Origin of the sequence: Nocardia pseudovaccinii (assembly GCF_050942345.1) — a bacterium.
Classification (GTDB): Bacteria; Actinomycetota; Actinomycetes; order Mycobacteriales; family Mycobacteriaceae; genus Nocardia; species Nocardia pseudovaccinii.
The window spans coordinates 3,269,372-3,325,858 of the sequence record NZ_CP192074.1 but is presented as its reverse complement, the minus strand read 5'-3'; the positions used below and the strand labels follow the sequence as shown (position 1 = coordinate 3,325,858).

Genomic DNA, 56,487 nt, shown 5'->3' with positions numbered 1-56,487 from the left:
CCTGATGATGCTCGACGACGAGTTCCAGGTCTGGGGACGGACCGACGGCAAGGGACTGGTGATCCGTTCCGACGAACCGGTGGACTTCCACCCGATCAACAAGACCGCCAACGTGGTTCGTGTGGACCGCCTCGACACGGCGATGAAGTACGTCAATGTGGCAACGCAGACGGTCGGCTTCTTTCCGTTCGACCGGATGGCCGACTACCGCGACCGGCTGGCCAGCGGCGGCGCACAGCGCATCGTCCGCCTCGGCGAAGCCGGACCGAGCACGATCGGCAACCCGCACGACGCGATGTACCCGCTGCACCGCTTCGTGCACTGGATGGCGCACGAGGACGGAGTCGCACCGGACTAGCCAGCCCGACCTTTACCTTCGGCGAGGTCGTGGTGCGCATCGGGCAGCCGCACCGCGACTCGCACCTGGAACATCAGCGATCGGGTCGGCAGCACCATGACCGCGCCGAGCGCCGCGGCCCGCCGCACCGCGACGGCGTGCGCGCCGACCGGCCCCCACCACCAATTCCAGCCACAACCGTGTCGCGAGAGAATACGGGCGGTGCTGGTGAAGTCCGCGTCCTCGAGCCCGACGGCGTCGACGAACAGTCCGCTCAGTGCGATGGATCCGAAGAGCATCGACGGCGAGATCCCGTCACAGACGACGTGCACGGTGCCCGTGGCGCCGACCCACCGTGCGGCCCGCTCCAATACGGCACGGCGACTCTTCGGGCTGCCCGAAACAAGCGCGACGGCCGCCGCGGTCAAGCGCCGGGTCCTTCCAGAATCGTCACCGCCGACACCGCGGTCGGCCCACCGAGGTTGTGCGCCAAGCCGATCCGCGCACCGTCGACCTGATTTACCGCCGTGCCGCGCAGCTGCTCGAACAACTCGACGCACTGCGCCACGCCGGTCGCCCCCGGCGGATGTCCCTTGGCCTTCAGGCCGCCACTCGGATTCACCGGCAGGGCGCCGCCGACCTCGGTGACCCCGCTCTCGATCAGTTTCGCGGCCCCGAATCGCTCGGCGAAGCCGAGGTCCTCGTAGCTGATCAGTTCGATTCCGGTGAAGAAGTCGTGCACCTCGGCGACATCGACATCCGCGGGAGTCAGACCCGCCATCTCGAAAGCCGCCTTTGCGGCTCGCACCGTGGCCGGGAAGGTCGTCATATCCCGCTTGTGCTGGTGCATTACCGAATCCAGGCCGAGACCGACGCCGCGGATCCACACCGGGCGATCGGTATACCGGTCGACCACATCCGCGGCGGCGAGCACCAACGCCGCCGCACCGTCGCTCTGCGGTGCGCAATCGTAGAGCCCGAACGGTCCAGCCACGATCGGCGCGGCCAGCGCCTGTTCCAGGCTGATCTCGAAACGCAAGCGGGCCTTGGGATTACGCACACCGTGCCGGTGGTTCTTCACCGCCACCATGGCCAAATGCTCTCTGGTCGCAGGCGATTCGTGCAGATATCGGGCCACGTGCAGCGCGAATCCGACGGGCGCGATCAGGCCGAGTGGGTAGTCCCAGGCCATATCGCGCGCCATCGCCTCCCATTCCCACAGCATGTCCTTCTGCGCGGTCTCGCGCAACTTGTCCGCGCCGACGACGAGGGCCACGTCGAATGCGCCGGAGGCGATGCCGAACAGGGCATTGCGCACCGCGTCATTGCCTGTGGCGCAGGAGTTTTCGACCCGGGTCACCGGCAGATCCGGTAGCCCGAGCGCATCGGCGACGATCCCGGCCGGGAATCCGTCGGTATTGCCCATCGCACCGAACCAGGCCGCCTGCAGATCGGAGGTGGCCAACCCCTTGTCGATGCTGGCGGCGCATTCGGCGAATGCCATCGGCACCAGATCCTTGACGCCGAGGGCGAAATGCTCGGCGAAGGGCGTCATACCCGCACCGACGATAGCCACTTCCCTCACCGCGCGACCTCCGGTTCGAATGCGTATCCATAGTCGGGCACCCCCGAGCGCACCGCGACCCGGCGCAGCACCATGCGGCCGCGGTCCCCGATCGCCACCGTGCCCGGATCGGTGCCGGTCACCTTCGCCAGCGCCCGCACCCCGACACCGTCGAGTTCGATGATCACCAGGGTGTACGGACTTCTCAGCCCCGGCACCGGTATCGCGACGGTGGCCTCGGTGTACACGGTGCCGGTGCGCGGCAGCGGCACCAGGGTGTAGTCGGTGCTCAGACCGCCGTCCGCGGCGACCCGATAGCGTGGCGGGAAGTCCAGTTCATCACTGCCGGAGTGCTTTCCGGCCTCCCAGCGCACCTTCGCCTCGAATGCGCGCTCGTAGGCGGCCAGCGAGATCGGAATCTCGGATCCGGGCCACAGGTCACCGTCGGGCAACGCTCTGGCCGTCGACTCCCGCCGGTGCAGCACGGCCGTACCGGTGGCCACCGTGATGCCGGACAGGCTGGCCTGCTCCACCCCCACCAGCAGACCCGTGCTACCCCATTCGGACATGGCCGCCAAGGCGAACAGCCCGGCGCTGGCGCCCATCGTCGGCAGCGATGGCGGGCCGCCGAGGCACAGCGCGGCCGCCTGTTTGTCGTCGACCCCGGCCACCGCCACCGGCGTATCCAGCCAGGCCGCAGCCAGCGAGGCCAGTAGGCCGCGCGTGTGCAGGAGGCGTGGATCGCCGTAATCGTGTACGGCCCCAACGGCATTGCGGGTGCGCACCGGCAGGCTGCGCGCCACCCGGGCGGCGGTGCGCACCTGCAGGCCGTGATCGGAGACCAATGCCGCGGCCGCGCCCGCGGGCTCGGTATCGACCCCGATGATCAGGGTGCGCGGCCGGGCGGAACTGAGCGAGTCGAGGGTGGCGGGCGCACCGCCGAGCCGCTCGATCACCTCCAGTTCCGGATCAAGCCCCAGTCCCGCCAGCAGGACCGCGGCATTACTGCTTCCCACCAGCGGCAGATCACGGCTGACCACAATTACCCGTTCCACCGAACCGGCGTCGTGCAGCGCGGCGCGACCGGCCTCCACGGCCAGGGTGATCGCGTCCTCGTCGTCACCGAGCGTCCGATGGCGCTGGGCGCCCCAGCACGGCAGGTAGGTCCCTATCGAAGCGATGTAGGTCATGGGTACTCCAGCGAATTACGTGATCGCACCCGCGGTTTTGAGCGCGATGATGCGATCCCAGTCCAGGCCGAGTTCGAGCAGGACCTCGTCGGTCTGCGCGGCGAATTCCGGGCCGGGACGCAGGTCGGGCGCGGTGAGATCGAACTGCACCGGACTCGAAACCAGTTGCAGCTCACCGGCTTTGCGGACATATTCGTTGGCCTGCACCTGCGGGTCGTCGATCGCCTGGAGCGCGTCCTGCACCGGCGCCCACGGCCCGGACAGGGTCGCGAAACGCTCGGTCCACTCGGCGAGCGTCCGGGTGGCGAACACCTCGCGCAGGATCTCCACGGCCACAGCGGTATTGGTCGCGATCGCGGCGGCATCGGCGAATCGCGGATCTTCCGCGAGGTCGGGCCGGTCGATATGTTTGCATACGTCGGCCCAGAATTTGCCGGGCTGCAACATGACCAGCGACAGGTACCGACCGTCCTTGGTTGCGTACAACCCCGACAGCGGATTCGACGGCGAACCGTGTGATCCGGTCGGGAACGCCCGCAGCGGCTCCCCCATATACGCCGAGAGCGCGATGGTGTGCCCCATCGACCACAGCCCGCTGCTCAGCAGGGACACATCCACGATCGACGGCTCACCCGTGCGTTCCCGCTTCAGCAGCGCGGCCGCGATGCCGCCCGCCAGGTTGGTTCCGGAGATGGTGTCGCCGAATGCCGGACCGGGCGGAGGGATCAGCCCATCGATATTGGGCGGGGTGATGGTGGCGGCGACGCTGCCGCGGCACCAGTAGGCGGTCATGTCGTAACCGCCCTTGTCGGCCTCCGCACCGCGCGGGCCGAGCCCGCTGCCGCGGGCATAGATGATCTTCGGGTTCACCGCCCGAATGTCGTCGACGTCGATGCCGAACTTGCTTCGGTGCTGCGGCAGGAAACTGGTCAGGAATACGTCCGCGGTCTTGGCCAGGTCGTGGATCACCGCCCGGCCCTCCGGCACCGACATATCGACCCCGATGCTGCGCTTGCCCCGATTGGCATGCTCCACATTGGGATTCGGTTCGCCCTCGACCTTGAAGGTGGCGATCTGACGCAGCCCGCGCTGCGGGTCACCAGTGACGGCGTGCTCGACCTTGACCACGTCCGCACCCCAGTCGGAGAGCACTGCGCCCGCCGACGGCACGAACCCGTACATCGCGACCTCGAGGACGCGGATCCCGTCGAGTGGTCCCCGGCTCATCGGACCGCCGCCGCGAAGGTCTTGATCTCCAGGAATTCCGTCAACCCGTCGACTCCCATCTCCCGGCCGATGCCGGACTGTTTATAACCGCCGAAGGGCGCGTCGGCGGCGAAGTAGTTGCCGCCGTTGATGCTCATGGTGCCGGTGCGGATGCGCCGCGCCACCGCGAGCGCCCGCTCCTCATCGGCGCTGAACACACCGCCGGAAAGACCGTAGATCGAGTTGTTCGCGATCCGTACGGCATGGTCGTCGTCCTCGTACGGGATCACCGCGAGCACCGGCCCGAAGACCTCCTCCTGGGCGATTTCGCTGTCCGGATCGACACCTGCCAGCAGCGTCGGCAGGTAGAAGAAGCCCGGGTCGACCTTCTTGCCACCGGTCACCAGCTGGGCGCCCGCCGCCACCGCGCGCTGCACCAAACCGTCGACCTTGTCGCGCTGGCGCTCGCTGATCAATGGGCCCATATAGGTTTTCGGATCGCCGGGGTCGCCGTAGCGGACATGCGCGAAGTTCTGCGCGACCATTTCGACGATCGCGTCGTGATCCTTGCGCGGCACCAGCAGCCGGGACGTCAGTGCACACCCCTGGCCCGCGTGATTGACGATGCTGAACGCCGCGAATTGCGCCGCCGTTCGGTAGTCCGCGTCGTCGAGCATGATCGCGGCCGATTTGCCGCCGAGCTCGAGGAATACCCGCTTCAGCGTCTCGCTCGCGGCCGCCATGATCTTGCGTCCCACCGGCGTCGAGCCGGTGAAGGTGACCACGTCTACGTCGGGATGCGTCGTCATCCGTTCTCCGACAGCCACATCCGAGGAGGTGAGCACATTGACCACACCGGCGGGAATGTCGGTGTGGCGCGCGATGATCTCGCCGAGCGCCAGGGTGGCCAGCGGCGTATCCGGTGCGCCCTTGAGCACCACCGTGCAACCGGCCGCGAGCGCGGGCGCGAGCTTGGCCAATGCGAGCTGATGCGGATAGTTGTATGCGGCGATGGCCGACACCACGCCCGCGGCTTCCTTCTCGACCCAGCGCCGATGGCGCTGACCGCGGATTTCGATATCGCCGAGGTCCTCGGTGAAGGAGAACTTCGACAGCAGTCCGGCATAGTAGCGAACGATCTCGAACGGGATCTCGAGCTGGTTACCGTGCGTCAGCTGCCTGGTCGCGCCGACCTCCGCGATCGTCAGCTCCCGCAGTTCTTCGACGTTATCGCGAAAGGCCTGGTAGAGCTGTTCGAGGCAGTGCGCACGGAATGCGGCGTCGGTGGCCCAGGTCGTGGTGTCGAAGGCCCGCCGGGCCGCGGCGATGGCCGCGTCGGTCTCGGTAAGGCCCGCCTCCGGTGCGTACCCGTACACCTCACCCGTCGCGGGATTGAGCGAGGCGAGCGTGCGCCCGGTCTCGATCAACTGTCCGTCGACGAGCAGCCGCCGGGTCGGAATCTGCTCCGTCCGGGCGGCCACTTCTTCTTGCACTGACATCCGGTCTCCTCGACTGCGCATGGAAACTTCATTCTCTCTATTGGAGAATCTTACATTCGTCGATTGCGAGACTGTAGCAACATTCCGAAATAGGCGACACCTGTCAGCGCATGGATGTCGTTGGCGTTCGCATGTCGACATACCCGCATCACCCGGGAAGTCTTGCGTTTAAGCTCCACGCGAGAGTACGGTTCTCAACATCCGGAAGGGAGATTCTTGCGTGAAAACCGCTGTGGTCACCGGAGGCGCCTCGGGCATCGGCCTCGGCATCGTCGAGCGCCTGCGCGCTGACGGCCTGCACGTCGCCACCCTCGACCTGAACCCGTCCGCCGAGGACGATTTCGCCTATCAGGTCGACGTGACGAAACCGGACGAGATCGCCGAGGCGTTGACCGACGTGCGCGCCAAACTGGGCCTGATCACCGTGCTGGTCAATGCCGCCGGAATCGAGAAGTACCGCCGCTTCCACAACCTCAGCTTCGAGGAGTGGCAGCGCATCATCGATGTCAACCTGCACGGCGTATTCCACACCGTCCAAGCCGTTCTGCCGGATATGACGGCCGCGAACTGGGGACGCATCGTCAACATCTCCTCCTCCAGTACCCACTCCGGCCAGCCGTTCATGGCGGCGTACGTCGCGGCCAAGTCCGGGCTCAACGGCCTCACCAAATCGCTTGCGCTGGAACTGGGGCCGTACGGGATCACCGTCAACGCGGTCCCGCCGGGCTTCATCGATACCCCCATGCTGCGCCGGTCCGAGGAGAAGCAGTTGCTCGGCGGAACCATCGAGGAGCACATCCAGCGCACCCCGGTGCGCCGGGTCGGCCGCCCCGCCGATATCGCCGCCGCCTGCTCGTTCCTGATCTCCGAGGACGCCGGTTACATCACCGGACAGATCCTCGGCGTCAACGGCGGCCGTAATACCTGAACCCGCCCGTGCCCCGGCACGGATGGTGCAGCCCAGAAGAAGTAGGACCGAAAGGAAGAGCCGTGGGACGTGTGGAGGGCAAGGTCGCCTTCGTCACCGGAGCCGCGCGAGGCCAGGGCCGCAGTCATGCGGTGAAGCTTGCGGAGGAGGGTGCCGACATCATCGCGGTGGATATCTGCCGCGATATCGAGAGCATCCAGTACTCGCTGTCGCGACCGGAAGATCTCGAGGAGACCACCCGTCTCGTCGAGAAGGCCGGACGGCGCATCATCGCCGAACAGGCCGACGTGCGCGACCGACCGCAATTGGCGGCTGTGATCGAGCGCGGTATCGCCGAATTCGGCCATCTCGACATCGTGGTGGCACAGGCAGGCATCGCCGGAATGAAGGGCGAGCCGCAGTGGCAGGCCTGGACCGATGTCATCGATACCAACCTGCTGGGCGTGATCAACGCCGTACAGGCTGCGCTGCCGCATCTCGGCGCAGGCGCATCGATCATCGCCACCGGCTCGACCGCGGCGCTGATGGACTTCTCGAAAGTCGACCAGCCGGGCAAGGATCCGGGCGGTGTCGCCTACATGGTCGCCAAACGTCTTCTGTCGCAATATATCCACGAGATCGCCACGCACCTGGCCCCGAGCAGTATTCGGGCCAATGTCGTGCACCCGACCAATTGCGACACCCCCATGCTGCACAGCGAGCCGATGTACCGGTCGTTCCGGCCGGATCTCGAACATCCCACCCGCGCAGACGCCGAACCAGCCTTCTTCGTGCAGCAGGCCATGCCGGTCCCCTTTGTCGATCCGGAGGAGATCAGCAACGCGGTGTTGTTCCTGGCCTCCGACGAGTCCCGTTTCATCACCGGTACCCAATTGCGGGTCGACGCCGGCGGCTATCTGAAGTGGTACGACTACCGCGTCTGAAGGGAAGAATTACCGTGAAGGTTCGAGTCGATGACGAACGCTGTCAAGGGCACACGCTGTGCGCGATGATCGCCCCGAAAGTGTTCGAACTCAGTGAAATCGACGGGCATTCGTCACCGGTCAGCGAAGACGTTCCAGCCGATCAGCAGGACAACGTGCGCGAGGCCGTCCGGTCCTGCCCCGAGCGGGCGATCTCCAGCACCGAATAGAGGAACCGCCGATGACCGATATCGCATCCGACGCCGAGCGCAGACAGCCGGAATTCCATTTCGATCGACACACCCCGCAATATCGCGGACAGTTCGTCGACATCACCCAGCAGATGCAGAGCGAATGCCCGGTCGCCTGGACCGAAACCTACGGCGGGCACTGGGTGGCCGCGGGTAACCGCGAAGTGTTCGAACTGGCCCGCTGCCCACACATCTCCAACGACAACGACCCCAACGGTGAACGTCGTGGCTACAAGGGGATTTCCATTCCGACACCGGAACGCGGCCAGGGCATTCGCGCGGGCATTCTGGAAATGGACCCGCCAGAACAGCGGGAACTGCGCTCGGCGCTGAATCCGTACCTGTCCCCCGCGGCGGTGCAGCGCTGGATTCCGTTCGTCGACGAAATCGTGCGCGCCAGCATCGACGAGCAGATCGAAAGCGGCAGCATCGATTTCGTCGACGAGTTGGCCAATATCGTGCCCGCGGTGCTCACCCTCGCGATGCTGGGCATCCCACTGGACAAGTGGACCATCTACAACGAACCGGCGCACGCCTCGGTGTACACCCCACCGGATTCGCCGGACACCCCGCGCATCGCCGAAATGCACCGCACCATGGGTCTGGACCTGCTGACGAATTATCTGGAGGTCAAACAGAATCCGCGGCCGGGCATGCTGCACGCCGTCGCGGAGTCCACCCTTAATGGCGAGCCGATCTCCGATATGGACGCGCTCGGCATGCTCAGTCTCATTATCGGCGGCGGCTTCGACACCACCACCGCGCTCACCGCGCACGCACTGGAATGGCTGTCGGAGAATCCGGATCAGCGCGAATTGCTCAGCCGCGAACGCGATCTCATCCTGGATTCCGCCACCGAGGAGTTCTTGCGCTACTTCACCCCCGCACCGGGTGACGGCCGCACCTTCGCCCAGGATTGCGAGGTCGGGGGCAAACAGTTCGCCGAGGGTGAGCGGCTGTGGCTGTCGTGGGCGATGGCCAACCGGGACCCCGAGGTATTCGACAACCCCAATGAGATCGATATGGAACGCCGGGGCAATCGGCACTACAGTTTCGGTCTCGGCGTGCACCGCTGCATCGGTTCCAATATGGCGCGCATGGTGTTCAAGCGAATGCTGCTCGCGGTGTTCGACCGGATGCCGGACTATCGCTGCAATCCTGAGGACGCCGTACATTACGACACCATCGGCGTCATCCAGGGCATGCGGCATCTGCCTGCCACCTTCACCCCCGGTAGCCGGCTGGGCGCCGGACTCGACGAAACCCTGGCGAAACTGCAGCGCGTCTGCGATGAGCAGCGACTGGCCGAACCGGTCACCGTGCGCAAGGGCGACGCCCAGATCTGACGAAAGAGCGAGGAGGCGATATGGGCGAAGCATCGGGACGTCCACTGCCATTGCTCACCCTCGAGAACGAGTTCTTCTGGACCTCGGGGAGCGATGGCACGCTGCGCATACAGGAATGTGAATCTTGTGCGGCACTGATCCATCCACCGCAGCCGGTGTGCCGGTACTGCCGTGGACACGAGATGGGAGTGTGTGCCGTCTCGGGCTTCGCCACACTCGCCGGCTTCACCGTCAACCATCGGTTCGGTGTGCCGGGACTGCCCGCGCCCTATGTCGTGGCGCAGGTCGCGCTCGAGGAGGATCCGCGAGTTCGGCTGACCACCAATGTGATCGACTGCGATCCAGATGCCCTGGTTCTCGGCATGCGGCTCGAGGTGGTCTTCCAACAGGACGACGACGTCTGGCTGCCGCTGTTCCGGCCCGTCGAAACACAGCCCGAACCGGCCCCGCTGCCCGTGGACGATATTGCGCCACAGGAGTTCTGGCGGCATGTGCGGCCCATGGTGCGGTCGGAGAAGTTCGAGGACCGGGTCGCGCTCACCGGTATCGGTATGTCACCGATCGGGCGGCGGCTGCAGGTTCCGCCGCTGCGGCTGACCATCCAGGCCTGCGAACGCGCGATCGCCGACGCCGGATTGACACTCGACGATATCGACGGCCTGTCGACCTATCCCGGCGGCGGCAATATGGGCGGATTCAGCGAGGGCGGTGTCACCGCCCTGGAGTCCGCCCTCGGTATCCGGCCGACCTGGTACAACGGCGGCATCGAGACCTTCGGCCCCGGTGGGGCGGTCATCGCGGCCATGCTCGCGGTGGCGGGTGGGCTGGCCCGACACGTGCTGTGCTTCCGCACCCTGTGGGAAGCCACCTTCAATGATCTGATGCGCACGGGCAAGATCAAGCCATCCGGTGGGCGCACACCCGGCTGGATGGCCCCCTTCGGCGCCACCTCGGCGGCACATACCTTGGCGCAGAACGCACAACGGCACTTCCATCGCTATGGCACCACTCGCGAAACCCTCGGCTGGATCGCACTGAATCAGCGCGCGAATGCCGAACTCGAGCCGACCGCGATCTACCGCGATCCGATGACCATGCAGGACTATCTCGAGGCGCGCACGATCACCACGCCATTCGGGCTCTACGACTGCGATGTGCCCTGTGACGGCGCGATCGCGGTCATCGTCTCCAGCGTGGACGCGGCGCGCGATCTGGCCAAGCCGCCGGTGCTGGTGGAGGCGGTCGGCACCCAGATCATCGAGCGCATCGAATGGGATCAGAGCACCCTCACCCACGAACCACAGGTGCTCGGCCCGGCCGCGCACCTGTGGACCCGAACCACGTTGCGCCCCACCGACGTCGATATCGCCGAGCTGTACGACGGCTTCACCTTCAACTGCCTGTCCTGGCTGGAGGCCCTCGGCTTCTGCGGTATCGGCGAGGCCAAGGACTTCCTCGACGGCGGCAAGAACATCGCCCGCGACGGCCTGCTGCCGCTCAATACCCACGGTGGCCAGCTCTCGCACGGCCGCACCCACGGCATGGGCCTGCTGCACGAGGCGATCTTGCAGCTGCGCGGCGAAGCCGGTGCACGCCAGGTACCCGATGCCCGCATCGGTGTGGTGTCCAGCGGCGGGCTCACGCCCGGTGGGGCGATGCTGCTGCGGAGTGATTCATGACGATTACCGAATCCGATTTCTCGCTGCTGACCGGAGACGAACCGATTCCGGTCGTCACCGAAGTCGACGGCATTCCGATGTCGGGGTTGTTGGCCGAGGCGCAGACACCGCGGGCGGTCGTGCTCGCCCTGCACGGCGGGGCCACCACCTCGGCGTATTTCGACTGCCCGGACCATCCGCGGCTGTCACTGCTGCGGCTGGCCGCAGCGGCCGGATACACCGTGCTGGCCCTGGACCGTCCGGGCTACGGCAGCTCGCGCACGCATGCCGACGAACTCGCCGACCCACAGCGCCGTGTCGATCTGATGTACGCGGCGGCCGAGCAGCATCTCGGATCTCGGCCCCGCGGCGCGGGCACCTTCTTGCTCGCCCATTCCGCGGGCAGTGAATTGGCGTTGCGGATGGCGGCCGACGAGCGCGGCCGCGAATTGCTCGGCCTCGAATTGGCCGGGACCGGGCTGGAACATCAGCAGGAGGCCTACGACATCCTGTGGGGACCGGATCCGCAGGGAAAACGGCGCATGCGTCGCGACGGCGTGCCGGGCGGCGTCACCGAACTGCTGTGGTATCCGGCCCGGCTGTACCCGCCCGAGTTGGTCGGCGGTGCGCGGATCGGCTCCTATGGCCCACGCTACGAAGGGAATTCGGTCGAGGACTGGCCGACGGTCACCTTCCCCACACTTGCCGCCGAAGTGCGGATTCCGGTGCGGTTCACCGTCGGCGACCACGAACGGGTGTGGCGCAACGATCCGGAGGCACTCGCTGAAGTCGCCGCCCGGTTCACCGCCGCGCCGAGGGTCGTGCTCAATATCCAGCCCAACAGCGGCCACAACCTCAGCATGGGACATACGGCGGCCGCCTACCACCTCGGTCTGCTGGCCTTCGCCGAAGAAGCCGCCGTCGCCCGGAGTCTCGGCGAATTCTCCGGCCCGGCAATACAATTCAACGGCGCAACCCAGGAGGTGAACTGATGGACGTCGTCGACGTCGCCATCGCACTCGTGCGGCTCGTCGTGGGGGCCACCATGATCGCCCACGGGGTCAATCACTGGGTGGGCGGTGGCAAGATCGCGGGCACCGCGCGCTGGTTCAGCGGCCTCGGACTGCGCGGCGGCGTTCTGCACGCGTGGCTGAGCGTTGTCACCGAAATCGGTGCGGGCGTGTTGTTGATCGTCGGCCTGCTCACCCCGCTGGCGTGTGCGGCGGTCATCTCGGTGATGGCGGTCGCGGGTCTGCTCGCCCACCGCACCAACGGATTCTTCGTATTCAAAGAGGGTTACGAGTATGTGCTCGTGCTCGCGGTCGTTTCGCTGGCGCTGGGGCTGCTCGGTCCCGGGTCGCTGTCCATCGATCACGCCGCCGATATCGAGATAACGGGCTGGGCCGGTGGCGGCATCGCCCTCGGGGTCGGCCTGGTCGCCACCGCGGGCCTGCTCGCCGTGTTCTGGCGGCCCGAAGCGAAAGGCGAAAAGTGATGCGGGTCGGATTCATCGGACTCGGCAGCCAAGGTGGGCCGATGGCACGCCGGATCGTCGACTCCGGATATGAGACGACGCTGTGGGCGCGGCGGCCCGCCTCACTGGAGCCGTACGCCGATACAGCGGCGAAGGTCGCCGCATCACCCGAGGAACTGGCCGCGGCGAGCGATCTCGTCTGCCTCTGCGTAGTCGGCGACGCCGATGTCCGCGAGGTCGTGACCGGCGCCGACGGCGTACTGGCGGGCATGGCAGCTGGCACGATCCTCGCCGTGCACAGCACGGTGCATCCGGACACCTGCCGCGATCTTGCCGATATCGCTGTGGCACAGGGTGTTTCGATCATCGACGCACCGGTCAGCGGTGGCGGCGCTGCGGCCGCCGACGGCCGGTTGCTGGTAATGGTCGGCGGCTCGACCGATATCGTCGAACGCGCTCGCCCGGTATTCGAGACCTACGCCGAGCCCGTCGTCCATCTGGGCCCGCTCGGCGCCGGACAGACCGCAAAGCTCCTCAACAACCTGCTGTTCACCGCGAATCTCGCCACGGCGGCAAGCACTCTCGCGCTCGGTGCGTCGATCGGTATCGATCCGACCCGCCTCGGCGAGGTGATCTCGCACGGCACCGCCGACAGCTTCGCGCTCGGCCGTGTCGTCTCCGCGGGCGGCACCCTGGACCGGATCGCCGCGCACGCCGGGCCGCTGCTGCGCAAGGATGTCGGCCTGATCGCGGACCTGGCCGCCGCCGCGAGCGCCGAACCCGGCATCGTGCTCGACGCCGCGGACGCGACCCTCGCGATGATCGATCACCCGCGCTGATGCGCATCGGATTCCTCGGCGCCGGGCGGATGGGGCGTCCCATGGTCGAGCGGCTGGTCCGGGCCGGACACGAGGTGTGCGCGCTCGGCCGGACGCTCGAAGCACGCCGGGCCCTTACCGAGATCGGGGCGCAGGCGGTATCGGCCCCCGCGGCCGTCGGGACCAACGCCGATCTGGTCATCGTGTGCGTCTTCACCGATGAACAGGTTCGAGCGGTATGTCTCGGCACACCGCTGCTGGCCGCCATGCCATCCGGATCGACTCTCGTCTTGCACACCACCGGCAGTCCGCACACGACGGCGGCCATTGCCGCCGAAGCCGTTGCCTCACACGGCATCCAGGTGCTCGACGCGCCCGTCAGCGGCGGCCCGCCCGATATCGCGGCCGGGCGGCTCACTCTCTTCGTCGGCGGCCCGGCCGAGACCGTGGACCGGGTCCGGCCCGTGCTGGCCGCCTATGGCGACCCGATTCTGCACGTCGGTCCGCTCGGTGCGGGCCAGCGCGTCAAGTTGGTCAACAATGCCGTATTCGCCGCACAGCTCGGAATACTCACCGCGGCAGTGGATCTCGGGAAACAGCTGGGCGTTGCCGAGACCACCCTGTTGGCCGCGCTGCCGCACGGCAGTGCGGCAAGTCGCGCGCTGACCGGTGTCGCGGGCCGGGGGTCGGTGGCCGAATTCAGCGCATCGGTCGGCGAATTCGTCGGCAAGGATGTCGCGGCGGTCCGGTCGATCGCCGCCGAACTCGGCACCGATCTCGGCCTACTCGACGACGCGATCGACAACCGGCACTGACGCATACAAGACGGCGCCCCGAACCTGCTGCCGGTACAGGTTCGGGGCGCCGTTCCCACCGCGCCACGCTGCGCGGGTGAGCCATCAGACCCGTGCGGGAACTTCCGCTTCGGTCTGCTCGGCCGGACCGGCGGCAATCGCACGACGGACCGGAATGGCCATCGCGACCAATGCCGCGAGAACCGATACGCCACAGCCGATCAAGAACGCGACGCGGAAACCGTCCTCGGTGGGGATGCTGTGACCGCCGACCGTGATGGTCAACTGTGCCAGCACCGCGCCGACCACGGCCGCGGAGATCGAGGTGCCGATCGAGCGCATCAGGGTGTTGAAGCCATTGGCGGCAGCGGTTTCCGACTGCGGCACCGCACCCATGATCAGCGCGGGCATGGCGCCGTAAGCGAAACCGACACCCGAGCTGCAGATGATGTTCACGATCAGCAGGCCCCAGGTGCTGCCCATCAGGACCTGCGCGGCACCGTAGCCGATGGCCATGACGACGGCGCCGACGACAAGGGTGAACTTCGGACCGCGCATTGCCGACAGCTTCGCGCCGACCGGGGAGATGAGCATCATCATGATGCCTGCGGGGGCCATCCACAGACCCATCGCCATCATCGACTGGCCGAGACCGTAACCGAGTGAACTCGGCAGCTGCATCAACTGCGGGACGCTCAGCTGCAACGCGTACATGCCGACGCCGATGGCGACCGTCGCGAGATTGGTGACGAGCACCTGCGGCCGGGCGGTGACCCGCAGGTCGACCAGCGGCTCGACGGTCCGCAGCTCCCACCAACCCCACACCAGCAGCACCACTACGGCCGCGACGAACAGGCCGAGAATGCTGCCGCTCGTCCACCCCCACGTCGCGCCCTTGGACACGGCGAGCAGTAGCGACACCAGACCGGCGCCGAGCAGTACCGCACCGAGTCCGTCGAAACGACCCGACGGCCCTTCGGCAATGCCCTCGGGGACGATCAGCGTGATCAGCGCGGTGGCGACCGCGACCAGCGCAGCCGCCGCCCAGAACAGCACCCGCCAGTTGCTGTACTCGGTGACCGCCGCCGCCAACGGCAGCCCGAGCGCGCCACCGATACCGAGCGAGGAACTGATCAGCGCGATGGCCGAGCCGAGTCGCTCGGGCGGCAGCACATCGCGCAGCAGCGCGACGGCCAGCGGGATGGTGCCGAAGCCGAGGCCCTGCAGGCCGCGGCCGACGATCATCGGCAGCAATGAACCCGCCATGGCGCAGACCACCGAGCCGACTATGAGCGGCACGGTCGAGGCGATCACCATCCGGCGCTTGCCGAACATATCGCCGAGGCGTCCGGCGACCGGGGTGGCGACCGCACCCACCAGCAGAGTGACCGTGACGACCCAGGATGTATTGGCCGCCGAGGAATTCAGAATCTGCGGCAACTCGCCGAGCAATGGCACTACGAGCGTCTGCATCAGCGACGCGACGATGCCGGTATAGGCCAGCACCGCCAGGATGGCGCCTGGCCGGACAGCGGAATCAGGCTTGTCCACCTAAATCTCCCTCGGACTCACAACAATCAGCGTGTATCGTACACTACATGTGTATCATGCATTCCACGTGAACAATACACGCACTGTGTGTGATGCACATCTCCGAGGAAGGAAGGCATGGACAAGCGCATACAACTGATCGAGTTCGAGACCTTGCTACTCGGCCACTACCGACTGAGCCCGCAGCATCGGCGTACCGATGACCCGCTGGAGCGCAGCTCGTATCTGCTACTGAGCCGACTGCGGATCCAGGGCCCGATGTCGCTGCGACAGCTCAGCGATGCGCTGGGATTGGATGTGTCGACGCTGCATCGGCAGACCGCCACACTGCTGCGGACCGGACTCGTCGAACGCATTCCCGATCCGGAGGGCGGTATCGCGCGCAAGTTTCGCGTCACCGCCGCGGGTGGTCACCGCCTCGACCAGGAGCGCGCTGTCATCATCGAGGTCCTGGCAGCGGTGACGCGGGATTGGACCGGCGAGGAGCGCGCCGAATTCGCTCGCTATCTGGAGCGTTTCAACAGCGATATCGAGCGGCTGTACGGACGGACGTGGCCGCGCCCGGAGCCGATGCCCGCCCGGTAGGCCGCTCAGCTGACCAGTGTGTCGTGGCCTTCCCAATACTGGGCGCGCAGCTGACGTTTGTAGAGTTTGCCGCTGGGATCCCGGGGCAATTCGGCGACGAAGTCGACCGTGCGCGGGCATTTGTAGGCGGCTAGTTCCGCGCGGCAGCAGGCGATCAGCTCGGCCGCGAGTTCGGCACCGGCGGCAGCCGGATCAACCAGTTGGACAACGGCTTTCACCGCCTCGCCCATTTCCTCGTCCGGCACCCCGAGCACAGCGACGTCGGCGACCGCGGCATGCGCGGCGAGGAGGTTCTCAGCCTCCTGCGGGTAGATATTGACCCCGCCGGAGATGATCATGTGGGCTTGCCGATCGGTCAGATACAGATAGCCGTCGGCATCGAGATAGCCCATATCGCCGAGGGTGCGCCACCCCTTCGGATGAGTCACCGACGCCGTCTTCGCGGCATCGTGGTGGTATTCGAAGGGCCGTCCCCCACCGAAGAACACCACCCCGACCTGGCCGAGCGGCAACTCCTCGCCATCCGCGCCGACAATGTGACACTCCTGCGCCGGTCTGCCCACCGAGCCCGGATGTGCCAGCCATTCCTCGGCACTGATGTAGGTGTTCCCGACATCCTCGGTGCCGGAGTAGTACTCGCCGATGATCGGTCCCCACCACTGCAGCATCTGCCGTTTCACCGGCACCGGGCACGGCGCCGCCGAGTGGACCACATTCACCAGACTCGAGATGTCATACCGTTCGCGTTCGGCCTTCGGCAATCGCAACAGGCGCACGAACATGGTCGGCACCAGCTGCGCGTGCGTGACCCGATGACGCTCGATCAGCTCCAGACATTGCCGAGGGTCGAAGCGTTCCATCACGACAACGGTCGCGCCGATTCGATGCCACGACATCGAGAACACCAGTGGCGCACCGTGATACAGCGGTGCGGGAGACAGATACACCGCATCCGCGCTGGCGCCGCTCACCAGCAGACCCCGCGCGATCTGCACCGGTGCCGAATCCGGATCGCCGAGCGGAGCGGCGGGCAGCGGTTTGCGAACTCCCTTGGGCTGCCCGGTCGTTCCCGACGAATACAGCATCTCCCGGCCCTCGCATTCGTCGGAGCCGAGGGGATGCGGCGATGTCGCGGTCAGCACATCCTCGTACTGCTCGAAACCGACCAGCTCCCCAGCCGCCACGATCCGGACCGGGAGGGCGGAGAGGTCGAGCTCGGCCACCACCTCGACCATGGACTCGCTGGTCACCAGCGCGCTGGCGCCGCAGTCGTCCAGGATGTACTGCACCTCACCGGCTTTCAGATGCCGGTTGATCGCGGTGTAGTACAGACCGCAGCGCTGCGCCGCCCACGCGATCTCGAGAAACGGGCGATTGTTCTCCATGAGAATCGCGATGTGGTCGCCGACCGCGAGCCCGCGTGAACGCAGGGCCCTGGCGAACCGGATCGACCGCTGCTCCAACTGGGCATAGGTCACCACCTCGCCACTGGACGCCAGCACGATCGCCGGGCGATCCGGCGACCGATCGGCGTGCCAGCCGGGCGTCATCGGTGCCGCGGTGGTCCGCACAACGTCGTCGCCCGCCACTGGATCACCGTGTCCGGCACTGTGATTCTCGGCCATGGAACAACACTCTTCCTGGAATTCGATGCTGGTCAGCTGAATATCGGCGGCCACACCGAACCGGTCAACTCGCGGTGATGGCATGCTCCGGACAGGCCGACACCGCCACCAGGACGGCACCGGCGAAATCGGCCGGAACCTCGGGAGTCCGCACTTCGGCGTAGCCGTCGTCGTTGAGGGTGAACACCTCCGGGCACAACGCCACGCACACTCCGTGTCCGCGACAGTGGTCGGAATCGACCGAGACCTTCATCGGGTACCACCTTCCGCGATATCGAATTCCAGATGCAGCGCGGTCAGGCCGCGCAGGACGAAGGTCGGCACATACTCGTACTCGCGTGCGTCGGCGGCGCCGTGCACCGTTTCGTCGATGCGGATATCGGTCGTGCGGTCCAGCAGTCGCTCGATGGCCACCCGGGCCTCGGCCCGGGCCAGCGGCGAACCCGGGCAGGTGTGGATGCCACGGCCGAAGGCGATGTGGGTGCGAGCATTCGAGCGCTCGGGATCGAAGGTCGTCGGGTCGTCGAAGTGGCGTGGATCCCGGTTGGCGCCACTGTTCACCACCATCAGGGTGGTACCGGCGGGCAGGTCGACCCCGCCGACACTGACCGGCACCTTCGACAAACGGAAGTCGCCCTTGACCGGGCTCTCCATGCGCAGCGCCTCCTCGATGAAATTCGGTACGCGCGAACGGTCCTCGCGCAGCCACCGCTGCAGGTCGGGCTGTTCGGCGAGCAGTTTCAACGCGGAGCTGAGCAGTCGAACGGTCGTCTCCTGACCGGCCGAGAACAGGTTCGCGGCCACCCGGACGACATCGAGCACCGTGGGTTCGGAACCGTCCGGGAACATCGTGGTCGCCATGCTGCCGAGCACATCGCCGCGCGGTTCGCGACGCCGGTCCTCGATGTAGTCGGCGAACTTGCCGTAGAGGAATTCGATCGGGTTGTGGTGCATGGATTCACCCTCGGTACTGCCGAGGGTGGAGCCTTCCCGGTGCGGGTCGCGCTGCAATGCCTGCAGGAATTCCTCCTGGTCGGCCGGGGGCACGCCGAGCAGGTCGGCGATGACGTACAGCGTGAACGGTCCGGCGAAGTCGCGGATGAAGTCGCCGCGACCGGGTGCGAGGTAGCTGTCGAGCATCCGGTCCGCGAGCGTCCACATCGCGTCCTCGTTCTCCTTGAGGCGCTTCGGGGTGATCAATCGCATCAGCAGGCCGCGATGCTGGGTGTGCACCGGCGGGTCCAGGGTCGGCAGCTGGTCGCTGAACGGCAGTTTGTCGCGGTGTTCGGCGATCAGCGCATCGATATCGCCCTCCAGCGGGACCGGAAAACCGGGGAACGGACCGGTCACCGAGGTGCAGGAGGAGAAGTGCTCGGTGTCGTTCAGCACCTCGAGCGCCTCGTCGTAGCCGGTCACCATGTACACGCCGTGGTGGTTCTCGCGCGCCACCGGACACTGCGCCCGCATCGCGTCGAAGTACGGATACGGATCCGCTATGAGCTCCCGCCCGAGAAAGAAATCCATCTCCTCGAAGTCGTTCACCACTGATGGCTCCCTTCGCCATCGCGCGCTCCACGGACCTACCGACCGGCACGCGAGAATGCTACTCTCAATAACTGCTGAATCAGATTCTCACATCAGTATGGAAGAGCGTCAAATAGGTGACGGCGGCGCGCGGTTTCCGACCAGCGCGTCTCAGCCCGGTGAGCAGGTGCTCAGCGGTTGATTCGGAGGACCGGAAATCATGAGTGTCGAGCCGACCGGCGATCAGCGGTTGTTCCAGACGACGACCCGCGAGTTCCTCGACCGGACCGTCCCGATCGAGACGGTGCGTGAACTCGCCGATGTCGCATCGGGTTTCGATGACCTGTGGTGGCGACGCGGCGCGGAGTTGGGCTGGACGGCGATGCTGGTGCCCGAAAGGCTCGGGGGCGGCTCGATTTCCGGTCAGCCGATGACCGAGCTCGCGCTGGTGGCCGAGGAGTTCGGTCGCACCTGCGCGCCCGGCCCGTTGATCCCCACCAGCGCCGTACTCGCCGGACTGGCAGCCGCGGGCGATCGGTTCGCGGATGTGATCGCCGAGATCGTCAGTGGGGATGCCATCGCCGCGTGGGCGCTCTACGAGCCGGGCCACGGTTTGGATCTCACCGCCCCGGACACCCGCGCCGAACCCGACGGCACCGGCTACCGGCTAACCGGACTCAAAGATCGCGTCGAAGCCGGTGACCGCGCCGACCTGTTCCTCGTCACCGCACACGCCCCGGACGGCCCGATCCAGCTCCTGGTGCGCGCCGATACCCCGGGCGTGACGGTCACCCCGACCTGGACGCTCGACCTCGTTCGCCGTACCGCCCAGGTCGAGTTCGCGAATGTCTTCGTCGGCGCCGAGGCCGTGGTCCAGCAGGGCGAAACCGCCACCACGGCAACACAATCGCAACTGCATATCGCAGCGGCACTCAGCGCCGCGGAATCGGTCGGCGCCGCCCAGCGTGCTTTCGACGCCACGGTGACCTGGATGTTCGATCGCTACACCTTCGGCCGCCCACTGGCCTCCTATCAGGCCCTCAAACATCGTATGGCCGATAACAAGACCTGGCTGGAGGCCTGCCGTGCGACCGCCCGTGCCGCGGCCGCGGCCATCGACGAAAACCCCTCCACGGCAGCCGAATTCGTCAGCGTCGCCAAGTCCTATGTCGGTACGAAGGCCCCGGTGATCGTCCAGGACTGCGTCCAGATCCACGGCGGCATCGGCGTCACCTGGGAACACGACCTGCATCTGTTTCTGCGGCGCGTCACCTACGGCCGGGCCCTGTACGGCACCCCGGAGGAACATCACCGCCGCATCACCGATCTACTCGTCCGGAGCGCCGCATGACCACCGATCTCGAACCCGTCGACAGCTTCCGCGACCGCGCCCGGCGCTGGCTGAAGGAAAACCTCCCGCCCACCACGCAGACCTATACCGGCGCGGACCACGACGAGGTGTGGGATCGCGCGCGCGAATTGCAGCGCATCCTCTCCGACGGCGGCTTCGCCGGTATCTGCTTCCCGAAAGCCTATGGCGGCCAAGGGCTCACGCCCGCGCACCAGCAAGCTTTCACCGAGGAGTCGCTCGGCTACGAGATGCCGCTGGTGCTGAATGTGCCGACCCTGGCGATCTGCGCGGCCACCCTGCTCGACCTGGGCACCGAAGAGCAGAAGCGCTCGCATTTGACGGCGGTGCTGCGGGGTGAGGAGATCCTGGCCCAGTTCCTGTCCGAACCGCGCGGCGGCTCGGATCTGGCCGGGCTGACCACCCGCGCCGACCGCGACGGTGCGGAGTGGATCCTCAACGGCTCCAAGATCTGGAGTTCGGGCGCCTATGCCGCCGACTACGGACTGTGCCTGGCCCGCACCGACTGGAACGTGCCCAAGCACAACGGGCTCACCCTGTTCCTCGTCCCGGTCGCCGCGCCGGGCGTGACCATTCAGCGGATCAAACAGGTCACCGGATCGACCGAGTTCTGCCAGGAGTTCTTCGACGATGTCCGGCTACCCGCCGACGCCGTGATCGGCGAGGTCGGCGGCGGTTGGGCGGCGGCGTCGCGGCTGCTGAATCACGAACGGGCCGCCATGGGCGGCACCTCGCCCTACACCAGCGGCCAGCGACCCCACCTCGGCGCAGAGGCCACCACACTGGTCGACTTGGCGCGCGCGACCGGCCGACTCGACGATCCAAGGGTGCGTGAGGATATCGGGGCCGCCAGGGCCATGATCGTAGTCCGCAACCAACTCATCGCACACGTCTCGCACGCCATCGGCACCGGCGAACTGCCGCCCGCGGCCGGATCCATCGTGCGCCTGTTCAGTGCCGAAAATGCCTTGCTGCAAACCGATTCCGCGGTCACGATCGCGGGCGCGGCAGCGGTAACCGGCGATCCGGACGGTCCCGGCGTCGGCCAACTCGGCATCGACTATCTGTTCCGCAACGCCTGGAGCCTCGCGGGCGGCAGCACCGAAATGGCCCGCAACGTCATCAGCGAACGCGTACTCGGCATGCCGCGCGAACACGCCGCCGACCGCGACGTGCCGTTCAACAAAGTTGAGCGAGGTCGTTGAGTGACGGGTTGGTTCGAAGAGCGCAGCGGCCTCGACGGCACCGTGGCCGTGATCACCGGCGGCGCAGGCGGTCTCGGGCAGGCGATCGTGCACGATCTGGTCGCCAACGGTGTCCGGCCCGCGGTCCTCGACCTCGATGCCGAAGCAGCCGAGGCCCTGCGGCACACGATGGCCGACCACGACGCCCTGGTGCAGGTCGGTGACGCCCGCGATCCCGATACGCTGGCGGCACTGTTCACCGCCGTCGACGAGCGCTGGGGTCGGCTCGACACCCTCGTCAATGTCGTCGGCGGCACCTTCCGCGCGCCGTTCACCGACACCACACCGAAGGGCTGGGACGCACTGCTGCGCACCAATCTGCTGCACGTATTCCACGCCTGCGCACTGGCGGCGCCGCGGATGCGGGACGGTGGACGCGGCGGCAGCATCGTCAATATCACCACCATCGAAGCACACCGTGCCGCACCGGGTTTCGCCGTCTACGCCGCCGCGAAGGCGGCCGTCGAACAGTTCGGCCGCACCCTCGCCATCGAACTCGCACCGGACCGGATCCGGGTCAACAGTGTGGCCCCGGACTTCGTGCCGACCCCCAACCTCGCCAGGTTCTCACACGGTGACGGCGCCATGTCCGATCCGGCCGGGGCCCGGGTCGCCATCCCCCTCGGGCGTCCCGGTCAGGTCACCGATGTCTCGAACTGCGTGGTCTTCCTCGCCTCGGCCCTTTCTGCCTACCTCACCGGTACCACTCTGCACCCCGACGGCGGCACCTCGGCATCGGCGGGCTGGTTCAACTGGCCGGATACCGGTTGGGCCAATTACGCTCCGCTGCGCTATCTCCAGAGTTGATCGGGGTGATCGCGCGCAGGCAGAACGCGGTCGTGCGGTCGATATCGGCGGCGGTCGGCTCCACCCGGCGCCAGAGGAAATCGGTCAGACTGCCGACGGTCGCGTGCGCGACGAGCCCGGCATCGAATGCCGGGTCCCGACTGCCCAATTCGGTGAAAGCGCCGTGCAGCAGTGTGGCGAGCCGATCGCTCGGCGTTGGCGACCCGCCATCGAGATCCGGTGCCGACCCGCCCGCATTCCACAGCACCGCCCTGGTCAATGTCGCCGTGGCCTCGGCGGCCTGGGACAACACCGCCTCGACCCACCGGCGCACCTGGCCCTCCGGTGTCTCCGCCGTGCGCATTCGGCGGGCGGCATAACGCACCAGGCGTTCCGCGCCATCCTCGATGAGCGCGGAGATGAGTGCGTCCTTGGACGGAAAGTGCCGGTAGAAGGCGTCATTGGACAGACCGGCGGCCGCGACGATATCGGCGACGCGCGGTCGCGACGCGGTTCCGCTGGCGCGGATGACGGCCAGCGCGGCATCCAGCAAGCGGCGCACCTCGTCGGCGTAGGTCGCCTCCCGCTTGGCGAGAGCCCGCGCTGCAATGCGGCCCACCACGTCAACCTTTGGACCTGCAAGGCTATTCTCGCTCACAAGAAGAGTATTCTCAGAATTAGGAGTCGGCGCAAATGCCCGAGCGTGTCCTCACCCTGCAGGGTGCGACGAACTTCCGCGATCTCGGTGGCTATCCGACCGTCGACGGCGGATACACCCGCTGGGGGATGGTCTATCGCTCCGACGCTCCGCACCGGCTCAGCATCGACGACCTCGCCATCATCGAACGCCTGGGGTTGCTCGTCGCCTACGACCTGCGCACCGACGAGGAGCGCGACCGCTCCCCCTCGGCCCTGCCCGCCACCGTGCGCCGGATATCGCTCACCATCGGCGGCACCGCCGCCCACACCCGGGCCAATGCCGAGATGATCCGGACCCGGCCCGCCGACATTCCCGACGACTTCCTCGCCGAAATGTATGGCCGGATGGCCGATTTCGACGCCGGGATATTCGGGCGGATCCTCACCGAGCTAGCCGATGCGGACGGTACACCGGCGCTGATCCATTGCACCGCGGGCAAGGACCGCACCGGCGTCGCCGCCGCATTGCTGCTGGCGGCACTCGGAGTCGACGAGACGACGATTCTCGACGATTACGAACTCAGCGCCATCCACTTCACCGATCGGCGCCTGCCCCGCCTACTCGCCCGCCTCCCCGAGGATGTCGACCCCGCACGCTACCGCGCGGTGTTCGGCGCGCCACGGCTGGCGATGGCCACCTTGCTCACCTCGCTCCGGGAACAGCACGGGAGTATCGAGGGCTACCTGCGTACCAGGGCCGGGCTATCGCCCTCGACTCTCACCGCACTGCGCGACCGGCTGGTGCAGTCAGCCGTTTCGTGACTGCGCCTGGTACCCGGCAACGAAGTCGGTGGCCTGCTTGTGCAGATGCCGCAACAGGATCTCCTGGTCATTGAGCGGGAACTCGGTGACCGCCCGTGATTCGAGCATGGTCTGGGTGGCCTCGAGGGTGTTGCAGTCCTGCAGGCCGAATTCCTTGAAGGTGAGCGCGGCCAGTTCCTGACGCAACCGGTCGGTGGCATTGCGCGCGGGGGCGAAATAGCAGGTGCCCTCGAAGATGTGCTTGTTGTAGGCGGTCGGCCAGTAGTGATACGTCAGGTACCAGCCCGGCGCCCACACGACGATCATGAAATTCGGGAAGAAGACGTAGGAGTCCAGGCCCCATGCCCGATGCCGGGCGGGGTTCAGACCGGGTGGCAGATTGTCCAGCGCGGGGATGTCCGGGCGATCCCAGGCGCCGAAATTGCCGCTGCGCAATACTCTTTCGATCGGCTTGACCATATTCAGGTCTTTCGGCGGTGCCATGCCACCCCATGAGGACACCATGCCGTGCGGCCCGTCCAGTTCGTAGTGCAGCGCCTCGAAGCCGAAGTTCGACAGCTTCGACGACTCACCGGACACATACTGCTTCGCGTGCAGGATGGGCGCGTGGTAGAACTCGGCGAAGGCGTCGATGTAGAGCTTCCAATTGCTGCCGACCTCGGCCCGGTACTTGTACACCTCGGTCATCTCGCCGAACGGGTAGCCCGCCAGGCCCTCCGCGAACTTCCCGAGATAGTCGGTCAGCGGCGCGGCATCGTCATCGAGGTTGATGAATATGAAGCCTTCCCACACTTCGCAACGCACCGACTTCAGCCCGAATCGGTCCTTGTCGAAGTCGAAGAACTCCTGCTCCTGCTGCACGAAGGTGGCCTCGCCTTCGAGGCTGTAGCGCCAGGCGTGGTACTTGCAGGTGAACTGTCGGCAGGTACCGGCAGTCTCCTGGCCCGGATAGTCGTCCCAGACCAGCTTGTTGCCGCGATGGCGGCAGACATTGTGGAAAGCGCGGATTTGCTGATCGTTGTCCTTGACGATGATCAGCGACGTGTTCACCACCGCGAGCTCTTTGGTGAAGTAGCTGCCCTTGCGTGGAAGCTGTTCCACCCGACCGACATTCAGCCAGGTCCGCGCGAAGATCGCTTTGCGCTCGAGCTCATAGTGCTCCGGCGAGATCGAATCCTCGAACGACACCAGGCCGGTGCCGAGTTCTGGATAGTGCTCCGTCCACGACCCCTCCGCGGGCTTCGCGAAATGCGGCATCTGTAGCTCCCGTCATATCGAATACCACGGCCAACGGGCCGCCGACACCAGGAAATGCTAGTCGTTCGTAAAGTAGATTGCTAGCCGTTCGTAAAGTAAATGCCTTGCCGATCGTCAAGTACAGTCTTAGGCATCACGATGAGCTCACCGGAAGGAACGTCATGACTAGGGCAGATGTTGTCGCGCGTGAAGCCGACAGTCGACAGCGCCTGATCGACGTCGCGGTAGCACTTTTCATCCGGCACAGCTTCGCCGGGACCTCGCTGCAGATGATCGCCGATGAGCTCGGCTTCACCAAGGCCGCGATCTACTACCACTTCCGTACCCGAGAACAACTACTCCTCGCAGTGCTGCACCCACTGCTGCAACAACTCCGGTCGGTGATCGAGACCGCAGAACAGCAGCGCACCGCCCGCGCCCGCGCGGAGTCGATGCTGATCGGTTACGCCGAACTCGCCGCCGCGAGCCGATCGATCGCCGCGGTCGTGACCACCGACCCCAGCGTCATTCGGGTGGTGCGCCAGCAACCGGACTGGCGCAAGGTGATCGATCGGCCTGTCGCATTACTGGCCGAGCTCACCCCGGGACCGGATGGTGTCATCGCGGCCACGGCGGTGCTGACGGGGCTAGCCGGTGCTGCCTCCGGCGCGCCGAGCGATGTCGATCAGGAGACGCTGAACCGTCAGCTGCTCGACATCGGCCGCCGCATACTCGGACTGCGCAGACCGCGAGTCACATAGCGCAGCAACACATTTCAGTCCGCTTGTCGGCTATCGAACCTGCTCGGCCACTGACGTCGGCGCCTCGAAACCGCCGATCTCCTGCTCGAGCAGTTCGGCCAGCCGCAGCGAGGTGCGGTCCTCGAACATCGGACCGATGAGCTGCACTCCCACCGGCAGGCCCTCGGGGGACCGGCCCGCCGGTATGGCGGTGGACGGGAGACCGGGCATGGTGGCCAGACCGGCCCAGACAAGCTGGTCGGCGCCCGGGTAGGCCACGCCGTCGATGTCGATCCGCCGCTCTCCCAGATCGGGGTTGTGATCGTGCGGGAAAGCGGGAGTCGGTGTGATCGGACAGACCACGGCATCGAACTCGGCGAAGAGTTGCCGCCAGCCTTGGCGGTGGCGCTCACGACGGATGTTGGCCTCGATCCAGTCGCGGTGGCTGAACACCGCGCCGCGCAACCGCGCCGCGTGGAGACTCTGGTCGTCCGCGTTCAGTCCGGCGGCGTGGGTCCGAATCTGCTCGTACCGCTCCACGGGATACATTGCGGCCAGGTTCGCCAGCAGCAACTGCGTGTAGAGCGTCGCGGCCTCGGTCAGATCGGGCAGCAACGTACTTTGCCGTTCGACTCGGGCGCCGCCGCCGACGAGCGCGTCGGCGACTCGGTTCACCGCGGCCCGCACAGCGGAGCTGGTCGCAATGAGCGGATGATCGTCGATGACCAGGACATGGAAATCGGAAAGCCGCTCGTGGCGGGCGGCCGGAAGAGCCAAGTCGAATGCGACGCCCAGCGTCAGCGGGTCCGGGCCGGCCATCACGTCCAGCAGCAGTGTGAGGTCGCGGGCGGTGCGCGCCATCGGCCCGACGACGGCGAGGTCGCGCTCGGACGGCAGTGCCGGCGCGGGCGGCGGGACATGACCGCGGCTCGCCACCAGCCCGTATGACGTCTTATGCGCGTAGACGCCACAAAAATGCGCCGGTGTGCGCAGCGAACCGCCGATATCGGAGCCGATGGACAGCGCGCCGAACCCACACGCGAGGGCCGCCGCTGATCCGCCCGAGGAACCACCCGGAGTACGGCCGAGATCCCACGGGTTATTGGTGGTGCCGTAGATCTCGTTGAAGCTCTGTAGATCTCCCAGCATGAACGGCACATTGGTCTTGCCGAGCACCACCGCGCCCGCGGCCTTCAGTTGCGACACCTGCACCGCGTCCTCGGCAGGCACATAGTTCCGCTGCTGCGGTATGCCCCACGTCGTGGGCAGCCCGGCCATGTTGTAGGACTCCTTGACCGTCACCGGAATGCCGAGCAGCGGCCGATCCTCGCCGCGGGCACGCGCCTCGTCGGCACTGCGCGCAGCGGCACGCGCACGGTCGAAGTCCGGCACACAGATCGCGTTGATCACCTTGTCGTCCCGCTCGATACGAGCGATCGCCTCGTCGGTCAGTTCCACCGAGGTCACCTCACCGGCACGCAACGCAGCCGCGAGCTCTTCGGCCGACCGCAAACTCCACTCCATCAAACCGACCCTACCGGCCCGGCGCCTGTGCTCGATGCAAGCGTTTGCGAATGCGGCGCAAGATCTTCCGCGATCCACCGACCGCCAGCGGAAACCGCCGATAAGCGGCTACTTACGGGACGTTCTGTCCACCCGACTCTCTCGCTCGACCATCGGTTGCAGTTCCCGCATCGGGTGGAAATCGATTGTTGCCGGGAGGGGAGATCGGCTCCAAGCGATCTCCGAACAAATAGTCTCGGAAGGCCCGCAGATACTCGTCCAGTTCCCGTTGATCGCAAAACCAAGATTTGGTCGGGTCGAACCATTCGCTCGGCGTCGGGCGCCGCGCGATCATGTAGTCGAGAGCGTCACGCATCATGTCCCCGTAGACCGGATTCGTGGCGACGTTTTCGCGCTCTGCCGGGGCAAAACGCCACATCTGGTCACCCAAGTCTGCGTAGTGCATGTATACGAGCGGCCACAGCAGACGATTGATGTGCGGGATTTCGTCCCACCATCTGGTCTTCGCGCGCAAAGTCTCACTGGCCCTTGGGTGAGGGCGTGATTTCGCGACAGGCGCCGGGTAATAGGAGGGGTTGAACGCTCGATCGACGCCGCGGGGGTGCCACGTCGGCCCGGTTCGCAGGTTCATGGGTGGGTACCACACACCTCGCCACACCGGGACTCCGAGAGTGGGAGGGTGCACCGGGAGTTTCTCGGCCAGTGAGATGTCGACCGTGATGCGGCGCACCGGGGGCAACTCCGTGTCGTCGGGGAGCAGATCCGCCACCATCGCCAAGCAGTCCCGCTCGTCGAATCCGGTCACACCGACGCCCTGGCAGAGCTCAACCCGGAAATCTGGTTCGTGCTCCAGATCGAATTCGATCCAGAACCGCCGCACCGTGGGCATATGCGCTCTCCTCCCATGGACACCTACCGCCGAGCGCTTCGGCCTCACGGTACCAACGTCCGATCACTGCCTACCGCCCGATAATCGGCATGAGCAAGCGTTCCGGCGAGATTGCCTGCCGCTCCATGGTTGTGGCTCGACCGAAACGTCGGAATGGGATTTGCACGGATGTTGCCACGCGGGCGCGGCGGGCTGACCCCAAGCTATAGCGAGTTCGTCTGTCACCCAAGTGCGTTGGCCGGTTTACAAGGTTGTGTTCAGCATTCTCCAGGCCGAGTCCGCGATATTACTTCCGGCACAACGGAATCGGCGAATGGGGGTTCATCGTGACAGATGACTTCGGACAACAGGATCGACACATCGGCGAAAATACATACTCCCATCCAACGGACGGTTCAACTGTGGACCGGACACCGGGTCGCCCGGATGACCTGGTGTCGGCGATGGGTACATCCGACCGCCGACTGTCGAGGGATGGTTCGCCACTGCAGGACGGTGGGGCGCCAGCAGGCCTGGCCTCTGTGCCGACGGAGCGGGTGGTCGCCATCGTGTGCGCGGTGGTCGTGGTGCTGGGTTCGCTCATCGCCGGGTTCCTCAGCGGGGACGACCAAAACGATCTGGATCGGCGATTGCAGTATCAGGAGTGCATCACTCAGGAGCAGGCGCGCATCGCGCGCGAGGGCAGCCTCCTGCAACCCGAAGACTTCTGCAACATCTACCCCGGCCGCTAGCCGAGATCGGCATGAGCGGGATGTCCTGAGCCGCAGCGCATCTGGGTCGGTGATCGCCCGCCCAGCGGCATCGTGACGCGATCGTTCGAACGTGCCCGGTCGCCGTACGGGGTACCGCCGCCGAGGATGATCGGATTGACGAACTGGCGATATTCGTCGATCAGGTCCTCGCCGATGGCAGCCGCGGCCAGGCCCGCCCCGCCGATGGACACCACGCCCGCACCGGGCTGATCACGCAGTCGATCGAACTCGGCGGCGATATTGTCGGTGGCCAGGCGCGCGTTCCCGACCACCGCATTCAGCGTCCGAGAGAACACCACCTTCGGGATCGCCCGCCAGATCCGGGCGAACTCCAACTCCGCCGCGCCGGACATGGTCTGCTCGGCGGTCTCCCACACCAGCATCTCCTGGTACAAGCTGCGCCCGCACAAGTACGCGGCGATGTGACGAGTCTGCTCGATACGAAAACGCATCCGCTCCGCGTCAGGGGGCTCCAACTGATGTCGCCGCCTGGTCCTGCGATGAAACCGTCCAGCGACACGCTCATCGAATAGATCACGGGCAACATCAAGTCCTCCTCGACGACCCGGGTAATGCATTCGAGATGCGGACCGGTGACCAGTCCCAACACCGTATCAGCGGGTGTGTCAGGTCGGTGTCAGGTCGGTGTCAGCCGGACTGGCAACAGTGTTCACACGAACAGCGTCCAATCAACTTTCATCACAACAGATTTGAAGGAGAACCCAACCATGTCCGTCACACTGACCGACCAGGACAAGCTGACCCTGCGCACCGCGGCGTTCGGCGCCGTCTCCCTCATGACCGCCGTCGGTGCCGTCGGCGGCTCGGCCCACAAGATCGCCACGGACGGCAGCCTCGCCCTGTCCTCCGCGACCGGCGTGGTCGGACACGTGCTCGCCGAGAAGTCAACGGCGGGTATGAATCTGAAAGGCAAGTCCGTAGCCGAACTGGCAGACCAGGTGCTGCCGGCACTGACGGCAGCCATGAGCCTGCTCGAGCAGCAGGCCCCGGCGGAGGCCGACAACTTCCGCAGCACCGTCCTCGTCGCCATCGAAGCAGCCACCCGAGCCCGCAAGGGCCAGCCCAGTCCGACCATGACCGAGATGACTCGCAAGATCACCGCGGCCCTCGACGCCGCGTAAGATGAAGCACCGGGCCGCCTCGTGGGGGGCGTAGGCGGCCGCCAACGGTGCTACACCTCGATGTGCGAGCCCATGATCACGGTGCTGTCGCGGGGCAGGCCGAAGTATTCGGCGGCGTCGGCGGTGATGTAGGAGGTGGCGATGAACAATCGTTTGCGCCACATCGCCATCGTGGGCGCGGTACCGCGTCGCAGTTCGATCTTCGACAGGAAGTACGACGCCTGGTCCAGGTTCAGCTGCCCCTCGGTCTCGGCGGGGTCGATTGCGGCCAGTGCCCGTGGCACGTCGGGAGTCTGCATGTAACCGAAGCGGGCGGTGACGTGGATGATGCCGTCATCGGCGTACCCGAGGTGATCGACGGTGACGCATTCGGCGACTGGTACGCGGGGTACTGGCTCGGTCTGGATCGCCGCGATCACAACGTGTTCGTGCCGAACGTGGTTGTGCTCGACATTGGCGCGCATGGCCAGCGGTGCCGTCTGCTTGCCGCGGTTGAGGAAGATGGCTGTGCCGGGCACCTGTTGCAATGCTGGTTTCCCGCTTTGGAGTTCGTCGATGAACTCGCGCAGTGATCCTTCTCGGCGTTCCCGTTCGGTGGTGACGATCCGCCTGCCGCGTTGCCAGGTTGTCATGACGGTGTACGCGGTGACCCCGATCAGCAACGGCAGCCACGCCCCGTGCACGAACTTGGTCATGTTGGCCGCGAGGAACAACAGATCCACCAGCAACAGCGGGATTGCGCCGAGACCGATCAGCCACCACGGGGTGCCCCACTTCACGTGGGCGACATAGAAGAACAGCAGAGTGGTGATGGTGATCGTCCCGGTGACCGCCATACCGAAGGCGAAAGCCAGCGCGGTAGAGCTGCGGAACGCGAAAACCAGAGTGAGCACCGAGACCATCAGCAGCCAGTTGATCCACGGCACATAGATCTGCCCGATGGTGGATTCGGAGGTGTGTGCGATGCGCAGTCGCGGAAGGTAGCCGAGCTGGGCGGCCTGGGAGGCGACCGAGTACGCACCGGTGATCACCGCTTGCGACGCGATCACCGTCGCGGCGGTCGCCAAGACCACCAGTGGTAGTCGTCCCCAGCCTGGTGCGAGCAGGAAGAACGGGCTGCTGATGTTGCCGGGGTCGGCCAGAATCGATGCGCCCTGTCCGAAGTAGCTGAGAATGCAGGCGGGGAACACCAGGATCAGCCAGGCCCGGGTGATCGACCGACGGCCGAAGTGTCCCATGTCGGCATAGAGCGCCTCGGCGCCGGTGACGGCGAGCACGACAGCGGCGAGGGCGAAGAACGCGGTGCCGAAGTGACCGAACAGGAAACCGAGCGCATACGTGGGTGACAGCGCTTTCAAGATCTCCGGGTGATCGACGATTCCGGTTATTCCGCACGCGCCGATGGTGACGAACCAGACGATCATCACGGGGCCGAACAGCCGGCCGACGGCGGCGGTGCCGTGGCGCTGCGCCATGAACAGCGCCACGATGATCACAGCCGTGATCGGCACGATGAATTCCCCGAGCGAGGGGCGCACGACCTCGAGACCCTCGACCGCGGACAGCACCGAGATCGCAGGCGTGATCATGCTGTCGCCGAAGAACAGGGAGGCGCCGAAGATTCCGAGCGCCGACAGCACCAGGGCCACCCGTCGTCCCTGCGGGGCACTCCACCGGCGCAGCAGCGTGATCAGTGCCATGATGCCGCCCTCACCCTCGTTATCGGCACGCATGGCGAGCAGGACGTAGGTGACCGTGACGATGATCATCACCGACCAGAAGATCAGTGACACCACCCCGTACACGTTGTCCCGGCTGACCGGGACCGGATGCGGATCTTCCGGGTTGAACACTGTTTGCAGCGTGTAGATCGGGCTGGTCCCGATATCGCCGAACACCACGCCGAGTGCCCCGATCACCAACGCCGGCCGCGCCGAATCCTGAATGCCCCCACCATGATCGGGCGCCGGTCCAGCACTGGGCGTGGTCATGGGTGAGGTGTCGGCCACGGTGATCCTCCTCGGCGCGGGCTGCTGATCGGATGCTCGCGCATCGTGGCGGACACTACCGGCTCGGCTCGCGGGATTGTTTACATGTCATCTGTGTCGAGGGCATCAGGCGATCGCAAGCCAGGAGCAGTCGCCGGTTCGACCGCACCGACGGTCATCCAGGATTTCACGGGCGCAACGGTTTCCACGCGGTATTCGGACCGGGGACCGAGTCCGGCTCAGCGGTGATCAGCTGGATTATCTGGGCCGCGTGGACCACCTGCTGATCCGCCGCGCATTGCCGTGTCGCGGAGTCGGGTGCGGGACTTCGCGACACGGTGGCGGCGTGGGTCGGCATGGGGTCAGGCGTCGAGGGCCGCGGTGATTTTGCGGGTCATTTCGGTCACGACGGGGCTGGGTTGGGCCTGGTGGATCTGGGCGGCTTCGATGGCGATGAGGACGGTGCTGCAATTACGGGGCGGAGCGGGCACAACAGGACACACGCCATCGCGCGCGCCGACAAAAGCAGGATCGGCCTCGGTTGAATGGCCAGGTAGGACCTTCTTGATGTGCTTCTTCCGGCGTCTCGGCAATTTTTTACGATATTCCTACGGCTTCGCCGGACTCGGCGTGTCGCTCGGGACTTACGCTCATTCATCGTGGTTTCACCGATCGACATCGCTAAGCGAGTTGTGCTGGGGCGCCCGTTTCGCAGCGATCGGCTCGGTGAGACGTTGCTTCCGAAGCGACTGGCGCTACCCATCTTCGCCAGCGACCCGCTGTCTTCAGTCGCGTACGCGACGCAGGAGATCCTGCTCATCCTCACCCTCGGCGGGCTCAGCTACCTGTATTTGACGCCGTGGGTGGCCGGTGGCGTCGTGGTGCTGCTCGCGGTGGTCGCGGTGTCGTATCGCCAAGTGGTTAAGGCCTATCCCTCCGGTGGCGGCTCGTATGAGGTGGTGGCCGAGAACCTCGGTCCGATCCCTGGTTTGGTGGTTGCGGCGGCGCTGCTGGTCGATTACGTGATGACCGTGGCGGTGTCGGTCGCGGCGGGCGTGGACAACATCATCTCCGCGGTCCCCGACCTGAACCCGCACCGAGTACTGATCGATATCGGATTCATCGTGGCGCTGACCGCGATGAATCTGCGCGGGGTCCGCGAATCCGGCCGGGCGTTCGCGGTGCCGACCTACGGATTCGTGGTCGGTGTGCTGGCAATGGTCGCCATCGGATCGGGCCAGGCGCTGCTCGGGCACGCACCCGTTGCCGAAAGCGCACATTACGAGATCCATGCCGAACATGTCGGTTTGAGTGCGGCCGCGGTGGCTTTCCTCGCGCTGCGTGCATTCTCGTCCGGCTGTACCGCACTGACCGGCGCGGAGGCGATCTCCAACGGCGTGCCCGCGTTCCGGAAACCCAAGGCACTGAACGCGGCCCGCACCATGACCGCAATGGGTGTCATCGCTATCACCATGTTCTCCGGAGTGACCGCGCTGGCGATGATCTCCCACACCAAGGTCACCGAGAACACCTGCGACCTCGTCGGATTCCCAGGCGACTGCCGCACCGATGCCCAGAGGACCGTGATCGCGCAGATCGCCGCGGCCGTTTTCGGCAGCAGCAGCATCGCGTTCTACTACTTGACGGTGACCACGGCGCTGATCTTGATCCTGGCGGCCAACACCGCGTACAACGGGTTCCCGCTGCTGAATTCGATTCTGGCCCAAGACCGGTACATGCCCCGCCAACTCCACACTCGCGGTGACCGCCTGGCCTACTCCAACGGCATCATCCTGCTCGCGGTCGTCGCGGCCGGACTCATCTACGCCTTCGACGGGCAGACCACCCGGCTCATTCAGCTCTATATCGTGGGCGTATTCACCTCGTTCACGCTGTGCCAGACCGGCATGGTCCGGCACTGGAACCGCGAACTACGCAGTGCGACGACCGCGGCGCAGCGACTACGCATCCACCGCGGCAGGCTGATCAACGCGTTCGGGGCCTGCTTCACCGGTGTCGTCCTCGTCGTCGTCATGATCACCAAGTTCAGCCACGGCGCCTACCTTGTCGTGATCGCTATGCCGCTGCTGGTGCTGGTGATGTACCTCATCCATCGCCACTACACGAAGGTGCGCGCCGAACTCGACATCGACCCCGACGACACCCCCACCCTGCCTGGCCGGGTGCACGCCATCGTGCTGGTCTCCGGCTGGCACAAGGCGACCCAGCGCGCCGTGCAGTTCGCCCGCGCCACCCGTCCCGACACGATCACCGCCATCACCGTCAACGTCGACGACCCCGAAACCCGTGCCCTGGCCCAGGATTGGGAACGCCAGGACGTGGCCATCTCGCTCAAGGTGATCGAATCGCCCTACCGCGAGATCACCCGCCCCGTGATCGACTACATCAAACGGGTACGCCAATCCCGACCCCGCGACGTCGTCAGCGTCTATATCCCCGAATACGTCGTCGGACATTGGTGGGAGAACCTGCTGCACAACCAGAGCTCGCTGCGACTCAAAGCACGGCTGTTGTTCGAACCCAGCGTCATGGTCACCAGCGTGCCCTACCAACTCCGCTCGTCCCGAACCCGCGACCCATCCAAGATCGCACACAGCCCCGGCGAAATCCGCCGCGGAATCATCGGCCCGAATTAGGCGTATCCCCTTCCCCGATGAGGCGCACAGGCTCCGGCATCAGCGCCTCATCTGCCCGCCATCGCCATCAGCGCATCGCGCCGCGGCATCGAGAGGAGTGTCTCGAACGTTGCCCGATAGTAGTCGCTGCTGATGAAGACGGGACCGTTGGAGAGATTCTCCAGGGTGAGTCGCGCTACTTCCTCGGCCGACATCACTTCGGGCAGTGTGGACATGTCGATGCCCTGGTTGGCTGCGGCTTCGGATTCCGTTGCGCCGGGGCACAGCGTCAGCACATCGATCCCGTCGGGCTGGAGCTCTGCCCACAGGCCTTCGCCCAACGATTTGACCAGCGCCTTGCTCGCCGAGTAGGCGGCGGAATACGGGCAGCCCATGAGGGCTTCGACCGAACTGGTGAAGATGATGCCGCCGCGGCCGCGTCGACGCAGGCGCGGGATGAAACCGTGGGCCAACTGCATCGGCACATGGCAATTCACCATCAGCATGTCCGCCATCGCCTGCGGATCGTTGTCGGCGTGCGCACCCTTCATGCCGAAGCCCGCGTTGCTGACCACCAATCCGATATCAAGCGCGCCGGTAGCGTCGAGCATCTGCTGTGTGGCCGTCGGCGCCGAGAGATCTACCTGAACCGGCCGCACCTGTACACCGTGTTCCTGCGACAGCTTTGCGGCCGACTCTTCCAGCCGATCGAGTCGACGGGCGACCAGCACCAGGTCCAGCCCCATCGCCGCCAATACATCGGCGAACGCCTTGCCGATGCCCGATGATGCGCCCGTGACGAGCGCCACCGGCCCGTACTTGTTCTTGAAATCGCCGTTATCCATTCGAGCCCACTTCCACGTTCCTACCGAGAATCCGACTTCGTTATATCGGATACGTGGTTCCGAGGTACGACCGAGCGGCCGAACTCGACATCCGTTCGGCCGCTCCTTGTCCCGTTCGATCTCGTATCGAGGTGCGCCGCCTCCCTTTCCGACGATCTCGTGCAGGCCGAGCTTGCTCAGCCGATGCTGAAGGGTTCACCCCAGAGTTGAAGCGGCCGCACGAGCGCATGATCGGTCGCGGATGGCACGGCTCATCGTCCTTGCCAACGCGGGGAACGCTTTTCGGCGAATGCGCGCGGCCCCTCCTGCGCATCTTCGCTGCGGTAGCAGTATTCGGCCGCGTGCCGTGCGGCTTGCAGGGCGGCCGTACGACCCATCTCGGTGGCGAGCATGACCGTTTCCCGGGCCGCCCGCACCGACAGCGGAGCGCCCGCGAGAACTTCGGTGGCCAACTCGAGCGCGGTCGCCAGCAATTCCCCCGGTTCGGCGAGGCGATTGACCAGGCCGATCGCATAGGCGCGGTGGGCGGTTATCGGCTTGCCGGTGAGCAGGATTTCCATCATGACCCGCTGCGGGATCATATGAATCAGCGGTGCCGCCCATGGTGCGCTCCGGCCCACCTTGACCTCGGTGATCGCGAAGCGTGCGGTGCTGCTCGCGACACACAGATCGCAGGCCTGGGCGATCATCCAGCCGCCCGCGTAGGCAACACCGTTCACTGCCGCGATCGTGGGCTTCGACAGCTCGATCGTGTCGTACGGGAGCGCGAACATATCGCGCGGCGGCACCCGCATACCGGTCTCCACCATCTCCTTCAGATCGCCGCCCGCACAGAAGGCCTTGTCACCTGCGCCGGTGAGAATCGCGATGCGCAGGGCCGGATCTCGCTCGAACCGGTCCCAGGCCGCGGCCAGTCCCGCGCGCACGTCGGCGGCCAGGCAGTTGCGTGTCTCCGGTCGGTTCAGCGTGATCACGGCGATGCCATCGTCGCGGGCGTCGAACAGGACAGCGTCGCTCATCAGAATCCCCTCTCAGCGATGGTGCGGGCGGCGCGCGCCAGCTCTTCCCGAAAGTCGGGATGGGCGATGGCAATCAGGCGGCGTGCACGCTCGGCCAGGGTCCGGCCGCGCAGTTCGGCCGCGCCGAATTCGGTGACGATCACGTCCACATCGCTGCGCGCGGTGGTGACCGGCCCCGAGAGGCCGACCGTGATCCGGCTGATGGCGCCGCCTTTGGCGGTCGCGGGCAGCACGATGATGGAATGCCCACCCCGCGAGCGCGTCCCGGCGCGCACGAAGTCCACCTGACCGCCGGTACCGCCGAGGTAGGCCGAACCGCTCTGCTCCGCATTCACCTGGCCGGTGAGGTCGACCTCCAGCGCCGAATTGATCGTCACCAGCTTGTCCAGCCGGGCAAGCACTTCCGGATTGTGGGTATACGACGTGGGGCACATGCGGATACCGAGGTTGCGGTGGGCGAATTCGTACAGTCGCCCGGTGCCGATCAAGGCGCCGGTGATCGATACGCCGCGGTCGATGCGTTTGCGCGCATTGGTGACCACTCCGGCCTCGACCAGATCGACAAGCCCGTCACCGATCATGCCCGAATGCACGCCGAGATCCCGGCGGTCGTGCAGCAGGCGCAGGATGGCGTCCGGCACCGCTCCGACTCCGGTCTGCACGACCGATCCATCCTCGATGAATGCGGCGGCGTGCTCGGCGATAGCCGTGTCGGTCGTACCGATGCGCGCGGGCGGCACCCGTACCGGCGGCCGCGAAACCGTTACGGCGTAGTCGATTTCGGCTGCGGACAGCTGTTCGCCGTGGGTCCACGGCACCTGCTCGTTGACCTCCGCGACCACCACCCGGGCCCGAGCCACGGCCGCGCGTACATAATCGCTGATCAAGCCGAAGCTGTGGTTGCCGCGCGCGTCCGTGGGACCGACCTGAACAAAGGCCACGTCACAGCCGATGATCCCGTCCTCGATGAGCGCGGCGACCTGGCTGACATGGCAGGGGATCACGCTGAGCCGGTGTGCTTCGGCCAGTGCGCGCAGTGCACCGATCGCGCCCATGCTCGACAGCGAAAAGCTTTGCGTCGCTTGCTCGGTGAACAGACCGGAGAAGCTGGTCGCGATGAATGCCGACAGCCCGCCGATCTCGCCGCCGCCCGCGATCAGCGCCTCGATCAGGGTGGTCGGCTCACCGCAGGCCTGACCGATGACGATGCGATCGCCGGGACGCAAGAATTCGCGCACATCGAGGTCGGTGCCGGAGATGATCTTCATGCGCGCGCCTCCCCCACCACGCCGATCTCGCCGACGATCTCGGCGGTGTGCTCACCGAGCCGGGGCGCCGGACCCGCGACACGACCTGGTGTCCGTGAGAACCAGGTCGGCGGACCAGGGAAACGCACTGCGCCGTAGGGGGATTCGACTGTTTCGAAGAATTCGGCCGCGTTGAGGTGCGGATTGTCGAACAGTTCGTCGAGGGTGCGGACCGGCGCGGCGGGAATATCGAGGGACCGCAGCAATTCCAGCCACTCCCCCGTCGAACGTTCCCGGAAGGTTTCACCGAGTAGCGCATAGACGGTATCGATCCGGCGAGCCCGCCGCTCGAGTGTGGCGAATTCCGCACTCGCCCATGATGGTTGCACGGCGTCGACGAACGCCGACCACTGCTTGTCGTTGTACACCAGCGCGGAGATATAGCCGTCGGCGGTGCGATACGGTTTCCGATTCGGCGTCACCGCACGGGGATACACCGCGGCGCCCAACGGCGGGTCGAACAGGGCGCCGTTGGCGTGCTCGACCAACAGGAACGCCGCCATGGTCTCGAACATGGCGACCTCCACCTCCTGGCCCGCACCGGTCCGCTCGCGGTGGAACAGCGCCATGACGGTGGCATACAGCGCCGTCAGGCCGGCCACCTTGTCGGCCATGATGGTGCCGACATAGCCTGGCGCACCGGTCAATTGCTCCTGCACGAACGGCAGGCCGCATTCGGCTTGGATGGTGTCGTCGTAGGCGGTGAGATTCGCATCCGGTCCGCGGCGGCCGTAACCGTAGCAATTGGTGTAGACGATCGACGGATTCAGCGCGCCGACCGCATTGTAGTCGAAGCCCAGATCGGCGATCGCCTTGGCGCGCATCGAATGGATGAAAACGTCTGCGGTGCCGATCAATTCACGCAGTGTGGTCTTTCCGTCCGCGGAGCGCAGGTCCAGCACCGCACTGCGCTTACCGCGGTTCACGTTGACGAATACCCCGCCCATACCCGATTCGGGTCCGACCGAGATGTAGCGGGTGTTGTCCCCCGCCGGGGGTTCGATCTTGATCACGTCCGCGCCCATATCGGCCATGATCTGAGTGCAGTAGGGCCCCATCACCATTGCCGTGAGATCCACGACCCGCACCCCGGACAACGGACCCGAACGTTGCATCTGCCTCAGCCTCCACGATTCGGCGCGGTCCCCAGAGCACCGCCAGCGTCGACAGACTATAAGATTAATCCTTGCAAGGATAGCAACGATACTGATATCAAGAGGACGTGGAAAGTAGCATCGCGCGGGTCCTCGACACCGCGCTTGCCACCCGCCCGGACGCGCCCGCGATCGAGGCGGCCTCGGGTATCTGGTCGTATGCGGAACTCGACGAGCAGGCGCGACGGGCCGCGGGCGCGCTGTGGTCGCTCGGTGTGCGCCCCGGCGATCGGGTGGCCGCCTGCCTGCCCAATGATCTGACGATCGTCGCGGCTTTCCATGGCGCACAACGGATCGGTGCGATGTGGGCAGGCATCGGTGAGGCACTGTCCGAGAGCGAACAGCAGGCTCTCTACGAGCTCTGCGAACCGACGGTCGTACTCGCGGGCCCGCGCTGCCGGTTGATTGCGCCGGAGTGCGTCGACACCCGACGCTGGGCACAGCTCATCGCTCGCGCCGAGGCGGCTCCAGCGGTCGACCCCGATATCGACGCACCCGCCGCGATCGCTTTCACCAGTGGTACATCCGGACGACCGAAGGCCGTCGTGCACAGCCAGCGCAATCTGCTGCTTCCGGGCGCCGCGCTGGTCACGACCCGCGGCTGGGGACCCGACCTGCGCAAGGGCGACAGCTTCCCGCTGACGATCCTCAACCTGATGGTGTTGTCCACCCTGCTCACCGCACAAGCCGGTGGTTGCGCGGTGATCATGGACCGTCGCGATGTCGACGGGGTGGCGGAGTGGATCGCCACACGCCGGGTGACGGTCTGGAACGGTGCTCCCGCACAGCTTTTCGATCTGGCCGGGCGTCCGGAGTTGGATCTGAACTCGCTACGGGAGGTGTGGAGCGGCGGCAGTGACACTCCGGACCAGCTGCGGATGGCCTTCGCCGCCGCCCACGGTGTCGTGCCACGAGCCACTTATGGCCTCACCGAGGCGCCGACGGTGGTGTCGATCGACCCTGCCGATGGCGACTGGCGGCCGGGCTCGAGCGGACGAGTGCTGCCGCAATACGACGTCGCGGCCTACGACGAGGGCCAACGCCTACCTGCGGGCGAACTCGGCGAATTGCGGCTGCGTGCAACCACGTCCGGGCCGTGGGCGCATCGGTGGCGGCCGTTGCTCGGGTACTGGGAATCCGGCGGTCTCCGAGCATGCGAATCCGGCCCGATCGCCACCGGTGATATCGGAACCGTCGACGACGCGGGGTGGCTGACGGTGCTGGATCGCAAGAAGCTGGTGATCATCCGGGGCGGGGCCAATGTCTACCCGCTGGAGGTGGAGCGAGTCATCGGGACCCATCCGGATGTGGACAAGGTCGCGGTGTGCCCGATACCCGACGACAGACTCGGGCAACGGGTAGCGGCATTGGTCGAATCAGCCAGTGACGCACTCGATTTCGGAGATCTCGCGGATCTGTGCCGGACGGCGCTCGCCGCATACAAAGTGCCGGAGATCTGGCGCCGGGTCGCTGCCCTGCCGACCAATGCCATGGGCAAGGTCGACCGCACCCGCCTTGCCGAGCTCGTCGTCCATCACCGGGATACCGGGGAGACCAGGTGACCGGCATGTTCGATCTCGACGGGCGGGTCGCGATCGTCACCGGCGCCTCGTCCGGCCTCGGCGCGGCGGCGGCACAATCGCTGGCATCGTTGGGTGCGCGGGTGGCGGTGGTCGCCCGCAGGCAGGACCGGCTGGCCGAACTCGCGAAGCGAGTCGACGGCATCGCCGTCGCAGGCGACCTGTCCGATCTCGAGCGCATCGGTGGCGTGGTGTCGTCCGTGGTCGGACAATTGGGTCCACCGGAGATTCTGGTCAATGCCGCCGGAAACCGGTTCACCACCGAGCGCGCCGAATCCGAGACGCTCGATGATGTGCGCGACACCATGGATCTCAATCTGCTCGCACCATTTGTGTTGGCGCAGCAGGTATTTCCGCATATGCGCGCCATCGGACGCGGCGCGATCGTCAACGTCTCGTCGATCAGCGGCCGCGTCGGCATCCCCGGCATCCCGCAGGCGTCCTACGCTGCGGCCAAGGCGGGCCTGTCGGGCCTGACCGCCGAATTGGCGGTGCAGTGGGCCCGGTATTCGATCCGGGTGAATACCGTCGCACCCGGCTTTTTCCGCAGCGAGATCACCGACTCGCTCTACGACAGCGAGCGCGGCGCCGAGTATCTGCGCCGTAATACCCCACTACCCCAGCAAGCGACCGCCGACGACATCGTCGGCGCCATCGTCTGGCTCGCCGGCGATGCCGCGAGCTACGTCACCGGTCAAACCATCGTCGTCGACGGCGGCTGGACCGCGCGATGACGGACGCCAGAAAGGACTTCCGCCAATGTTTTCCGCACTGTTGATCGAGAAAGATGAAGCCGGGCAATCGGTTTCGCCCAGCAGCTTGGACGAAAGCCGCCTGCCCGACGGAAGCGTCACCGTCGAGGTGGCGTACTCCACGCTCAATTACAAGGACGCCCTGGCCATTACCGGCACATCGCCGGTGGTCCGCAAGTTCCCGATGGTGCCCGGCATCGATTTCGCGGGTGTCGTCACGGCGAGCACTGACGGTGCGTGGGCGGTCGGCGACAACGTCGTGCTCAACGGCTGGGGTGTCGGCGAAACACATTGGGGTGGTTTGGCGCAGCGCGCCCGAGTCGACGGGGATTGGCTGGTGCCGCTGCCCGCCGAATTCACCGCCCGGCAGGCGATGGCCATCGGCACGGCTGGCTATACGGCGAGCCTGTGCGTGGACGGGTTGTGGGACCACGGCGTGCGGCCGGACCAGGGTGAAATCCTGGTGACCGGCGCGACAGGCGGTGTCGGCAGTGTCGCGATCGCCCTGTTGGCCAAGGCGGGTTTCACCGTGGCCGCCGCGACCGGCAAGACCGCGGAGGTCGACTACCTACTGCGACTCGGTGCCGCCACAGTGGTCGACCGGGCCGAACTCGCCGACGGCGGCAGGCCGCTGCAGAAGGAACGCTGGGCGGGTGTCGTCGATGCCGTCGGCAGTCACACCCTGGCCAATGCCTGCGCTCAGACCCGCTATGGCGGCGCGGTCGCGGCGTGCGGTCTCGCCGGGGGCATGGACTTTCCGTCGACGGTCGCACCGTTCATTCTGCGCGGGGTGACTCTGCTCGGCATCGACAGCGTGCAGGCGACCAAACAGCGACGTCTCGCGGCTTGGAGCCGCCTGTCGCGCGATCTGGATCCGGCCGCGCTGGAGGCCATCACCCGCGAGATCGCGCTGGGGGATGCGATCGATGCCGCAGGTCAGCTCATAGCAGGCACGGTGCGGGGCCGCATCGTCGTCGATGTCAATCGGTAATCCATCACCTCAGGAGAAGCAGTGAGCCCCAACGCAACCCCCGAACCCGATGTCATCGAGCTCGACCTGTCCGACGTGGAACCTCGTGTCGGACAGCCGATCGGCGGCGGACAACTGTGGGAGCCGTGCAGCGCCTCCGACATTCGCCGCTGGGTGATGGCGATGGACTATCCCAATCCGCTGCACTGGGACCACAAATTCGCCGGGGAGTCCCGCTACGGCGGCATCATCGCGCCGCAATCCATCGCGGTGGCCCTGGATTACGGACACGGCTGCGCGCCCGCGTGTGTCGGACGCATTCCGGGCAGCCACCTGATCTTCGGCGGCGAGGAATGGTGGTTCTACGGCGCCGCGGTACGGCCCGGCGACAAGTTGGTCCAGGACAGGCGTTTTCACGACTACAAGGTGGTCCAGACGAAATTCGCCGGGCCGACCATGTTCCAGCGCGGCGACACCACCCATCGCAATCAGCACGGCACCCTGGTGGCGCGCGAACGGTCCACCTCCATCCGGTATCTCGCCGCCGAGGCGAACAAGCGCGGCATGTACGAGAACCAGGTCGGCGAGGTGAAGCGCTGGACCGAACTGGAATTGAACGAAATCGCCGTCCTGCGCCATGAGTGGCTGATGTCGAATCGCCTCGGTATTTCACCGCATTTCGACGAGGTCGAGGTGGGCGATACGCTGCCGAGGCGGGTGCTCGGACCGCACAGCATCGCGAGCTTCACCACCGAATACCGGGCCTTCCTGTTCAATATCTGGGGCACCTTCGGCTGGGTGACACCCGAGGGCGTCGAGGATCCGTGGGTCTACCAAGATCCGGGTTGGACCGAGGGTTTCGCCTTCGACGAGGAGGGCGCCAAGATCGATCCGCGCAAACGCGACGGTCTGTATGTCGGTCCGTCGCGCGGCCATATCGACGGTGACAAAGCAGGTGCGGTCGGCATGGCCCGCGCCTACGGTTACGGCGCGACGATGGGCGCCTGGTGCACCGACTACCTGGCGTATTGGGCGGGCAACGACGGTCTGGTGCGCCACATCAAATCGGATTTCCGCGGACCGGCCTTCGAAGGCGATGTGACCTATTTCGACGCCGAGGTCATCGGCAAGGAGGCCGTGTCCACGTGGGGCGTGCCGCTGGTCGAGCTCGAGCTGCGGCTGACCAATCAGGACGGCGGTGTGCTGGTGGACAGCACCGCCGAGGTCGAACTGCCGTTGTGAAAGTAGCCCGAGAGGAGCGAGCGACCGATGGCCACAGCTGAACCCGCACAACCTGTTTCGATCGCCAAGGGGCCGCCGCTCGCCGAGGAGCCTGGTATCGGCGCGCGCACGCTGCCCGGATTTCTGCGTGAGGTGACGCGGCTGTACGGCGATCGCGAGGCGGTGGTGGGGCGCACCGTTCGATGGAGTTACCGCGAGTTGTGGGAGCGTGCGGTCGAGGTGGCACGCGCGCTGCGTGCCGCCGGGGTCGGGCACGGCGGACGGGTCGGTGTGCTGATGACCAACCGTCCCGAGTGGATCGCGGCGGTGTTCGGTACCTCCCTCGCCGGGGGCGTGGCGGTCACGCTCAGCACCTTTTCGACCACCGCCGAACTGGAGTATCTGCTCGACGAGTCCGGCGTATCGGTGCTGCTGTTCGAACGCGACGTGGCGGCAAGGGATTTCGCCGCGATCCTGACCGAGTTGGAACCGCGGATCCACACGGCAGCGCCCGGCTGCTTGCACTCTGTCCGCTTTCCCTTCCTACGCCGTCTAGTCGTAGTCGGAGAACCGATGCCGGACAACGCAATCGAGACCTGGGACGAGTTCTTGGCGCTCGGCCGCACCGAACCGGCCGGTGTGATCGATGCGATCGCGGCGGCGGTCCGGCCGAGCGATACCGCCGTGCTGTTCTTCTCCTCTGGTTCCACCAGCCGCCCCAAGGGCATTCTCAGCGCACATCGCGGTGTCACGATCCAGATGTGGCGCTTCCGCCGCATGTACGGATTCGTCCCAGCCGACGATGTCCGCTGCTGGACCGCCAACGGATTCTTCTGGTCCGGCAATTTCGCCCTGGCGCTGGGCGCGACGCTGGCCAGTGGCGGTGCGATCGTGTTGCAGCCGACCTTCGACGCCGCCGAGGCGCTGGAAATCATGCAGGCCGAACAGGTCAACTTCCCCTTCGCCTGGCCACACCAGTGGGCCCAACTGGAGGCCGCGCCCACGTGGGGCAGCGTGGACTTGAGTAGCATGCGGTTCGTCGACCGCCGCAGCCCATTGGCGCGACACCCCACGGTGTCGAGTCGCTGGGACGAGCCGAATCACGCCTACGGAAACACCGAAACATTCACCATCACAACGGCTTTCCCGGCGAATACACCTGACGAAATACACGCGGGCAGCAGTGGTGTACCGCTGCCCGGCGTCACGATCAAGATCACCGACCCGGTCGCCGGGACCGTCGTACCGCGAGGCGAAGCCGGCGAGATCTGTGTCAAGGGACCCACGCTCATGTTGGGCTACATCGGTACGCCCCTGGACGAAACGCTCGACGCCGAGGGCTTCTTCCACACCGGCGACGGCGGCCACCTCGACGACACCGACCGACTGTTCTGGGAAGGCAGGCTCACCGACATCATCAAAACCGGCGGCGCCAACGTCTCACCACTCGAGGTCGACGAGATACTCGCCGCCTATCCCGGAGTCAAAGTCGCCCGAACCGTCGGCGTACCACACGAAACCCTCGGCGAACTCGTGGTCGCATGCATAGTGCCGCACACCGGAACCCCACTCGACGCCGAGGAAATCCGCACCTTCGCCAAAGCCCGCCTGGCCAGCTACAAAGTCCCCCGCGCAGTACTGTTCTTCGACGAAGCCGACCTCACCCTCACCGGCAGCGCCAAAATCAAATCCAGCGACCTCCGCGCGCTTGCGGCCGAGCGCCTCACGCAGTAGTCGCGCGCTTCAGTCCAATCCGAGGTCGAGCTGATTCCAGCTGATAGTCACGTCGAGGGGGCCGCGGATTCCTGCATTAACCGGCCAGCTCGGCGACTGCTTGTTTTGCCGGCACCACGCCGTCGATCCGGAGCACCGACTCACCGGCATACAGTGCGGCCCGATCGACCCACTGCTCGGGCATTCCTTCCAGCGGAACTGCTGGACTGAACAGTGGAATCGCTGGCCGCTGCATCCGCAGCGCCGTTCCTTCGCTTCTCTCGGGCACCACACGGGCCAGCGGGGCGCTGAGCGAGTTGATCAGCGCCGGAAGCCGCCGCGCGGCCCCATCCGCGCGGCACCAACGATCGGTAGCGGTGTTGGGCACCACCCGATGCCGCATCGGCCAACTCAACCCGAACAGAGTTGTCTCCAGCGTCGTACGGGCGGCGAGGATTCGACGCTGGTATTCGCGGTGCGCGCCGGATTCCTCGGTGAGAACGAAGCGGGTCCCGGCAACCACTCCGGCCGCACCGGCGGCCAGCGCGGCACCAGTGTCACCGCTCGTTGCCACACCGCCTGCCAGAAACACCGGACGGTCCTGCGCCACCACCAGTGCTCGCGGCAAGAAATCCAGGGCCGCAACAGTTCCCACCAGATGCCCACCCGCCTCGCGGCCCTGAGCGATGAGACCGTCCGCGCCCCATGCCACGGCAGCACGGGCCTGGTTCTCGGTTCCGACCATCACCAACACGAACACACCCGCACCGCGAAGCTCACGCACCAGCGCGGCATCCCCACCGAAGGCGACCACCACGACATCGACACCGGCTTCGATACAGGCTTGGACATGACGACGGCGCGTGAACCGCATCAGCAGATTGACCGCCACAGAACGACCGGGAGCCTCGTCGCGCACCCGTCCGATCGCGGCCCGCAAATCGGTCGTGGGCAGCAGGCCGATCGTCCCGAGCCCACCCGCGCTCGCGACGGCAGCGGCCAAACGGCCGCCCGCAACGCCTGCCATCCCCGCCTGCGCGACGGGAACATCCAACCGAAGCCTGTCCAGCACATCCACAACCCCGACCCTAATCACCTGGGCCGCATCCCGACCGGACAACACTTTTCGCGAGTCCGCGCGGCCCCTCGCGGATCAGCGGCAGCGGGTGGCTGGTGCCGGTTCGCCCGGTCGATTCACGGGCTGGGGCCACAGTGGATGGATAATCTCGCGGCGTGCATTCACATCTGATCTTCCACAATCCTGCTGCCCTGCCGCATGACGTGGTAGTCGCGGTGTTGGAGCGGGCGCTCGCTGACCGGGCGCATGAGCCCGACGCGGCGGATGCTCTGGTGGGGAGTGCCTTGAACGACGACGACCGGGAGTTCGTCGAGCACTGGTGTGTGCAGGTCGGAACGCGGGCTGTGCCGGGTAGCCCGCTGCTCGGGCTGGTCGGCCTGTGCCTGGGACATACTGCTCGACGGTTCGGACGGCTCAGCGATGAGGCCGTTGCGCTGGCACGCTCCTTGGCGGCGCGCGCTGAGGTGGATCCGTCGGACGTGGACGGACGGGCCCTCGACGGCCTCGACGATGTCCGGAATTTCCTGCACCTCTGGTGAGGGATCCGGTGAGCTCACCCACCGATACCGCGACTCGCGTGGACGGGCGACCGCTTCAGCGGATCAGCGGTAACGGGCGGCCAGGTGGCGGCGGTGGGTGGCCGGGGAGCCGAAGAGGGAGCGGTTGAGGGCTGCTCGTTTCAGGTAGCGGTGGATTCCGCTTTCCCAGGTGTAACCGAGGCCGCCGTGCAATTGCATTGCCTTGCCCGCGATTTCGACTGCGGCGGTGCAGGTGTAGGACTTCGCCATTGCGGCGGCCACCTGGGCTTCGGGGGAATCGGTCACCAGCTGCCGTATCGCGGTGCTGACCAGTTGCCGGGCGACGGTGGTTTGTACGAGCATGTCGGCGCAGGCGTGCTTTACGGCCTGGAATGAACCGATCGGGCGGCCGAATTGGGTGCGGGTGCTCGCGTAGGCGACTGTGGCCGCCAGCATGGCCTCGCTGAGGCCGAGGCTGTCGCAGGCGATTGCCACGGCCGCTCGATCGTGCAGCCGCCGGATCGCGGCGGACGGGTCGCCTGCGAAGCGCCACACAGCGTCGTCCGGGACCGCGATCGCATCGGCGGTCACGGTGCCGAAACTCCGGGTCTCGTCGAGCATCGGCTGGGCTGAGCAGATGGCCGCGTCCGTCGCGAGGGCGACGATGACCGGGATACCGTCGGGATCGGCGGCGACCAGTAGCAACCGATCGGCGGCGACCGCGTCGGGAACGAATTCCGCACGGCCACAAACCTTCAGCTGTCCTGCCGGTCCGTCGAGCCGGAACGGTGCCGTGGCGTCGCAGTCGGCGGCGAATGCCACCGTGGCCATGGCCGCACCCGCCGCGACAGCAGCGAACAACTCGTCCCTGGCGGATGTGGGGGCGAGTAGCCCGCAGACTCCAGCGGCCGAGGCAGCACTCGGATAGCCGCTGGCGGCCACCGCGCGACCCAACTCCTCGAGCACGATCGCCACCTCGGCGAAAGTCGCTCCGGCACCGTCGAACTCCTCCGGCACCTCCAAGCCCAGCCAGCCCTGGGCGGCAGGCACTCGAGGTTCGATGCGCTCCCCCGGCGCGACGGTCGCGAGCACGTCGCGGGTAACCGCTCGCAGTTCGTCGTGGATTTCGGTGAAATCCGGTTCGCTGCGAACTGTTCCGGCCTTCATGTCGCTGCCGGTTCGCGGGGCAGGCCGAGGCCGCGTTCGCCGATGATGGTGCGCTGGATCTCGCTCGTCCCGCCGGGAATCGTCCATTCCCATGAGCCGATGAAATCCAGTACCCATGCCCCGGACTCCCAACCACCCGACATCGGTTTGCGCAGCACCGTATGGGCGGCCACTCCCCCGATCTCCGCGCCGAAATCCGTTACCCGTTGGAGTAATTCGCTGTAGAACAGCTTCACGATCGAGGCGTCGGCCGGGCCGACGGTTCCGGCATCGTGGCGTTGCACCAGGTCGCGGCACAGTGCGCGCAGACCGGCGATCTCGGTTTCGAACCCGGCCAGACGATCGGCCACCACGGGATCATCGATCGGACGCCGTCCCGTCGCGTCCGGCCCGGCGCACGCCCGCAGCAGCCACCGGAATCCGGCGTTGCCGAGTCGTTCGGCCAACTCGAGCATGGTCAATCCGCGCTCGGCGCCGAGGGTCTGCTGCGCCACCTGCCAGCCCGCGTGCTCCGCGCCGACCAGTTGGGTGGCGGGAATGCGCACCTCGTCGAGAAAGATCTCGCAGAAGTGCGATTCGCCGGTGGCCTGCCGGATGGGCCGCACATCTATGCCGGGTGTGCGCATATCCAACAGAAAATACGAAATGCCCTGGCGTTTGGTCGCTTTCGGATCGGTGCGCGCCAGCAGCAGGCACCAGTCGGCGTATTGCGCTCCGCTCGCCCATACCTTCTGCCCGGTGACGAGATAGCCGTCGCCATCGCGGCGCGCCGCGGTGGCGAGCGCGGCCAGATCTGATCCGGCCGCGGGCTCGGAGAAACCCTGCACCCAGATCTCACCGTCGAGAATGGCGGGTAGATGTTCGCGGCGTTGCGCCTCGCTGCCCGCGGACAGCAGCGTCGCCGCCGCATGGTGGATGGCGACGAATGCCAAGACCAGCCGCGGCGCATCGTGTGCGGCGAGCTCCTGATAGAGCACTATCTGCTCGGCGACCGGCATCCCGCCGCCCCACGCCTTCGGCCAATGCGGCACCGCGAAGCCGCCGCCACGCAGTTCCTGGAACCACCATTGCTGAAACGCCACGAATTCCGCAGCTGTACAACCAGTTTGCGCCTGCCTCCAGTCGGCGGGGATGTGCGCTCGGCACCAGTCCCGCACCTCGGCCCGGAAAAGGGCCGGATCGCGGCCTGCCGCGGTCATCGGGAGACCGATCTCACCGCGTCGGCCACGCACCGTCGTCCCGGCATGCCGGGAGGTTTACCCCGAACCGCCCAGGTCATCGCCGCGCCGCCTTCTGCCGCAGGGCCGATAGCCGTTCACGATGCTCGGCGGACTGCATAGTCACCACCTCGGCGGCGAAACCCGCCTGCAGCGGACCGCCGAGCGCCTGCGAAAGGTACATATTCACAACACGTTTGGTGCTGCGCAGGGCCTCCACGGGCTGGGCGGCCAACCGTTCGGCCAGCAGCCGGGACTCGGCGAGCAGTTGCTCCGGCGCAACGACACGGGTGGCCAGGCCGAGTTGGACCGCGGTAGCCGCATCGATGCGATCGCCGGTGAACAAGTATTCCCTGGAACGCAGGATCGGGGTGAGCAGCGGCCAGAATGCGGCGCCGCCGTCGCCTGCGACCAGGCCCACCGCGACGTGCGGATCGGCCAGATACGCCCGCTCCGATATGAGCACGACATCGCACAACACGGCCACGCTCGCCCCCAGTCCCACCGCCGCACCGTTGACGGCGGCGATCACCGGCAGCGGAAAGCGCAGCAACTCCTCGACGATCTGCGCACCCTCCCGGATACTTTCGTCCCGCGCAGCCGGATCGTCGAGAAATGAAGTGATCCAATCCAAATCGCCACCGGCACTGAAGGCCCGGCCCGCGCCGGTCAGGATAACCACCCGCGCCTCGCGATCTGCCGCCAACTGCCGCCAGACATCGGCCAGCGCCCAGTGCAGCGCTGCGCCGACCGCGTTCAACTCGTCGGGCCGGTTCAGCACAACCGTGCGGATCGGCCCATCGCATTCGACCGTCAGCGCGGCCGGTAGGTCGTACCGCACGTCGCTCACACACCCGTCGGGTCGGAATACAGCCCGGCTAGACCGGCACGATCGATGCTGCGAGTCAGCAGATCCTCGGCGGCCGAGCGTCCCAGCGGCAGTCGGCGAATCGGCCTGCTGTACCGCGATAACCACGACAGCGCCGACTCGTCGCAGAAGCCGAGTGCGCCGTGCAACTGGTGCGCGACGCGGAAGACGATATCAGCGGCCTCCAATGCGGCCAGCCGCAGCGCGAGCGCGTCGTCGACCGCGGCATCGCTGCCGGTATCGATGCGCCACAACGCGTACCGGGCCAGCATCTCCACGCCCCGGCGCTCGACCTCCGCATCGGTCAACTGGAACTGCACCGACTGGAACTGCGCGAGCGGACGGCCGAATTGCTCGCGCGTCATGACATGCGTGCGCGCGAGATCTATTGCGCGGTCCAGCATTCCGAGGAGCGTCCAGCACGGCAGCACCAGCCCCAAAGCCAGATGCGTCGTACCGGCCTGGCCGGAGTCGCCCCAGTGGGAAAGGCCCTTGCCGTCAATCGGGTGCACATCCAGCTGTGCGACGAACACCGATTCTCGCGGCGACGAATCCACCTGCCGCACCGACGCACACCCGAGTGCACCGTCCAGTGTCACTGCCCCCCAACGCAAGTCGAGATCCGCCACCGGAGCGGCCGGTTCCCGGCCGGACACCACGACCAGTCCGTCGACACCCAGTCCGACCGGCCGCGCCAACCGCTCGGCCACCGGATACGGCAGCGCCCAGTAGCCCGCACTACGGCACAATGCGGCAGCGGCTTCCAACTCGGCGGCATCGCGCAACGGCTCGAGCTCCCACGCACCGAGTTCACCGAGCACCGACGCGATCAGCGTCCGCCGCAGCCCGGGCTCCCCCTCGCTCCGCCGCACCAACTCGTCTCCCCCGGCAGCCTGCAGCGCACGCCGCACCTGCCAACCGAATTCCCGTGCCTCCGAACATAGTTCGATATTCATACCGCCTCCCCCACCCAGCCGGACACCCGCAGCACCAGCTCGTCGTACTTGGCGGGCAGCATCTGCCCGGGGAATTCCTGCGCCTCCACGCATAGTTCGAAATTCGTGCTGCCGCCCCATCGAGCCGGACTCCCGCTGCACCAACTCGTCGTCCCTGGCGGCCAGCAGCGCGCCCAGCACCTGCCCGCCGAATTCCTGCCCCTCCACGCATAGTTCGAAATTCGTGCTGCCGCCCCCGCCCGCCCGAACACCCGCAGCGCCAACTCGTCGCCTCCGACCGCATGCAGCACTGGTCCACCGAACTCCCGTGCCTGCGAACATAGTTCGATTTTCACGCCGCCTCCCCCACTCCACCGGACGCCCGCAACAGCGACCGCGCCAGCAGAATCCGCTGCATCTCGATACTGCCCGAGGCGACCGTCGCGGCGTTCGCGTACCGCCAGTGATCCTCCACGGCACGTCGGAACCGCTGTTGCGCTTGATCATCCGCGGCGGCGAATGCGGCGATCTCGGACAGCACCGCGGCGCTGTCCTGGTCGAGCCGTGTCACCGCGATGCGATAGGCCGCTGCGTCGCCGGGTGCGACCTGCCCGGCGCTCTGCAGCGACAGCACCTGGTAGGCGAGCAGGCGGGCCCGCCTGCAGTGTGTGAGCAGGCGCGCCCAGCTGCCGCGCAGCTCGCGGGGCAACTCGTCCCAGCGCTCACCCAGTACCGCGGGTGCGGCCTGCAGCAAGCGTTCGCAGCGGGCATACCGGGCGATGCCGACCCGCTCGAAGGCCAGCACCTCCTGCACCACCGGCCAACCTTCGCCGACCTGACCGAGCACATCGGCCTCGGTGGCCCGGACGCCGTCGAAGAAGACCTCGTTGAGGTGATGCGGCCCGAGCATGGACCGGATGGGGCGAACCTCGATGCCCGGATCCGACATCGGCAGCAGGAATACGGTCAGCCCCTGCTGCTTGCGTTCCCCCTTGGAAGTCCGTGCGAGGAGGAAGCACCACTGCGCCATGGTGGCGTAGGAGGTCCAGATCTTCTGGCCGGAGATGCGCCAGCCGTCGCCGTCGCGGCGGGCCACCGTGCGCAGCGATGCGAGATCGGAACCGGCATCGGGCTCGCTGAAGCCCTGACACCAGATCACCTCGCCGCGCGCGATCGGCGGCAGATGCTTGCGCTGCTGCTCCGGGGTGCCGTGTCGCATGATGGTCGGGCCCACCCAGTTGACGCCCATATATTGCGCGCCGCGCGGCTCGTGATGGGCCCACATCTCCTCCCGGACCACGGTCTGTTCCCAAACCGAGGCGCCGCGACCGCCGAACTCTTCCGGCCAGGCCAGACACAGCAGGCCGCGCTCGGCGAGGATGCGGGAAAACCGCTGGGCGACCGCGAGATCCGCGGGATCGTCGGTGAAAGCGCCGAGAAAATCCGCGGAGACCTCGGCGGCTACCAGCCGGCGTAGCTCACTGCGTAGCTCGGCGGCGGCCTCACCCATCGTGAAGTCCATACGGCGGACATTACGTCAATCCTCATAAGGATAGCAATATTTGAATGGTCACAAGCCTATGAGTAAACTCCCTGCATGGATGAAAGGCGGCTTGCGATGGACGAAAGGCGGTCTGCGTGACCAACGCCCGGCGCGGCCGGATTCCGCAACGCCGCATCGCGGAGAGCGTCGCCGCGGAGCTGCGCGCGCGCATCCTGTCCGGCGACGACGACTACCGGCTCCCCACCCAGGATCAGCTGGTGCAGGATTTCGGTGTCAGTTACCCCTCGATCCGGGAGGCGCTGCGCATCCTGGAGACCGAGGGCTTGGTCACCGTCCGTCGCGGCAATGTCGGCGGCGCCGAGGTGCACCGCCCGGACCAATCGTCGGCGGCATATCACCTCGGTCTCGCGCTCCAGGGCGCCCGGGTCACGCTGGGCGATCTCGCCGCGGGCCTGCGGACGCTCGAGCCCATGTGCGCCGCCGAATGCGCCCGCCGCGAAGACCGCGCCGAGGTGGTCGTGCCCGCACTCGAAGCCAATATCGAGGCATCCGCGGCATTGATCGGCGAAGGCCTGCCCTTCACCCATACCGCGCGCGACTTCCACGATCTCATCGTTTCGTTCACCCCGAATGCGACGATCCGCTACGTGGTCAGCAGCCTCGTCGCCCTGTGGTCGTCGCAGGAAGAGGCCTGGGCCGAGGTACTCACCAAACGCGGTGAATACCCCTCCGAGGCCGAGTCCGAGGAATCCGTTCGCACCCACCGCCGCCTCCTGAAGGAAATCGCCGCCGGACGGGCCGAGGCGGCGGAACGGCTCTATCGGGCCCACCTCACCGCGACCCAAGCATTGGTACTGGAGCGTTTCGACAACGGCATCGTCAACGCCACCTCCGACATGGCGCGCCAGGCGATCCAGGCAAGTCGAGGGCCACGGATCTAGCGTCCGGAACTCACATCGCGGGAAAGGCGATGGATTTGACCTCGGTGTACTGGTCGAATCCGGCGATGCCGTTCTGGCGGCCCACCCCGCTGGCCTTGTATCCGCCGAAGGGGGTGTCCGCGCCGTAACCCGCGGTGCCGTTGATGCCGATGAAGCCCGCGCGTAATCGTGCGGCCACGGCAAGCGCGTGCTCCACGGATCCCGACATCACGTTGCCCGCGAGGCCGTACGGGCTGTCGTTGGCTATGCGAACCGCATCGTCCTCGTCGTCGTAGGGGATGACGACGAGCACCGGACCGAAGATCTCCTCCTGGGCGACGGTCATCGAGTTGTCCACATCGACGAAAAGCGTTGGCTCGACGAAAAATCCCCTGTCGAAGCCTTGTGGCTGCTCGGCGCCGCCGACGAGCAACGTGGCGCCTTCGTCGATACCGGTCCGGATATAGCCGCGAATGCGACTGCGTTGCTTATCGGAGATGACCGGACCGCACAGCGTGGCGGGATCCTGCGGGTCGCCCGGTGCGACCCCCTCATACATCGCCTTCAGAATCGCAACGCCCTCGTCATACCTCGACCGCGGCAACAACAGTCGGGTGGGATTGGCGCAGCCTTGACCGGCGTGCATACACGGCGCAATACCCATCATGCAGCCCAAGGCCAAATCGGCATCCTCCAGGACGATGGTCGCCGACTTGCCGCCGAGTTCGAGGAACAGGCGCTTCATCGTCGCCGCGCCCTTAGCCATGATCCGTTTGCCGACGGCGGTGGAACCGGTGAAGGAGATCATGTCGACCTTCCCGGACAGCGTCAGTTCCTCGCCGACCAAATGGTCTGATGCGGTGACGATATTCATCACACCCGGTGGTATGTCGGTCTTTTCGGCGATCAACCGGCCTAGCCGGGTGGCATTGAAAGGGGTATCCGGCGCGGGCTTCAGCACGACGGTGTTGCCGGTCGCCAACGCTTGACCGACCTTGTGGATGGTGACCTCGAAGGGGAAGTTCCACGGCACGATCGCGCCGACTACGCCCACCGGCTCACGCCAGACCTGCCTGGTCGTGTGCACGCCCGTGACCGACACCAGCGCTTCGCCGAGGGAGGTTCGCCATGGATAACCGTCGATCAGCTCAGCCGGAAACCTGAGCGCATCCACCAGTGGCGCGTCCAGTTGCGGCCCCATCGTGATCGCCCGCGGGCAGCCCGCCTCGAGGACGAGTTCCTCGCGCAATTCCTCCCGCTCGGACTCCAATGCGTCCTGCAATTGCAGCAGACAGCGTTGCCGGAAGGCATGATCGGTGGACCAGGCCGTTTCGTCGAAGGCGCGGCGGGCGGCATCGATGGCCACCCGCATATCGAGTTCGGAGGCGTCGGCGACGGTACCGAGCACCTCCTCGGTGGCGGGGTTGATGTTGTCGAATGTCCCGGCCCGGCCGTCGACGAGCTCCCCGTCGATCAACATCCTCGATTCGTGAACAGTGTCAGGCATTTCTCTCACTCTCGTGCGAAGGGAAGTCGGCAGGTGGTGGGTGGCTCGCGGCACCGGACCGTGGAATCCCCAGCATCAGACGGGTCAGGTGGTGCAAGGCCGCGGCGGGCAGAATGCGACTGGCGGTCAACAGCATTCGCGCATCCGGACCCACCGCGTGGCGCACGAACGGTGCGGTGCCGCCGAGCGCTCGGGCGAGCCCGGCGGCGAACTGTTCCGGCGAGCGGGCCGCGTACTTCATCGCCGCCCGCCCGCGCCGGTCCATGGTGCGGTGATGGCGGGCGTACGGCCCGTCGAGATCACGGCAATCGGTGGTCCCCGCATCGGTGATGATGTCGGTGTCGTAGGTCCCCGAGACCAGAACCGTGACCCCTACGCCGAACGGCGCGACCTCGATGGCCATCGATTCCCCCCACCGCTCGAGTGCGCCCTTGACCGCGGAATACGCTGCCGTAGCGGGCATTCCCCGCACACCGGCCTGGCTGGAAACCAATACGATGCGCCCGCGGCCCGCCGCCCGCATCGCAGGCAGGAGCGCCTTGGTGAGTGCCACCGGGCCGAACAGATTTGTCGCGAACATTCGCTCCCACACGTTCACCGGTGTCTCCTCGACCATTCCGGCCGCGGAGACGCCGGCGTTGTGCACCACCGCGTGGGGAGCGCCGACCGCACGGATGATGGCAGCCGCGGCCTCCTCGATCGACGACGGATCGGTCAGGTCGAGCCGGATGCCGATCAAGCGCGGATCACCCTGTTGCGCACCGGTCTTCGCGCGCAGCTGATCGAGCCCGGTATCGACGGAACGCATGGCTGCGACTACTCGCCACCCCCGCCGGTAGAGATGCGCCGCGGAGGCGAGTCCCAGACCTCGCGAAGCCCCGGTGATGACAACGCTGCGCGATTCGTTCGGCATTGATCCTCCGTGTCGTTCGAACGCGTGCCAAACCTAATATTTGTTCAGAGACTAGCGACGGATGGATCGGTCGGTCAATCACTATCGGTCCCATACCACTTCGAGGTGCGGCGGGGATCGGAAGAACGTGCCCGCGACGTACGGCGTCGGGGCCTCGGGATCCATGCGCAGCCCCGGCAATCGGTCCAACAGCGCTTCGAAGATCGCGATGCTCTCGAGCCGGGCAAGATGCATGCCGAGGCAGACGTGCGCGCCATGACCGAAACCGATGTGCGGCTTG

General features: G+C 66.4%; 55 protein-coding genes and 1 pseudogene (2 of these 56 only partly in view). 26 read left to right on the top strand and 30 right to left on the bottom strand.

Features of this window, described 5'->3' with window-relative positions; genetic code table 11:
- On the top strand, positions 1–358 hold the 3' portion of the coding sequence (locus tag ACQPZ2_RS14825; protein ID WP_433526061.1) for an acyl-CoA reductase. It extends 1,046 nt beyond the left edge of the window; only the last 358 of its 1,404 coding nucleotides appear in the window; the start codon falls outside the window, past its left edge; its stop codon occupies positions 356–358.
- Here ACQPZ2_RS14825 and ACQPZ2_RS14820 read toward each other — a convergent pair.
- From ACQPZ2_RS14820 to ACQPZ2_RS14800, 5 genes are read right to left on the bottom strand one after another with little or no spacing between them, the layout of a single operon-like run.
- Positions 355–765: a hypothetical protein gene (locus ACQPZ2_RS14820; RefSeq protein WP_433526060.1), complete on the bottom strand. Its 411-nt coding sequence runs from the start codon at positions 763–765 to the stop codon at positions 355–357. The two genes, ACQPZ2_RS14825 and ACQPZ2_RS14820, sit on opposite strands and share 4 nt — an antisense overlap.
- Positions 762–1,922: a thiolase C-terminal domain-containing protein gene (locus ACQPZ2_RS14815; RefSeq protein WP_433526059.1), complete on the bottom strand. Its 1,161-nt coding sequence runs from the start codon at positions 1,920–1,922 to the stop codon at positions 762–764. The genes ACQPZ2_RS14820 and ACQPZ2_RS14815 overlap by 4 nt, the downstream gene beginning before the upstream one ends.
- The gene (locus ACQPZ2_RS14810) at positions 1,919–3,091 is read right to left on the bottom strand and encodes an OB-fold domain-containing protein (RefSeq protein ID WP_433526058.1); all 1,173 of its coding nucleotides are present in this window, start codon (positions 3,089–3,091) and stop codon (positions 1,919–1,921) included. Before ACQPZ2_RS14810 ends, ACQPZ2_RS14815 begins: the two co-directional genes overlap by 4 nt.
- A gap of 15 nt (positions 3,092–3,106) precedes the next feature.
- The gene (locus tag ACQPZ2_RS14805) at positions 3,107–4,318 is read right to left on the bottom strand and encodes a CaiB/BaiF CoA transferase family protein (RefSeq protein ID WP_433526057.1); all 1,212 of its coding nucleotides are present in this window, start codon (positions 4,316–4,318) and stop codon (positions 3,107–3,109) included.
- Positions 4,315–5,796 carry an aldehyde dehydrogenase family protein gene (locus tag ACQPZ2_RS14800; RefSeq protein WP_433526056.1) on the bottom strand — a complete coding sequence of 494 codons (1,482 nt, stop codon included), beginning with the start codon at positions 5,794–5,796 and terminating at the stop codon, positions 4,315–4,317. Before ACQPZ2_RS14800 ends, ACQPZ2_RS14805 begins: the two co-directional genes overlap by 4 nt.
- 220 nt (positions 5,797–6,016) lie before the next feature.
- Between ACQPZ2_RS14800 and ACQPZ2_RS14795 the strand changes: the two genes are divergently transcribed.
- From ACQPZ2_RS14795 to ACQPZ2_RS14755, 9 genes are all read left to right on the top strand, one after another.
- Complete coding sequence (locus ACQPZ2_RS14795) at positions 6,017–6,724, top strand: SDR family NAD(P)-dependent oxidoreductase (RefSeq protein WP_433526055.1); 708 nt, start codon at positions 6,017–6,019, stop codon at positions 6,722–6,724.
- 62 nt (positions 6,725–6,786) lie between these two features.
- A complete protein-coding gene (locus ACQPZ2_RS14790; RefSeq protein ID WP_433526054.1) occupies positions 6,787–7,647 on the top strand; it encodes a mycofactocin-coupled SDR family oxidoreductase in 861 nt (286 codons plus the stop codon).
- A gap of 14 nt (positions 7,648–7,661) precedes the next feature.
- Entirely contained in the window at positions 7,662–7,856 is a 195-nt protein-coding gene (locus ACQPZ2_RS14785; RefSeq protein ID WP_063039407.1) for a ferredoxin, read from the top strand.
- Positions 7,857–7,867: 11 nt separating this feature from the next.
- The gene (locus ACQPZ2_RS14780) at positions 7,868–9,223 is read left to right on the top strand and encodes a cytochrome P450 (protein ID WP_433526053.1); all 1,356 of its coding nucleotides are present in this window, start codon (positions 7,868–7,870) and stop codon (positions 9,221–9,223) included.
- Between the two features lie 20 nt (positions 9,224–9,243).
- Complete coding sequence (locus ACQPZ2_RS14775) at positions 9,244–10,902, top strand: thiolase C-terminal domain-containing protein (RefSeq protein ID WP_433526052.1); 1,659 nt, start codon at positions 9,244–9,246, stop codon at positions 10,900–10,902.
- A complete protein-coding gene (locus tag ACQPZ2_RS14770) occupies positions 10,899–11,873 on the top strand; it encodes an alpha/beta fold hydrolase (RefSeq protein WP_433526051.1) in 975 nt (324 codons plus the stop codon). Before ACQPZ2_RS14775 ends, ACQPZ2_RS14770 begins: the two co-directional genes overlap by 4 nt.
- Entirely contained in the window at positions 11,873–12,376 is a 504-nt protein-coding gene (locus tag ACQPZ2_RS14765; RefSeq protein WP_433526050.1) for a DoxX family protein, read from the top strand. The genes ACQPZ2_RS14770 and ACQPZ2_RS14765 overlap by 1 nt, the downstream gene beginning before the upstream one ends.
- Positions 12,376–13,194: an NAD(P)-dependent oxidoreductase gene (locus ACQPZ2_RS14760; protein WP_433526049.1), complete on the top strand. Its 819-nt coding sequence runs from the start codon at positions 12,376–12,378 to the stop codon at positions 13,192–13,194. Before ACQPZ2_RS14765 ends, ACQPZ2_RS14760 begins: the two co-directional genes overlap by 1 nt.
- The gene (locus tag ACQPZ2_RS14755; RefSeq protein WP_433526048.1) at positions 13,194–13,988 is read left to right on the top strand and encodes an NAD(P)-dependent oxidoreductase; all 795 of its coding nucleotides are present in this window, start codon (positions 13,194–13,196) and stop codon (positions 13,986–13,988) included. Before ACQPZ2_RS14760 ends, ACQPZ2_RS14755 begins: the two co-directional genes overlap by 1 nt.
- 84 nt (positions 13,989–14,072) lie before the next feature.
- Here the strand turns inward: ACQPZ2_RS14755 and ACQPZ2_RS14750 are convergent, their stop codons facing one another.
- Entirely contained in the window at positions 14,073–15,518 is a 1,446-nt protein-coding gene (locus ACQPZ2_RS14750) for an MFS transporter (RefSeq protein WP_433526047.1), read from the bottom strand.
- Positions 15,519–15,635: 117 nt separating this feature from the next.
- Here ACQPZ2_RS14750 and ACQPZ2_RS14745 point away from each other — a divergent pair, with 117 nt between their 5' ends.
- The gene (locus ACQPZ2_RS14745) at positions 15,636–16,103 is read left to right on the top strand and encodes a MarR family winged helix-turn-helix transcriptional regulator (protein WP_433526046.1); all 468 of its coding nucleotides are present in this window, start codon (positions 15,636–15,638) and stop codon (positions 16,101–16,103) included.
- Between the two features lie 5 nt (positions 16,104–16,108).
- Here ACQPZ2_RS14745 and ACQPZ2_RS14740 read toward each other — a convergent pair whose 3' ends face one another.
- From ACQPZ2_RS14740 to ACQPZ2_RS14730, 3 genes are all read right to left on the bottom strand, one after another.
- The gene (locus ACQPZ2_RS14740; protein WP_433527430.1) at positions 16,109–17,653 is read right to left on the bottom strand and encodes an acyl-CoA synthetase; all 1,545 of its coding nucleotides are present in this window, start codon (positions 17,651–17,653) and stop codon (positions 16,109–16,111) included.
- Positions 17,654–17,792: 139 nt separating this feature from the next.
- Entirely contained in the window at positions 17,793–17,981 is a 189-nt protein-coding gene (locus tag ACQPZ2_RS14735; RefSeq protein ID WP_433526045.1) for a ferredoxin, read from the bottom strand.
- Positions 17,978–19,273, bottom strand: coding sequence for a cytochrome P450 (locus tag ACQPZ2_RS14730; protein ID WP_433526044.1), 1,296 nt, complete (start codon positions 19,271–19,273; stop codon positions 17,978–17,980). Before ACQPZ2_RS14730 ends, ACQPZ2_RS14735 begins: the two co-directional genes overlap by 4 nt.
- Before the next feature lie 199 nt (positions 19,274–19,472).
- Here ACQPZ2_RS14730 and ACQPZ2_RS14725 point away from each other — a divergent pair, with 199 nt between their 5' ends.
- Genes ACQPZ2_RS14725 through ACQPZ2_RS14715 form a run of 3 tightly spaced genes read left to right on the top strand, consistent with a single transcriptional unit; the run spans position 19,473 to position 22,672 of the window.
- Positions 19,473–20,603: an acyl-CoA dehydrogenase family protein gene (locus ACQPZ2_RS14725; protein ID WP_433526043.1), complete on the top strand. Its 1,131-nt coding sequence runs from the start codon at positions 19,473–19,475 to the stop codon at positions 20,601–20,603.
- The gene (locus ACQPZ2_RS14720) at positions 20,600–21,826 is read left to right on the top strand and encodes an acyl-CoA dehydrogenase family protein (protein ID WP_433526042.1); all 1,227 of its coding nucleotides are present in this window, start codon (positions 20,600–20,602) and stop codon (positions 21,824–21,826) included. The genes ACQPZ2_RS14725 and ACQPZ2_RS14720 overlap by 4 nt, the downstream gene beginning before the upstream one ends.
- Positions 21,827–22,672 carry an SDR family NAD(P)-dependent oxidoreductase gene (locus ACQPZ2_RS14715; RefSeq protein WP_433526041.1) on the top strand — a complete coding sequence of 282 codons (846 nt, stop codon included), beginning with the start codon at positions 21,827–21,829 and terminating at the stop codon, positions 22,670–22,672.
- On the opposite strand, the gene ACQPZ2_RS14710 is transcribed toward ACQPZ2_RS14715, so the two are convergent.
- Positions 22,614–23,270, bottom strand: a complete 657-nt coding sequence (locus tag ACQPZ2_RS14710) for a TetR/AcrR family transcriptional regulator (protein ID WP_433526040.1) — start codon at positions 23,268–23,270, stop codon at positions 22,614–22,616. The two genes, ACQPZ2_RS14715 and ACQPZ2_RS14710, sit on opposite strands and share 59 nt — an antisense overlap.
- Before the next feature lie 74 nt (positions 23,271–23,344).
- On the opposite strand from ACQPZ2_RS14710, the gene ACQPZ2_RS14705 reads away from it, so the two are divergent.
- Positions 23,345–24,112: a tyrosine-protein phosphatase gene (locus ACQPZ2_RS14705; RefSeq protein ID WP_433526039.1), complete on the top strand. Its 768-nt coding sequence runs from the start codon at positions 23,345–23,347 to the stop codon at positions 24,110–24,112.
- Here the strand turns inward: ACQPZ2_RS14705 and ACQPZ2_RS14700 are convergent.
- Entirely contained in the window at positions 24,098–25,369 is a 1,272-nt protein-coding gene (locus ACQPZ2_RS14700) for an aromatic ring-hydroxylating oxygenase subunit alpha (RefSeq protein ID WP_433526038.1), read from the bottom strand. The genes ACQPZ2_RS14705 and ACQPZ2_RS14700 overlap by 15 nt on opposite strands.
- Before the next feature lie 161 nt (positions 25,370–25,530).
- Between ACQPZ2_RS14700 and ACQPZ2_RS14695 the strand changes: the two genes are divergently transcribed.
- Positions 25,531–26,109: a TetR/AcrR family transcriptional regulator gene (locus ACQPZ2_RS14695; protein WP_433526037.1), complete on the top strand. Its 579-nt coding sequence runs from the start codon at positions 25,531–25,533 to the stop codon at positions 26,107–26,109.
- A gap of 30 nt (positions 26,110–26,139) precedes the next feature.
- Here ACQPZ2_RS14695 and ACQPZ2_RS14690 read toward each other — a convergent pair whose 3' ends face one another.
- Together ACQPZ2_RS14690 and ACQPZ2_RS14685 are read right to left on the bottom strand one after the other, a co-directional pair.
- A complete protein-coding gene (locus ACQPZ2_RS14690) occupies positions 26,140–27,612 on the bottom strand; it encodes an amidase (protein ID WP_433526036.1) in 1,473 nt (490 codons plus the stop codon).
- Positions 27,613–27,724: 112 nt separating this feature from the next.
- Positions 27,725–28,126: a hypothetical protein gene (locus ACQPZ2_RS14685; RefSeq protein WP_433526035.1), complete on the bottom strand. Its 402-nt coding sequence runs from the start codon at positions 28,124–28,126 to the stop codon at positions 27,725–27,727.
- Between the two features lie 818 nt (positions 28,127–28,944).
- Between ACQPZ2_RS14685 and ACQPZ2_RS14680 the strand changes: the two genes are divergently transcribed.
- Positions 28,945–29,232: a hypothetical protein gene (locus ACQPZ2_RS14680; protein WP_433526034.1), complete on the top strand. Its 288-nt coding sequence runs from the start codon at positions 28,945–28,947 to the stop codon at positions 29,230–29,232.
- Here the strand turns inward: ACQPZ2_RS14680 and ACQPZ2_RS14675 are convergent.
- Positions 29,229–29,705 (bottom strand): dihydrofolate reductase family protein, encoded by a 477-nt coding sequence (locus ACQPZ2_RS14675; protein ID WP_433526033.1) that lies wholly within the window; start codon positions 29,703–29,705, stop codon positions 29,229–29,231. The two genes, ACQPZ2_RS14680 and ACQPZ2_RS14675, sit on opposite strands and share 4 nt — an antisense overlap.
- 276 nt (positions 29,706–29,981) lie before the next feature.
- On the opposite strand from ACQPZ2_RS14675, the gene ACQPZ2_RS14670 reads away from it, so the two are divergent.
- Positions 29,982–30,395, top strand: a complete 414-nt coding sequence (locus tag ACQPZ2_RS14670; RefSeq protein ID WP_433526032.1) for a hypothetical protein — start codon at positions 29,982–29,984, stop codon at positions 30,393–30,395.
- Between the two features lie 50 nt (positions 30,396–30,445).
- On the opposite strand, the gene ACQPZ2_RS14665 is transcribed toward ACQPZ2_RS14670, so the two are convergent.
- Both ACQPZ2_RS14665 and ACQPZ2_RS14660 read right to left on the bottom strand, forming a co-directional pair.
- Entirely contained in the window at positions 30,446–32,386 is a 1,941-nt protein-coding gene (locus tag ACQPZ2_RS14665) for a potassium transporter Kup (RefSeq protein WP_433527429.1), read from the bottom strand.
- Between the two features lie 359 nt (positions 32,387–32,745).
- Positions 32,746–32,976, bottom strand: coding sequence for a hypothetical protein (locus ACQPZ2_RS14660; protein ID WP_433526031.1), 231 nt, complete (start codon positions 32,974–32,976; stop codon positions 32,746–32,748).
- Between the two features lie 66 nt (positions 32,977–33,042).
- On the opposite strand from ACQPZ2_RS14660, the gene ACQPZ2_RS14655 reads away from it, so the two are divergent.
- Positions 33,043–35,040, top strand: a complete 1,998-nt coding sequence (locus ACQPZ2_RS14655; RefSeq protein ID WP_433526030.1) for an APC family permease — start codon at positions 33,043–33,045, stop codon at positions 35,038–35,040.
- Positions 35,041–35,087: 47 nt separating this feature from the next.
- Here the strand turns inward: ACQPZ2_RS14655 and ACQPZ2_RS14650 are convergent, their stop codons facing one another.
- The 4 genes from ACQPZ2_RS14650 to ACQPZ2_RS14635 form a co-directional block, all read right to left on the bottom strand.
- A complete protein-coding gene (locus ACQPZ2_RS14650) occupies positions 35,088–35,828 on the bottom strand; it encodes an SDR family NAD(P)-dependent oxidoreductase (RefSeq protein WP_433526029.1) in 741 nt (246 codons plus the stop codon).
- Positions 35,829–36,115: 287 nt separating this feature from the next.
- Positions 36,116–36,883 (bottom strand): enoyl-CoA hydratase-related protein, encoded by a 768-nt coding sequence (locus tag ACQPZ2_RS14645; RefSeq protein ID WP_433526028.1) that lies wholly within the window; start codon positions 36,881–36,883, stop codon positions 36,116–36,118.
- Entirely contained in the window at positions 36,883–38,151 is a 1,269-nt protein-coding gene (locus ACQPZ2_RS14640) for an acetyl-CoA hydrolase/transferase family protein (protein ID WP_433526027.1), read from the bottom strand. The genes ACQPZ2_RS14645 and ACQPZ2_RS14640 overlap by 1 nt, the downstream gene beginning before the upstream one ends.
- On the bottom strand, positions 38,148–39,305 hold the full coding sequence (locus tag ACQPZ2_RS14635) for a CaiB/BaiF CoA transferase family protein (protein ID WP_433526026.1): 1,158 nt from the start codon (positions 39,303–39,305) through the stop codon (positions 38,148–38,150). The genes ACQPZ2_RS14640 and ACQPZ2_RS14635 overlap by 4 nt, the downstream gene beginning before the upstream one ends.
- A 107-nt stretch (positions 39,306–39,412) precedes the next feature.
- On the opposite strand from ACQPZ2_RS14635, the gene ACQPZ2_RS14630 reads away from it, so the two are divergent.
- From ACQPZ2_RS14630 to ACQPZ2_RS14610, 5 genes are read left to right on the top strand one after another with little or no spacing between them, the layout of a single operon-like run.
- The gene (locus ACQPZ2_RS14630) at positions 39,413–40,906 is read left to right on the top strand and encodes a class I adenylate-forming enzyme family protein (RefSeq protein ID WP_433526025.1); all 1,494 of its coding nucleotides are present in this window, start codon (positions 39,413–39,415) and stop codon (positions 40,904–40,906) included.
- A 5-nt stretch (positions 40,907–40,911) separates the two neighbouring features.
- Positions 40,912–41,658: an SDR family NAD(P)-dependent oxidoreductase gene (locus tag ACQPZ2_RS14625; protein ID WP_433527428.1), complete on the top strand. Its 747-nt coding sequence runs from the start codon at positions 40,912–40,914 to the stop codon at positions 41,656–41,658.
- A gap of 25 nt (positions 41,659–41,683) precedes the next feature.
- The gene (gene acuI / locus ACQPZ2_RS14620; protein WP_433526024.1) at positions 41,684–42,667 is read left to right on the top strand and encodes an acrylyl-CoA reductase (NADPH); all 984 of its coding nucleotides are present in this window, start codon (positions 41,684–41,686) and stop codon (positions 42,665–42,667) included.
- A gap of 21 nt (positions 42,668–42,688) precedes the next feature.
- Positions 42,689–43,888, top strand: coding sequence for an FAS1-like dehydratase domain-containing protein (locus ACQPZ2_RS14615; protein WP_433526023.1), 1,200 nt, complete (start codon positions 42,689–42,691; stop codon positions 43,886–43,888).
- 27 nt (positions 43,889–43,915) lie between these two features.
- A complete protein-coding gene (locus ACQPZ2_RS14610) occupies positions 43,916–45,601 on the top strand; it encodes a class I adenylate-forming enzyme family protein (protein ID WP_433526022.1) in 1,686 nt (561 codons plus the stop codon).
- 76 nt (positions 45,602–45,677) lie between these two features.
- Here the strand turns inward: ACQPZ2_RS14610 and ACQPZ2_RS14605 are convergent, their stop codons facing one another.
- On the bottom strand, positions 45,678–46,658 hold the full coding sequence (locus ACQPZ2_RS14605) for an NAD(P)H-dependent flavin oxidoreductase (RefSeq protein WP_433526021.1): 981 nt from the start codon (positions 46,656–46,658) through the stop codon (positions 45,678–45,680).
- Between the two features lie 155 nt (positions 46,659–46,813).
- Here ACQPZ2_RS14605 and ACQPZ2_RS14600 point away from each other — a divergent pair, with 155 nt between their 5' ends.
- Positions 46,814–47,197 carry a hypothetical protein gene (locus tag ACQPZ2_RS14600; RefSeq protein ID WP_433526020.1) on the top strand — a complete coding sequence of 128 codons (384 nt, stop codon included), beginning with the start codon at positions 46,814–46,816 and terminating at the stop codon, positions 47,195–47,197.
- A gap of 63 nt (positions 47,198–47,260) precedes the next feature.
- Here the strand turns inward: ACQPZ2_RS14600 and ACQPZ2_RS14595 are convergent, their stop codons facing one another.
- The 6 genes from ACQPZ2_RS14595 to ACQPZ2_RS14570 all read right to left on the bottom strand — a co-directional run bounded on the left by ACQPZ2_RS14595 (position 47,261) and on the right by ACQPZ2_RS14570 (position 52,885).
- Positions 47,261–48,343, bottom strand: coding sequence for an acyl-CoA dehydrogenase family protein (locus tag ACQPZ2_RS14595; protein ID WP_433526019.1), 1,083 nt, complete (start codon positions 48,341–48,343; stop codon positions 47,261–47,263).
- On the bottom strand, positions 48,340–49,542 hold the full coding sequence (locus ACQPZ2_RS14590) for an acyl-CoA dehydrogenase family protein (protein WP_433526018.1): 1,203 nt from the start codon (positions 49,540–49,542) through the stop codon (positions 48,340–48,342). Before ACQPZ2_RS14590 ends, ACQPZ2_RS14595 begins: the two co-directional genes overlap by 4 nt.
- Before the next feature lie 76 nt (positions 49,543–49,618).
- Positions 49,619–50,401 carry an enoyl-CoA hydratase/isomerase family protein gene (locus tag ACQPZ2_RS14585; protein ID WP_433527427.1) on the bottom strand — a complete coding sequence of 261 codons (783 nt, stop codon included), beginning with the start codon at positions 50,399–50,401 and terminating at the stop codon, positions 49,619–49,621.
- Between the two features lie 5 nt (positions 50,402–50,406).
- Complete coding sequence (locus tag ACQPZ2_RS14580) at positions 50,407–51,384, bottom strand: acyl-CoA dehydrogenase family protein (protein ID WP_433526017.1); 978 nt, start codon at positions 51,382–51,384, stop codon at positions 50,407–50,409.
- Positions 51,381–51,719, bottom strand: coding sequence for a hypothetical protein (locus ACQPZ2_RS14575; RefSeq protein WP_433526016.1), 339 nt, complete (start codon positions 51,717–51,719; stop codon positions 51,381–51,383). The genes ACQPZ2_RS14580 and ACQPZ2_RS14575 overlap by 4 nt, the downstream gene beginning before the upstream one ends.
- A complete protein-coding gene (locus ACQPZ2_RS14570) occupies positions 51,716–52,885 on the bottom strand; it encodes an acyl-CoA dehydrogenase family protein (RefSeq protein ID WP_433526015.1) in 1,170 nt (389 codons plus the stop codon). The genes ACQPZ2_RS14575 and ACQPZ2_RS14570 overlap by 4 nt, the downstream gene beginning before the upstream one ends.
- Positions 52,886–53,001: 116 nt before the next feature.
- Here ACQPZ2_RS14570 and ACQPZ2_RS14565 point away from each other — a divergent pair, with 116 nt between their 5' ends.
- Positions 53,002–53,808: a FadR/GntR family transcriptional regulator gene (locus ACQPZ2_RS14565; protein WP_433526014.1), complete on the top strand. Its 807-nt coding sequence runs from the start codon at positions 53,002–53,004 to the stop codon at positions 53,806–53,808.
- 10 nt (positions 53,809–53,818) lie between these two features.
- Here the strand turns inward: ACQPZ2_RS14565 and ACQPZ2_RS14560 are convergent, their stop codons facing one another.
- The 3 genes and pseudogenes from ACQPZ2_RS14560 to ACQPZ2_RS14550 all read right to left on the bottom strand — a co-directional run.
- Positions 53,819–55,267, bottom strand: coding sequence for an aldehyde dehydrogenase family protein (locus ACQPZ2_RS14560; protein ID WP_433527426.1), 1,449 nt, complete (start codon positions 55,265–55,267; stop codon positions 53,819–53,821).
- 19 nt (positions 55,268–55,286) lie between these two features.
- Positions 55,287–56,207 carry an SDR family oxidoreductase gene (locus ACQPZ2_RS14555; protein ID WP_433526013.1) on the bottom strand — a complete coding sequence of 307 codons (921 nt, stop codon included), beginning with the start codon at positions 56,205–56,207 and terminating at the stop codon, positions 55,287–55,289.
- A gap of 81 nt (positions 56,208–56,288) precedes the next feature.
- Positions 56,289–56,487 (bottom strand): annotated as a pseudogene (locus ACQPZ2_RS14550) (cytochrome P450); its annotated part runs 461 nt beyond the window's last position; the annotation flags it as partial.

Excerpts from the sequence above, each read along its gene's own strand:
- ACQPZ2_RS14810 (WP_433526058.1), bottom strand. The coding sequence starts at position 3,091 with ATGACCTACATCGCTTCGATAGGGACCTACCTGCCGTGCTGGGGCGCC.
- ACQPZ2_RS14805 (WP_433526057.1), bottom strand. The coding sequence starts at position 4,318 with ATGAGCCGGGGACCACTCGACGGGATCCGCGTCCTCGAGGTCGCGATG.
- ACQPZ2_RS14800 (WP_433526056.1), bottom strand. The coding sequence starts at position 5,796 with ATGTCAGTGCAAGAAGAAGTGGCCGCCCGGACGGAGCAGATTCCGACC.
- ACQPZ2_RS14780 (WP_433526053.1), top strand. The coding sequence starts at position 7,868 with ATGACCGATATCGCATCCGACGCCGAGCGCAGACAGCCGGAATTCCAT.
- ACQPZ2_RS14775 (WP_433526052.1), top strand. The coding sequence starts at position 9,244 with ATGGGCGAAGCATCGGGACGTCCACTGCCATTGCTCACCCTCGAGAAC.
- ACQPZ2_RS14770 (WP_433526051.1), top strand. The coding sequence starts at position 10,899 with ATGACGATTACCGAATCCGATTTCTCGCTGCTGACCGGAGACGAACCG.
- ACQPZ2_RS14765 (WP_433526050.1), top strand. The coding sequence starts at position 11,873 with ATGGACGTCGTCGACGTCGCCATCGCACTCGTGCGGCTCGTCGTGGGG.
- ACQPZ2_RS14760 (WP_433526049.1), top strand. The coding sequence starts at position 12,376 with ATGCGGGTCGGATTCATCGGACTCGGCAGCCAAGGTGGGCCGATGGCA.
- ACQPZ2_RS14755 (WP_433526048.1), top strand. The coding sequence starts at position 13,194 with ATGCGCATCGGATTCCTCGGCGCCGGGCGGATGGGGCGTCCCATGGTC.
- ACQPZ2_RS14745 (WP_433526046.1), top strand. The coding sequence starts at position 15,636 with ATGGACAAGCGCATACAACTGATCGAGTTCGAGACCTTGCTACTCGGC.
- ACQPZ2_RS14740 (WP_433527430.1), bottom strand. The coding sequence starts at position 17,653 with ATGACGCCCGGCTGGCACGCCGATCGGTCGCCGGATCGCCCGGCGATC.
- ACQPZ2_RS14735 (WP_433526045.1), bottom strand. The coding sequence starts at position 17,981 with ATGAAGGTCTCGGTCGATTCCGACCACTGTCGCGGACACGGAGTGTGC.
- ACQPZ2_RS14725 (WP_433526043.1), top strand. The coding sequence starts at position 19,473 with ATGAGTGTCGAGCCGACCGGCGATCAGCGGTTGTTCCAGACGACGACC.
- ACQPZ2_RS14720 (WP_433526042.1), top strand. The coding sequence starts at position 20,600 with ATGACCACCGATCTCGAACCCGTCGACAGCTTCCGCGACCGCGCCCGG.
- ACQPZ2_RS14705 (WP_433526039.1), top strand. The coding sequence starts at position 23,345 with ATGCCCGAGCGTGTCCTCACCCTGCAGGGTGCGACGAACTTCCGCGAT.
- ACQPZ2_RS14700 (WP_433526038.1), bottom strand. The coding sequence starts at position 25,369 with ATGCCGCATTTCGCGAAGCCCGCGGAGGGGTCGTGGACGGAGCACTAT.
- ACQPZ2_RS14695 (WP_433526037.1), top strand. The coding sequence starts at position 25,531 with ATGACTAGGGCAGATGTTGTCGCGCGTGAAGCCGACAGTCGACAGCGC.
- ACQPZ2_RS14690 (WP_433526036.1), bottom strand. The coding sequence starts at position 27,612 with ATGGAGTGGAGTTTGCGGTCGGCCGAAGAGCTCGCGGCTGCGTTGCGT.
- ACQPZ2_RS14680 (WP_433526034.1), top strand. The coding sequence starts at position 28,945 with ATGGGTACATCCGACCGCCGACTGTCGAGGGATGGTTCGCCACTGCAG.
- ACQPZ2_RS14675 (WP_433526033.1), bottom strand. The coding sequence starts at position 29,705 with ATGCGTTTTCGTATCGAGCAGACTCGTCACATCGCCGCGTACTTGTGC.
- ACQPZ2_RS14670 (WP_433526032.1), top strand. The coding sequence starts at position 29,982 with ATGTCCGTCACACTGACCGACCAGGACAAGCTGACCCTGCGCACCGCG.
- ACQPZ2_RS14665 (WP_433527429.1), bottom strand. The coding sequence starts at position 32,386 with ATGACCACGCCCAGTGCTGGACCGGCGCCCGATCATGGTGGGGGCATT.
- ACQPZ2_RS14645 (WP_433526028.1), bottom strand. The coding sequence starts at position 36,883 with ATGAGCGACGCTGTCCTGTTCGACGCCCGCGACGATGGCATCGCCGTG.
- ACQPZ2_RS14640 (WP_433526027.1), bottom strand. The coding sequence starts at position 38,151 with ATGAAGATCATCTCCGGCACCGACCTCGATGTGCGCGAATTCTTGCGT.
- ACQPZ2_RS14635 (WP_433526026.1), bottom strand. The coding sequence starts at position 39,305 with ATGCAACGTTCGGGTCCGTTGTCCGGGGTGCGGGTCGTGGATCTCACG.
- ACQPZ2_RS14625 (WP_433527428.1), top strand. The coding sequence starts at position 40,912 with ATGTTCGATCTCGACGGGCGGGTCGCGATCGTCACCGGCGCCTCGTCC.
- acuI (WP_433526024.1), top strand. The coding sequence starts at position 41,684 with ATGTTTTCCGCACTGTTGATCGAGAAAGATGAAGCCGGGCAATCGGTT.
- ACQPZ2_RS14610 (WP_433526022.1), top strand. The coding sequence starts at position 43,916 with ATGGCCACAGCTGAACCCGCACAACCTGTTTCGATCGCCAAGGGGCCG.
- ACQPZ2_RS14595 (WP_433526019.1), bottom strand. The coding sequence starts at position 48,343 with ATGAAGGCCGGAACAGTTCGCAGCGAACCGGATTTCACCGAAATCCAC.
- ACQPZ2_RS14590 (WP_433526018.1), bottom strand. The coding sequence starts at position 49,542 with ATGACCGCGGCAGGCCGCGATCCGGCCCTTTTCCGGGCCGAGGTGCGG.
- ACQPZ2_RS14580 (WP_433526017.1), bottom strand. The coding sequence starts at position 51,384 with ATGAATATCGAACTATGTTCGGAGGCACGGGAATTCGGTTGGCAGGTG.
- ACQPZ2_RS14570 (WP_433526015.1), bottom strand. The coding sequence starts at position 52,885 with ATGGACTTCACGATGGGTGAGGCCGCCGCCGAGCTACGCAGTGAGCTA.
- ACQPZ2_RS14560 (WP_433527426.1), bottom strand. The coding sequence starts at position 55,267 with ATGTTGATCGACGGGGAGCTCGTCGACGGCCGGGCCGGGACATTCGAC.
- ACQPZ2_RS14555 (WP_433526013.1), bottom strand. The coding sequence starts at position 56,207 with ATGCCGAACGAATCGCGCAGCGTTGTCATCACCGGGGCTTCGCGAGGT.